Source organism: Streptomyces sp. TBY4 (assembly GCF_024213195.1).
Lineage (GTDB): Bacteria > Actinomycetota > Actinomycetes > Streptomycetales > Streptomycetaceae > Streptomyces.
On record NZ_JANAVF010000010.1, the window covers coordinates 111,525 to 166,898 of the forward strand.

General features: G+C 73.3%; 51 protein-coding genes and 1 pseudogene (1 of these 52 cut by a window edge). 21 read left to right on the forward strand and 31 right to left on the reverse strand.

Annotation, left to right across the window (positions count from 1 at the left end):
• Positions 1–17, reverse strand: the 5' end (the start) of a protein-coding gene (locus NLX94_RS23780) for a cellulase family glycosylhydrolase (RefSeq protein ID WP_254385044.1). The gene continues 1,507 nt to the left of window position 1, outside the view; 17 of the gene's 1,524 nt are visible here — the first part of the coding sequence; the start codon lies at positions 15–17; its stop codon lies beyond the left edge, outside the window.
• A gap of 287 nt (positions 18–304) precedes the next feature.
• On the reverse strand, positions 305–1,213 hold the full coding sequence (locus tag NLX94_RS23785) for a LysR family transcriptional regulator (protein WP_254385045.1): 909 nt from the start codon (positions 1,211–1,213) through the stop codon (positions 305–307).
• A 120-nt stretch (positions 1,214–1,333) separates the two neighbouring features.
• On the opposite strand from NLX94_RS23785, the gene NLX94_RS23790 reads away from it, so the two are divergent.
• Complete coding sequence (locus NLX94_RS23790) at positions 1,334–2,122, forward strand: SDR family NAD(P)-dependent oxidoreductase (protein WP_254385046.1); 789 nt, start codon at positions 1,334–1,336, stop codon at positions 2,120–2,122.
• A 50-nt stretch (positions 2,123–2,172) separates the two neighbouring features.
• Entirely contained in the window at positions 2,173–2,385 is a 213-nt protein-coding gene (locus tag NLX94_RS23795) for a 4-oxalocrotonate tautomerase family protein (protein WP_254385047.1), read from the forward strand.
• An 8-nt stretch (positions 2,386–2,393) separates the two neighbouring features.
• On the opposite strand, the gene NLX94_RS23800 is transcribed toward NLX94_RS23795, so the two are convergent.
• The 3 genes from NLX94_RS23800 to NLX94_RS23810 form a co-directional block, all read right to left on the reverse strand.
• Positions 2,394–3,059, reverse strand: coding sequence for a metalloregulator ArsR/SmtB family transcription factor (locus tag NLX94_RS23800; RefSeq protein WP_254385048.1), 666 nt, complete (start codon positions 3,057–3,059; stop codon positions 2,394–2,396).
• An 83-nt stretch (positions 3,060–3,142) separates the two neighbouring features.
• A complete protein-coding gene (locus NLX94_RS23805) occupies positions 3,143–5,041 on the reverse strand; it encodes a M6 family metalloprotease domain-containing protein (RefSeq protein ID WP_254385049.1) in 1,899 nt (632 codons plus the stop codon).
• A 105-nt stretch (positions 5,042–5,146) separates the two neighbouring features.
• Complete coding sequence (locus tag NLX94_RS23810) at positions 5,147–5,785, reverse strand: response regulator transcription factor (protein ID WP_254385050.1); 639 nt, start codon at positions 5,783–5,785, stop codon at positions 5,147–5,149.
• A gap of 151 nt (positions 5,786–5,936) precedes the next feature.
• Between NLX94_RS23810 and NLX94_RS23815 the strand changes: the two genes are divergently transcribed.
• Positions 5,937–6,461 carry a GNAT family N-acetyltransferase gene (locus NLX94_RS23815; RefSeq protein ID WP_254385051.1) on the forward strand — a complete coding sequence of 175 codons (525 nt, stop codon included), beginning with the start codon at positions 5,937–5,939 and terminating at the stop codon, positions 6,459–6,461.
• Positions 6,462–6,465: 4 nt separating this feature from the next.
• Here the strand turns inward: NLX94_RS23815 and NLX94_RS23820 are convergent, their stop codons facing one another.
• Positions 6,466–7,845, reverse strand: coding sequence for a tetratricopeptide repeat protein (locus tag NLX94_RS23820; protein WP_254385052.1), 1,380 nt, complete (start codon positions 7,843–7,845; stop codon positions 6,466–6,468).
• Between the two features lie 139 nt (positions 7,846–7,984).
• On the opposite strand from NLX94_RS23820, the gene NLX94_RS23825 reads away from it, so the two are divergent.
• Positions 7,985–9,346 (forward strand): M64 family metallopeptidase, encoded by a 1,362-nt coding sequence (locus NLX94_RS23825; RefSeq protein WP_254385053.1) that lies wholly within the window; start codon positions 7,985–7,987, stop codon positions 9,344–9,346.
• A gap of 69 nt (positions 9,347–9,415) precedes the next feature.
• Positions 9,416–9,814, forward strand: coding sequence for a hypothetical protein (locus tag NLX94_RS23830; RefSeq protein WP_254385054.1), 399 nt, complete (start codon positions 9,416–9,418; stop codon positions 9,812–9,814).
• 14 nt (positions 9,815–9,828) lie between these two features.
• On the opposite strand, the gene NLX94_RS23835 is transcribed toward NLX94_RS23830, so the two are convergent.
• From NLX94_RS23835 to NLX94_RS23845, 3 genes are read right to left on the reverse strand one after another with little or no spacing between them, the layout of a single operon-like run.
• Complete coding sequence (locus tag NLX94_RS23835) at positions 9,829–10,521, reverse strand: aspartate/glutamate racemase family protein (RefSeq protein WP_254385055.1); 693 nt, start codon at positions 10,519–10,521, stop codon at positions 9,829–9,831.
• 52 nt (positions 10,522–10,573) lie between these two features.
• Positions 10,574–11,590, reverse strand: coding sequence for an aromatic acid exporter family protein (locus tag NLX94_RS23840; protein WP_254385056.1), 1,017 nt, complete (start codon positions 11,588–11,590; stop codon positions 10,574–10,576).
• Positions 11,587–13,395 (reverse strand): DUF6056 family protein, encoded by a 1,809-nt coding sequence (locus NLX94_RS23845; protein ID WP_254385057.1) that lies wholly within the window; start codon positions 13,393–13,395, stop codon positions 11,587–11,589. The genes NLX94_RS23840 and NLX94_RS23845 overlap by 4 nt, the downstream gene beginning before the upstream one ends.
• Before the next feature lie 268 nt (positions 13,396–13,663).
• Between NLX94_RS23845 and NLX94_RS23850 the strand changes: the two genes are divergently transcribed.
• The gene (locus NLX94_RS23850) at positions 13,664–15,202 is read left to right on the forward strand and encodes a hypothetical protein (protein ID WP_254385058.1); all 1,539 of its coding nucleotides are present in this window, start codon (positions 13,664–13,666) and stop codon (positions 15,200–15,202) included.
• A gap of 18 nt (positions 15,203–15,220) precedes the next feature.
• Here the strand turns inward: NLX94_RS23850 and NLX94_RS23855 are convergent, their stop codons facing one another.
• Complete coding sequence (locus NLX94_RS23855; RefSeq protein ID WP_254385059.1) at positions 15,221–15,646, reverse strand: hypothetical protein; 426 nt, start codon at positions 15,644–15,646, stop codon at positions 15,221–15,223.
• A gap of 189 nt (positions 15,647–15,835) precedes the next feature.
• Positions 15,836–17,965: a PIG-L family deacetylase gene (locus NLX94_RS23860; protein WP_254385060.1), complete on the reverse strand. Its 2,130-nt coding sequence runs from the start codon at positions 17,963–17,965 to the stop codon at positions 15,836–15,838.
• 1,309 nt (positions 17,966–19,274) lie between these two features.
• Between NLX94_RS23860 and NLX94_RS23865 the strand changes: the two genes are divergently transcribed.
• Positions 19,275–20,900, forward strand: coding sequence for an alpha/beta fold hydrolase (locus tag NLX94_RS23865; RefSeq protein WP_254385061.1), 1,626 nt, complete (start codon positions 19,275–19,277; stop codon positions 20,898–20,900).
• A 13-nt stretch (positions 20,901–20,913) separates the two neighbouring features.
• On the opposite strand, the gene NLX94_RS23870 is transcribed toward NLX94_RS23865, so the two are convergent.
• Positions 20,914–22,419: an FAD-dependent monooxygenase gene (locus NLX94_RS23870; protein WP_254385062.1), complete on the reverse strand. Its 1,506-nt coding sequence runs from the start codon at positions 22,417–22,419 to the stop codon at positions 20,914–20,916.
• Between the two features lie 38 nt (positions 22,420–22,457).
• On the opposite strand from NLX94_RS23870, the gene NLX94_RS23875 reads away from it, so the two are divergent.
• Complete coding sequence (locus tag NLX94_RS23875) at positions 22,458–23,156, forward strand: TetR/AcrR family transcriptional regulator C-terminal domain-containing protein (protein ID WP_254385063.1); 699 nt, start codon at positions 22,458–22,460, stop codon at positions 23,154–23,156.
• Positions 23,157–23,258: 102 nt separating this feature from the next.
• On the opposite strand, the gene NLX94_RS23880 is transcribed toward NLX94_RS23875, so the two are convergent.
• From NLX94_RS23880 to nadE, 3 genes are all read right to left on the reverse strand, one after another.
• Positions 23,259–24,809 (reverse strand): MFS transporter, encoded by a 1,551-nt coding sequence (locus NLX94_RS23880; protein ID WP_254385193.1) that lies wholly within the window; start codon positions 24,807–24,809, stop codon positions 23,259–23,261.
• A 131-nt stretch (positions 24,810–24,940) separates the two neighbouring features.
• Complete coding sequence (locus NLX94_RS23885; protein WP_254385064.1) at positions 24,941–25,195, reverse strand: hypothetical protein; 255 nt, start codon at positions 25,193–25,195, stop codon at positions 24,941–24,943.
• A gap of 117 nt (positions 25,196–25,312) precedes the next feature.
• Positions 25,313–26,143 (reverse strand): ammonia-dependent NAD(+) synthetase, encoded by an 831-nt coding sequence (gene nadE, locus NLX94_RS23890; RefSeq protein ID WP_254385065.1) that lies wholly within the window; start codon positions 26,141–26,143, stop codon positions 25,313–25,315.
• Positions 26,144–26,283: 140 nt separating this feature from the next.
• On the opposite strand from nadE, the gene NLX94_RS23895 reads away from it, so the two are divergent.
• Together NLX94_RS23895 and NLX94_RS23900 are read left to right on the forward strand one after the other, a co-directional pair.
• Entirely contained in the window at positions 26,284–26,838 is a 555-nt protein-coding gene (locus NLX94_RS23895; protein WP_254385066.1) for a PadR family transcriptional regulator, read from the forward strand.
• Between the two features lie 84 nt (positions 26,839–26,922).
• Positions 26,923–28,653, forward strand: coding sequence for an acyl-CoA dehydrogenase family protein (locus tag NLX94_RS23900; protein WP_254385067.1), 1,731 nt, complete (start codon positions 26,923–26,925; stop codon positions 28,651–28,653).
• A 39-nt stretch (positions 28,654–28,692) separates the two neighbouring features.
• On the opposite strand, the gene NLX94_RS39420 is transcribed toward NLX94_RS23900, so the two are convergent.
• From NLX94_RS39420 to NLX94_RS23925, 5 genes are all read right to left on the reverse strand, one after another.
• Positions 28,693–29,811, reverse strand: a complete 1,119-nt coding sequence (locus NLX94_RS39420) for a glycosyltransferase (RefSeq protein WP_254385068.1) — start codon at positions 29,809–29,811, stop codon at positions 28,693–28,695.
• A gap of 137 nt (positions 29,812–29,948) precedes the next feature.
• Positions 29,949–30,782: an SDR family oxidoreductase gene (locus tag NLX94_RS23910; RefSeq protein ID WP_254385069.1), complete on the reverse strand. Its 834-nt coding sequence runs from the start codon at positions 30,780–30,782 to the stop codon at positions 29,949–29,951.
• 175 nt (positions 30,783–30,957) lie between these two features.
• The gene (locus tag NLX94_RS23915) at positions 30,958–31,494 is read right to left on the reverse strand and encodes a GNAT family N-acetyltransferase (protein WP_254385070.1); all 537 of its coding nucleotides are present in this window, start codon (positions 31,492–31,494) and stop codon (positions 30,958–30,960) included.
• A gap of 36 nt (positions 31,495–31,530) precedes the next feature.
• The gene (locus NLX94_RS23920) at positions 31,531–33,120 is read right to left on the reverse strand and encodes an MFS transporter (RefSeq protein ID WP_254385071.1); all 1,590 of its coding nucleotides are present in this window, start codon (positions 33,118–33,120) and stop codon (positions 31,531–31,533) included.
• A 101-nt stretch (positions 33,121–33,221) separates the two neighbouring features.
• Positions 33,222–34,244, reverse strand: a complete 1,023-nt coding sequence (locus tag NLX94_RS23925; protein ID WP_254385194.1) for an NAD(P)/FAD-dependent oxidoreductase — start codon at positions 34,242–34,244, stop codon at positions 33,222–33,224.
• Between the two features lie 80 nt (positions 34,245–34,324).
• Between NLX94_RS23925 and NLX94_RS23930 the strand changes: the two genes are divergently transcribed.
• Positions 34,325–34,951: a helix-turn-helix domain-containing protein gene (locus NLX94_RS23930; RefSeq protein ID WP_374684014.1), complete on the forward strand. Its 627-nt coding sequence runs from the start codon at positions 34,325–34,327 to the stop codon at positions 34,949–34,951.
• Between the two features lie 100 nt (positions 34,952–35,051).
• Positions 35,052–35,975 (forward strand): trans-aconitate 2-methyltransferase, encoded by a 924-nt coding sequence (locus NLX94_RS23935; protein ID WP_254385073.1) that lies wholly within the window; start codon positions 35,052–35,054, stop codon positions 35,973–35,975.
• A 25-nt stretch (positions 35,976–36,000) separates the two neighbouring features.
• On the opposite strand, the gene NLX94_RS23940 is transcribed toward NLX94_RS23935, so the two are convergent.
• Positions 36,001–36,618: a TetR/AcrR family transcriptional regulator gene (locus NLX94_RS23940; RefSeq protein ID WP_254385074.1), complete on the reverse strand. Its 618-nt coding sequence runs from the start codon at positions 36,616–36,618 to the stop codon at positions 36,001–36,003.
• Positions 36,619–36,735: 117 nt separating this feature from the next.
• Between NLX94_RS23940 and NLX94_RS23945 the strand changes: the two genes are divergently transcribed.
• Positions 36,736–38,199, forward strand: a complete 1,464-nt coding sequence (locus tag NLX94_RS23945) for an MFS transporter (protein WP_254385075.1) — start codon at positions 36,736–36,738, stop codon at positions 38,197–38,199.
• Between the two features lie 39 nt (positions 38,200–38,238).
• On the opposite strand, the gene NLX94_RS23950 is transcribed toward NLX94_RS23945, so the two are convergent.
• The gene (locus tag NLX94_RS23950; RefSeq protein ID WP_254385076.1) at positions 38,239–39,342 is read right to left on the reverse strand and encodes an SRPBCC domain-containing protein; all 1,104 of its coding nucleotides are present in this window, start codon (positions 39,340–39,342) and stop codon (positions 38,239–38,241) included.
• 83 nt (positions 39,343–39,425) lie between these two features.
• On the opposite strand from NLX94_RS23950, the gene NLX94_RS23955 reads away from it, so the two are divergent.
• Both NLX94_RS23955 and NLX94_RS23960 read left to right on the forward strand, forming a co-directional pair.
• The gene (locus tag NLX94_RS23955) at positions 39,426–39,923 is read left to right on the forward strand and encodes a GNAT family N-acetyltransferase (protein WP_254385077.1); all 498 of its coding nucleotides are present in this window, start codon (positions 39,426–39,428) and stop codon (positions 39,921–39,923) included.
• Positions 39,924–40,143: 220 nt separating this feature from the next.
• Positions 40,144–40,398, forward strand: a complete 255-nt coding sequence (locus tag NLX94_RS23960) for a hypothetical protein (RefSeq protein WP_254385078.1) — start codon at positions 40,144–40,146, stop codon at positions 40,396–40,398.
• A gap of 113 nt (positions 40,399–40,511) precedes the next feature.
• On the opposite strand, the gene NLX94_RS23965 is transcribed toward NLX94_RS23960, so the two are convergent.
• Positions 40,512–40,856: an SH3 domain-containing protein gene (locus tag NLX94_RS23965; protein ID WP_254385079.1), complete on the reverse strand. Its 345-nt coding sequence runs from the start codon at positions 40,854–40,856 to the stop codon at positions 40,512–40,514.
• Positions 40,857–41,122: 266 nt separating this feature from the next.
• On the opposite strand from NLX94_RS23965, the gene NLX94_RS23970 reads away from it, so the two are divergent.
• A complete protein-coding gene (locus tag NLX94_RS23970; RefSeq protein WP_254385080.1) occupies positions 41,123–41,626 on the forward strand; it encodes a hemerythrin domain-containing protein in 504 nt (167 codons plus the stop codon).
• An 82-nt stretch (positions 41,627–41,708) separates the two neighbouring features.
• Here NLX94_RS23970 and NLX94_RS23975 read toward each other — a convergent pair whose 3' ends face one another.
• Positions 41,709–42,074, reverse strand: a complete 366-nt coding sequence (locus NLX94_RS23975) for a PRC-barrel domain-containing protein (protein WP_254385081.1) — start codon at positions 42,072–42,074, stop codon at positions 41,709–41,711.
• A gap of 220 nt (positions 42,075–42,294) precedes the next feature.
• Here NLX94_RS23975 and NLX94_RS23980 point away from each other — a divergent pair, with 220 nt between their 5' ends.
• Together NLX94_RS23980 and NLX94_RS23985 are read left to right on the forward strand one after the other, a co-directional pair.
• Entirely contained in the window at positions 42,295–42,975 is a 681-nt protein-coding gene (locus NLX94_RS23980; RefSeq protein WP_254385082.1) for a VanZ family protein, read from the forward strand.
• A gap of 67 nt (positions 42,976–43,042) precedes the next feature.
• Positions 43,043–44,110: a mechanosensitive ion channel family protein gene (locus tag NLX94_RS23985; RefSeq protein ID WP_254385083.1), complete on the forward strand. Its 1,068-nt coding sequence runs from the start codon at positions 43,043–43,045 to the stop codon at positions 44,108–44,110.
• A gap of 58 nt (positions 44,111–44,168) precedes the next feature.
• Here NLX94_RS23985 and NLX94_RS39045 read toward each other — a convergent pair whose 3' ends face one another.
• The 5 genes from NLX94_RS39045 to NLX94_RS24005 form a co-directional block, all read right to left on the reverse strand.
• Complete coding sequence (locus NLX94_RS39045; protein ID WP_302170388.1) at positions 44,169–44,291, reverse strand: hypothetical protein; 123 nt, start codon at positions 44,289–44,291, stop codon at positions 44,169–44,171.
• Positions 44,292–44,388: 97 nt separating this feature from the next.
• Entirely contained in the window at positions 44,389–44,820 is a 432-nt protein-coding gene (locus NLX94_RS23990) for an ATP-binding protein (protein ID WP_254385084.1), read from the reverse strand.
• A 182-nt stretch (positions 44,821–45,002) separates the two neighbouring features.
• Positions 45,003–45,959: a sensor histidine kinase gene (locus tag NLX94_RS23995; protein WP_254385085.1), complete on the reverse strand. Its 957-nt coding sequence runs from the start codon at positions 45,957–45,959 to the stop codon at positions 45,003–45,005.
• On the reverse strand, positions 45,956–46,306 hold the full coding sequence (locus NLX94_RS24000) for an STAS domain-containing protein (RefSeq protein ID WP_254385086.1): 351 nt from the start codon (positions 46,304–46,306) through the stop codon (positions 45,956–45,958). Before NLX94_RS24000 ends, NLX94_RS23995 begins: the two co-directional genes overlap by 4 nt.
• Positions 46,307–46,315: 9 nt before the next feature.
• Positions 46,316–47,242, reverse strand: a complete 927-nt coding sequence (locus NLX94_RS24005) for a SigB/SigF/SigG family RNA polymerase sigma factor (RefSeq protein WP_374684015.1) — start codon at positions 47,240–47,242, stop codon at positions 46,316–46,318.
• Between the two features lie 235 nt (positions 47,243–47,477).
• Between NLX94_RS24005 and NLX94_RS24010 the strand changes: the two genes are divergently transcribed.
• Positions 47,478–47,822, forward strand: a complete 345-nt coding sequence (locus NLX94_RS24010) for an STAS domain-containing protein (RefSeq protein WP_254385088.1) — start codon at positions 47,478–47,480, stop codon at positions 47,820–47,822.
• Positions 47,823–47,853: 31 nt separating this feature from the next.
• Here NLX94_RS24010 and NLX94_RS24015 read toward each other — a convergent pair whose 3' ends face one another.
• A complete protein-coding gene (locus NLX94_RS24015; protein WP_254385089.1) occupies positions 47,854–48,300 on the reverse strand; it encodes an ATP-binding protein in 447 nt (148 codons plus the stop codon).
• 338 nt (positions 48,301–48,638) lie between these two features.
• Here NLX94_RS24015 and NLX94_RS24020 point away from each other — a divergent pair, with 338 nt between their 5' ends.
• Entirely contained in the window at positions 48,639–52,661 is a 4,023-nt protein-coding gene (locus NLX94_RS24020; RefSeq protein ID WP_254385090.1) for a HAMP domain-containing protein, read from the forward strand.
• A complete protein-coding gene (locus tag NLX94_RS24025; RefSeq protein ID WP_254385091.1) occupies positions 52,658–55,108 on the forward strand; it encodes a SpoIIE family protein phosphatase in 2,451 nt (816 codons plus the stop codon). The genes NLX94_RS24020 and NLX94_RS24025 overlap by 4 nt, the downstream gene beginning before the upstream one ends.
• A 16-nt stretch (positions 55,109–55,124) precedes the next feature.
• Here the strand turns inward: NLX94_RS24025 and NLX94_RS24030 are convergent.
• Positions 55,125–55,304: pseudogene (locus NLX94_RS24030) on the reverse strand (hypothetical protein); the annotation flags it as partial.
• Positions 55,305–55,374 lie beyond the last annotated feature (70 nt).

Sequence of the window (55,374 nt, forward strand, 5' to 3'; positions counted from 1 at the left end):
CGTGGGGGGTGTCGCATGAGCGAGTCCTTGCAGCGAGGGCGCGCTGTGACGGCGCGCCGACTGACGGATTCGCTCCCACTGGTTGGGGCCAGACCGTAGCGGCAACTACCGCCAAGCAACAGAGGAGTTGACGAAATTCCTCCGGGAATGGCTTCGACTCTTCACGGACCTTGACGGAGTTGAGTCCCGTCTGCACAGTGGGAGCGCTCCCACTGGTTCAGAGCTTGTGCACATCCTCCCCGCACGTCTTTCCTCCCCGAGCCGAAAGGAGCCCTTCCCATGCCGGTCCTGCGCCGCGCCCCGATCAGTCCACGCGGGGAGTTTCGAGGCGGGCGACGAGTTCCTCGACGAACGCCTCCAGATGGGGCGGGCGCGGGCCGGTCCGTGTCGCGCAGAACCAGGTCCGGGTCAGCGGCTTCGCGCCGATGCGGACCAGGGCGAGATCGTGCGAGGCCGCGTACGGGGCGGCGACCCAGTTCGGCAGCACCGTCACGCCCTGGCCGCCCGCCACCATCTCCACCACCAGGTCGGTCACCACCGGCATGGTGGTGATGCGGGCGGGCCGGGCGCCGGCCGGGATCGGCAGCGGCATCGAAGGGATGCGCTTCTGGTCGTAGAAGTCGTAGAGGACCAGGTCCGTGCCGTCGAAGTCACGGGCGGTCAGGTGCGCGCGGGAGGCCCACGGGTGCCCGGCGGGCACGACCGCCATCATCTCGTCGTCGAACAGCCTGGTCAGGGACACCCGGTCCATCTGCAGGTCGGGCTTGGTCACCAGTGCCACGTCGACGAGATCGGCCAGCAGGGCCGGGATCGGGGCGTCGTCGGCGACGGTCTCGATCCGCACCTCGATGTCCGGCTCGCGTGCGCGGAAGGCGCGCAGGACCGGAGGCAGCCACGGAAAGGTGGTGCTGCACTGTGCGGCGAACCGCACGCGCCGGTCCCGCCCGTCGCGGAGCTCCCGCAGATCGCGCGAGGCCGATTCGAGTTCGCCGAGGACGTGGCGGGCGGCGACCAGGAGCCTGCGGCCGGCGGCGTTGGGGATCAGGCGCCGGCCCTTCCGGTCGAAGAGCGGCATGCCGAGACGGGCTTCCAGTCGGGTGAGCCGCTGGCTCAGCGCCGGCTGGCTGACGTAGAGCCGCTCGGCGGCGGCGGTCAGGGAGCCGGCCTCGGCGGTGGCGTCCAGGAGCTCCAGGTCACGCAGGTCCACATCCATAATCCTGGATTATCACACGCTCCAATTTCCGTCGTGGTGTTATGGGTTGAGGGCCCATAGCTTTCTGGTGCCAGCCGCCGGGACTCCCCGGCCGCCACCCACGAAAGGCACGAGCCGAACATGACTGCCACCCGTACCGACGCGACCACGGCCAAGGCCGCGCACAAGACCGCTGCCACGATCACGGCCATCGTCACCGGCTCCTCCAGCGGCATGGGCCTGGACATCGCCCGTGCCTTCCTGGCGAACGGCGCGAACGTCGTCCTCAACGGCCGGGACGCCGACCGCCTCGCCAAGGCCGCCGTCACCCTCGGCCATCCCGAACGGACGGCGTGGGTCGCGGGCGGCACCGCCGCGGCGGAAACCGGAGAAGCGCTCGTCCGTACGGCGCTCGAGCGCTTCGGGCGGATCGACGTCCTGGTCAACAACGCCGGCACCTTCGAGCCGAAGCCCTTCACCGAGGTGACGGAGGAAGAGCTCGACGGCTATCTGACGGGGAACCTCAAGGGCACCTACCTCACCACGCAGGCGGTCGTACGGGCCCTGCGCGCCCAGGGCGAGGGCGGCAGCATCGTCAACATCGGCACCGTGCTGGTGGACCACGCACTGGCGGGCTTCCCGGCCTCCGCGCCCGTGGTCAGCAAGGGCGGTGTGCACGCGCTGACGACGAGCCTGGCCGCCGAGCTGGCCGTAGACGGCATCAGCGTCAACCTGGTGGCGCCCGGCATCATCCGCACACCGCTGCACGCGGGCTCGGACGTGGACTCCTACGGCGGACTCGCGCTCCAGGACCGGGTCGGTGAGGTCGCGGAGATCTCCGACGCCGTGCTCTACCTCGCCCGTGCGGGGTTCGTGACCGGCCACTCCCTGCGCGTGGACGGCGGCCACGTCACCGGCCGCCGCATCTGAGGCACCTGCCCCTGTCGATCACCACCACGAGAACGAGAAGAGGAACCCCCATGCCCTACGTCAACGTCAAGATCACCCGTGAAGGCGCCACCGCTTCGCAGAAGGCGGAGCTCATCGCGGGCATCACCGACCTGCTGGTCAAGGTCCTCGACAAGGACCCGGCCACCACGTTCGTCCTGATCGACGAGGTCGTCCTGGAGGACTGGGGCGTGGGCGGCGTCCCGACCGACGAGTACCGCCGCCGCAACCGGGCCCGCGACTGACCCCCTGGTCAGACGCTGCGCAGGTCCGCCGCGCACAGCTCCGGGCCGATGAAGGGCAGCAGCCGCACCGTGCTCCCGGTGGACTCCAGCAGGCCGTCCAGGACGCCCTGGTGGACGGCGCACACCACCTCGGGCCGGGCCCGGGCCAGCTCGCGGTACGGGCACTCGTGCAGCAGCACCCGACGGGTCCCGGGGTCGGGCCCGGGCGCGTCCCCGGGCGCGAAGCCCATCCGGGCGGCCGCGGCGAACAGCCGCTCCGCAGCCGGCCCGCTCTGCGCGGCCTCGGTCCCGGCCAGTCGGCGCCCCCAGTCGAGCCCGGCCTTGCGGGAGGCGCCCGGGCCGCCCCCGACCGCTTCGGCCAGGGCCTGGGCGAGTTCCCGGAAGGGGGCGTCGGCCGGTTCCTCCCGGAGGTCGGGCCGGGCGGCGGCGTACCGGAGCCGGGGGCGGCCCCGGCCCGGTCCGGCCGAGGCGGTGGCCGTGATCAGACCGGCCTCGGTCAGCGTGGCCAGGTGGTGGCGGACGGTGGCGACCGAAAGCCCCGTGGCAGCGGCCATGTCATCCACGCCCAGCAGGCGGTCCGCCTCCCGCAGCAGGGTCATCAGACGCCGACGCGACGGAACGGCCAGGGCGTGGTGGACACGCTGGGCATCCACACCACGGGGCATTTCGGTCATGCCCCCAATATAATCGATGACCGTTGGTTAAAAGAGAGGGAGGAAGTCCCGGCCCCTCCGCCTCCCGTCTCCTGCCTCCCGCCTCAGGTGCCCGTCCGGACGGCGAGGGACCATTCGTTCAGCACTCCGGCCTTCGAGACGACCGCGTCGGTGATCTTGAGCTTCCAGCTCCCCGGCACGGAGTCGCCGATCAGCGGCGCGAGCAGGGAGGGCGGCTGCGAATCCAGCGTCACCCGCAGGTTCTTGGTGTTTCCGCCCGTGCGGTTGTGGATCACGGCCCGGCGGCCGCTCGGCGCCATCAGCACCACCCGCAGATCGCCGATGCGCGGGTGCTCGATGTCGAGGGTCACCGTCAGGTCCTGGACCGTGCCCTGGCCCTGGAGGGTGATCACGTCGGTCAGGCCGCCGGCGTCGTCCTCGGGGATCAGTGCCCCGGGCGCCGAGTCGCCCCTGACCAGGGTGCCCGCCACTCCCTGCTCACCCGTGCGGAAGGTGAGGACCGGGCCCGGCGCGGAGATGCCGGAGATGGTCAGCCCGGATTCGGTCCCGTCCCACCACAGGGAGGCGGGGCGGCTGCTGTGCGAGACGGCGGTGCCGAGCGTGGGCCCGAACAGGTCCGAGCCGTCGCCCTGGTTCCGGTTGGTCTCCAGGTCCAGGTGGCCGTCGGCCTGGAGGAGCGCGCACTGGTAGTGGCCCACCGGTGTGCCGTTCTGGAACTCGTTCGACCCCGTGATGTCGCAGTGGTAGACGGCGAGCCCGCTCGATGTGAGCTCGGTGTCGAAGCCGGTGCGGGTGCGGTTCTCCACGAGGTAGTACTCGATGTTCTTCCGCTGCGGGTGCTGGTAGATCAGGGCCTCGTCGTACTGGCCCTGCCGGGCCTCGTGGACACCGGGCACGGAGATGTCGACGTCGTGCGTCCAGTGCACGAGGCGCCGCAGGTAGACGCAGACGGCGGACGGGAGGAATCCGTCGCCCAGGTTGTTCCCGGCGGCCATCGCGCAGTAGTTGCCCAGTCCCGCGCTGGAGAAGTCGTCGCCCTCGCGCTCGGCCGTTCCGTAGTCGTAGAGGTCGGGCCAGCGGCACAGGAGGTGGCCGCTCTCGTGGCAGAAGGTGCCGATGCTCAGATCGGCGGCGGAGTCACCGATGCTCGTGACCGTGTAGAGCTCCGTCCGCACGTCGCCGATCGGTGCGACAAAACGGGAGTTGTGCGGCCAGAGGTCCTCCATGAACACGGTGGGGCCCGCGTACATGATGCAGATGGAGTCGACGACGCCGCGCCCGAGCGAGTCGAACCGGCTGAAGTCCACTCCGGCGTCGAGGGCCGCCTGCAGTGCCTCCGGCACGAGCCGCCCCCGGTTCGCCTTGTGCGCGTAGGCGAGGCGGGGCCGGCTCAGACGGAGCGGACCGACCACGGTGTTGGAGAAGCGGAGCCGCCCCGTCGACATGGTGCGGAAGAACTCCTTGACCGAGCAGGTGTTTCCGTTCTCCGCGAAGTTCGGGCTGTTCAGCAGCGCGGAGACCTCGTCGACGGTGACCTGCGAGGGTCTGTCCGGGAAGTCGACCAGGATCGTGAGGCCCTGGACGTCGCCCTCGCTGAGGACGAAGCCGGGGAGCAGTCCCTTGTTGGGGCCGAAGGTCAGCAGGGTGTCGGGGTCGATGGTGGCCCGATCCTCCTCGGAGACCGTCTCCATCAGCCGTTCCTTCACCACGTCCCGCCGGTAGATCTGGCCTTCCCGCAGGTGGCGCGGCAGCCCCTCGGGCGCCGACCGGGACATCGGGATGCCGCTGGAGACGAAGCGTCGTCCGGCGCCGCCGCTGTCGGTCTCGGCGAAGCAGTAGAGGCCCCGGTCCTCGTCGTAGACGACCGAGTAGCCGTCGAGTGTTTCGTACCGTGCGTACTTGTCGTCGCCGAAGGCCACGAGCCGTACGTCACCGCCCTCCTCCTGGGCGAAGGTGAGGGTGTCGCCGAAGATGCCACTCATCGCAAACCGCCTCCCGGATCGGGCACACGAGGGCTGTCGCCTTCAGTGTCCGGTGCGTCCCGGGACGGGCACAGGGCAGAAGAGCCCACGCCGGACGGGGCAGGGTTACCCCGGTGCGGCGGGGATGAGGTCGTGGACGAGGGCGAAGCGCGTCAGATCGGCCCGCCGTCGCGAGCCGATCTTGTCGCGGAGCCGGTCCAGATGGGAGTGCACGGTGTGTTCGCTGATGCCCAGCCGGACGGCGATGCCGTGGTCGGTCTCCCCGTGGGCGACCAGCTCCAGCACCTGCCGCTCACGGTCCGTGACGTGGCACAGGGGTGCGGCCTCCGGAACCGTTCCCACGGCGATGTCGGCGGAGACGTACGAGCAGCCCCCGGCGACCAGCCGGATCGCCGCCAGCATCTCGCGCTCGCCGGCCCGCCGGCTCAGACAGCCGCGGGCTCCTGCGCGCAGCGCGGCCCGGGCCTCGTCCGGCGGGCCGGAGGAGAGCACCAGCACCGCGAAGCCGAGGCCCGCCAGCCGGGCCACCACCTCCGCCAGGCATCCGGGCGGCAGCCGCAGATCGACGAGCAGGACGTCCCCTGCCAGGGCCTCCCCGCGCTCCAGGGCGGCGGTCACCTCTTCGGCCGACCCCGCACCGAGTACGAAGACCGGGCCGCCGGCCGCTTCGAGGACGCGGGCCACACCGTGGCGCAGCAGCGGGCAGTCACCGAGGACGGCGACCCGTCCCGCGTCCGCACTCATGCGCGCCCCTCTCCCGCGGGGGTCCGCACCCGGTGGGAGCGCGACCCCGCCCTTCCAGTCTTGGCCCTCCCGGGCCGTCCGGCATGCCGGACGGCCCCGGACTCCCCACGGCCGCCCGGGGCCCGTTTTCGCGGACTGTTATCGTCCGGTCATGCCCGAGCTCATTGCACCCACCCCCCGTCTGCACGCCTCCTGGCTCGCCGCGCAGGAGGAATGGGGGCCCGACGCCCACATGGACGGCGCGGGGCTCGGCTCCGACGACGACGTGGACAGCCCGGAGGGCTTCGCCGCCTGGACGGAGCGGCTGCGGAGCTACGGGGACCGCACGGTGCCGCTCGAACACGGACGGGTCCACGCCACGTACTGGTGGATCGCCGAGGGGGACGCGTACCTGGGCGCCATCGACCTGCGGCACTACCTGAACGGCTTCCTGCTCGACGCGGGAGGCCACATCGGCTACGGCGTGCGCCCCTCGGCCCGCCGCCGGGGCCTGGCCGGCTGGGCCCTGGGCGAGGTCAAGCACGAGGCCCGGCTGCTGGGGATGGACCGGGTGCTCCTCACCTGCGACCCCGGGAACCAGGCCTCGATCCGCACGATCGAGAACGCCGGAGGCGTGCTGGAGGACGTCCGCGAGACCCTGGTCGGCCCCAAGCGGCGCTACTGGATCGACCTCTAGCTGTCTACCGCGAGGCCGGACGGGGCGCGTGAGACGGATGGTGCGGCTGGGGTGTGAACGCCGGCGCCGCGGGCGCCGGGCCCAGGGTGGTCGTACCCGGAGCGGCCCGGTGGCCCAGACCCGTGCGGTAGGCGTCCAGCGCCGCCTCGGTGCGGCCGGCCCGGCGCAGCAGGTCCCCCAGGAGCCGGCACAGGTCCGCGAGGTCGCCCGTCGCCCCGCTGCGCTCCAGCAGCGCCAGGGCCTGCACGTAGTGCTCCTCGGCGGCCTCGGGCTCGCCCCGCTCCTCGGCCATGAGCCCGAGGAGCCGGTGCGCCCCGCCCGCGTGCACGGCGCCGTGGCTGTGCCCGAGGTCGAGTAGCTCCGAGAGCAGCAGGGCGGCCTCCTCGGGGCGGCCGAGCCGGCGCAGTACGTCGGCCAGCTCGACCTCCACCTGCGCGGTGTACAGGGCCGCCCGCCCGGCGACGAGCATCTCCCGGGCCGTGCGCAGTTCGCGCTCCGCGGAGGCGAGGTCCCCGTCCTGGGCCTGGACGTAGCCCCGCATCCAGTGGCAGTGCGCCAGATCGGTCCGCAGCTGCAACTGCCCGTAGATCGCCTGCGCCTTGGCCAGCGAGGCGTCGGCATCGGCCACCCGCCCCTCCGTCAGGAAGGTCCGCGCGACCTGCCGGTGCATGCCCGCCACCAGGGCCGGGTCGGTGACCCGGGGGGCCAGTGCCAGGGCGAGTTCGGCGGCGTGGGCGGCCCGGGCGTGGGCGCCCATGTCGATGTACGGGCCGATGACCGCGGCGTAGAGCAGCACCAGCGCCTCGGGGTCGGCCAGTCCGCTGGACCCCAGCTCGTCGATGGTCGATTCGAGCAGGTAGCAGGCGTAGCGCAGCTCCCCGGCGAGCAGGTGCGCCACCGCCCGGCCGCGGATCGGGCGGGCGCGGCGGGGGAGCGGCTCATCGGCCAGGAGCCGTTCCGCCGACTCGAAGTGACCGATGGCGGCGGGGAGTTCGCCCGTCTCCAGGGCGCAGTCGCCCAGTCCGAGCAGCGCACCGACCTGTTCGTCGGCGAGCCCGAGTTCCTCCGCTTCGGCCAGCAGCCGCCGGTAGTGGACGGCGGCCTCCTCCGCAGCGCCGGAGGCCAGGAGTTGCTGGGCGTCGGTGAGGGCGAGGCGCAGCTCGGTGGCCAGTCCGGCGGGGCGTCCGGTGGACAGTTCCTCGTAGGAGGTGCCGAGCCGCCCGGCGAGGAAGCGCAGCGCGGTCTCCGAGGGGCGCACCTTGCCCGACTCCAGGGTGGAGACATAGGCCGGGGTGTACGAGGGCTGCGCCAACTGGCGTTGGGTCATGCCGAGTTCGGTGCGCATGCGCTGAACCCTGCGGCCGATCTCGGCCGGTTCGTCCATGGGATCCCCCTGGTTGCTCGGACCGCCAAGTATTCAGGGGGAGCGGGGCATTGCGCACCCGTCGTGCGCCGCCTAATTTAAGCAACCGGTTCACTCTGCTTACACATCTCCTTAACTCCCTTCACCGCAGGAGGATTTCATGCACCGTGCCAGACGCCCGGCCGCCGCCCGGACGGTCCTGCGGGCGGCCGTCGCGGCGGCCTGCGCGACCGCCGCGCTGCTGGCCGCCGGACCCGTCCGCGCGGCCGGCGAACCGGTCGCACCCCGGCTGGTGGTGGAGATTCCGGGACCGGAGCAGGGCGGTGACGCCGGATCGGGCCACACCCGGGTCCCCGCCCGGTCCGGCCCGGCGGCCGGGAAGGGCGCCCGGCTCTCCGAGGCGGAGCGGGCGGCGGACGGCGAGGTCGTCAAACTCGTCGACAACGGCCCCACCGGCGACCGGCTGGACGTGGTCTTCGTCGGCGACGGCTACACCACGGCCGAACTGGCGAAGTTCCGCACCGATGCCCAGGCGAAATGGGCCGAGGTGACGGCCGTGGAGCCGTACGCCACGTACCGGAACCTCTTCAACGTCTGGACGGTGGACGCCGTGTCCCGGGAGTCGGGCGTCTCCGGGGACCCCGACCGGGCGACCGTCCGCGACACCGCCCTCGGCGCGTACTTCTGGTGCGAGGAGATCGAGCGGCTCCTGTGCATAGACCAGCCCAAGGTCGACTCCTACGTGGCCAGGGCGCCCGAGGCCGACCTGGTCGTCGTCCTGGCCAACAGCGCCAAGTACGGCGGCGCCGGCTACAACGAGCGCAGCGCCACCCTCGGGTACGAGGGCATCTCCACCGCCTCGGCGGACAACGCCAAGTCCGGGCAGGTCGCCATCCACGAGACGGGCCACTCGCTCGGCAAACTCGCCGACGAGTACTTCTACCCCGGTGTCCCGGACTACGAGAAGTACACCGGGCCCGAGCCGGCCGAGTCCAACTCCTCCACGCTGACCGCCGACCGGATGGCCGACCGCCAGGTCAAATGGCACCGCTGGCTGGGCGAGCCCTCCCCGGACGGCGGCGCCGTCGGCACCTACGAGGGCGGCGGCTACTTCGCCACCGGGCTCCACCGGCCCACCGACAGTTCGCTGATGCGGGTCCTGGGCAAACCCTTCAACCTCCCCGGTACCGAAGCGATGATCGCCGGCTTCTACCAGCACGCGCGGACCGTCACCCCGCTCACCCCGACGGACCGCACCCTGCGGACGCGGCACACCGCCAGGGCGGCCGTCCCCCGGCTCACCGGAGCCGACGGCCGCCAGCTCCTCGTCCGCTGGTACCTCGACGGCCGGGAGATCGGGCGGCTCGCGGGCCGGACCGAGGTCACCGTCGCCGAACTGCGACTGCGCGACCTGCGCACCCACACCCTGTCGGTCACCGCCGAGGACCGCACCCCCTCGGTCCGCGACCCGGAGATCGCCCGCACGCTGCGCTCCACCGCCGGCTGGACCGTCCGCCGGTAGCCGGGGCGACCTGTTCCGCCCGGGACGGATAATGGCACGGCACGTACCGAGCGGAGAGTTGAAGAAACGATGACGCTGAAAGAAGGCCGGCGGGTGAGGCTGGCGGCCGACACCCGGCTGACCGACTGGGTCGCGATGACCGAGGACCCTTCGGACCCGGCGGCGGCCGGAACCGTCGCCGGTTCGCTGTCCCTCGCCGCCGGCACCGAGGGCACCGTGGTGCGAGTGGTCGAGCACGACCTGCAGACCCAGGAGTCCCGCGAGTACGAGCGGCTCAAGTCGCTCCTCGACGCCTACGGCACGGGCATGCCGACGGAGAGCCGGAAGCAGCTGGAGGAGAAGGTCGCCGGGCTGGAGCCCGCCTGGGCCGCCTACCGGGCGGAGCCGCTCCGGGTGACCGTCCGGGTGCGCTTCGACAACGGATTCATCCTCGACGACGCGCGCGAGGACGTCTTCGACCCCGCCTGACGAGCTGAGCGCACCTACGGGGCCAAGGCCGCGTCCACCGCCGCCTCGGCGTGCAGGCGGGCGGTCGGGAAGAGCGGTACGGGGCTGTCCGCCGGGCCGACGAGCAGCTCGATCTCCGTGCATCCCAGGACGACCCCCTCCGCGCCCCCGGCGACGAGGTCCTCGATGACCCGGCGGTACGCCGCACGCGATTCCTCGCGGACGACACCGAGGCAGAGCTCCTCGTAGATCACCCGGTGGACGAGCGCGCGTCCCTCGGCGTCGGGGACGCGTACGTCGAGCCCGCCCGCGGCCAGCCGGCCCCGGTAGAACTCCTCCTCCATCGTGAACGCGGTGCCGAGCAGTCCCACCCGGCGCAGTCCGGCGCCGCGGACGGCGGCGGCCGTGGTGTCCGCGAGGTGCAGGAGCGGGACCGGCACGGCGGCCTCGACCGCGTCGGCGACCTTGTGCATGGTGTTGGTGCAGATCAGCAGGAGCTCCGCGCCCGCCGCCGCCAGCGAGCGTGCGGCGTCGGCCAGTTCCTCGCCGGCTTCCTCCCAGCGGCCCTGGACCTGCAGGCGCTCGATCTCCGCGAAGTCCACGGAGTAGAGCACGCAGCGGGCGGAGTGGAGCCCGCCGAGGCGTTCGCGGGTCCGTTCGTTGAGGATCCGGTAGTACTCCGCCGTCGACTCCCAGCTCATACCGCCGATCAACCCGATCGTCTTCATGCGTGGATCATAAGGGAGTTCTCGTCATGCCCGCTCATGTATAAGTCTCCCTTTAAGTGTCTGTGGGCGGAGGCTCCAGCGCGTCGAGCACCCGGTGCAAGGGCCGCCGCAGGGCGACGGCCAGGGGCCGGGTGTCCGCGCGGGCGTAGGCGACCAGCCCTTCGCGGGCGGCGGTCACCGCGGCCCGGGGGTCCTCTCCCGACAGGGCGCGTTCGACGGCCCGCGCGGTGAGCGAGGCCAGTTCGGGAAGCTGCAGACGGGCCCGGGCGAGGTCGGGAGCCAGGTCGTCGCGGCCGGCGAACGCGTCGACCTCGCCGGCCAGGGTCGCCACGTGCACGGCGAGCCCGTCGGCGGCGGCGATGCGCTCGGCCCGGAGGCGTACGGCGCCGCGCTGACGGCGGCGCAAGGGGTTGAACCGCAGGGCGCGCTCGGCCTCCCGGGCCCGGGCCGCGCCCGCGTGCACCGCTTCGACGTGTACGAGCACCCGGGCGAGGTTGTCGCGGGCCGCGGCCGGGCCGCCGCCCAGCACCGCCGCCGTGCCGGTCAGGGAACGGCTCAGCCGGGCACCGCAGTCACCGGCGACGGCCCCCAGCACGCGCTGGGGGTCGGGCGGCCACAGCAGCGGGGCGAGGAGGATGGTGACCGCCGCGCCCGCCGCGGTCTCCCACACGCGGTCCAGCGCGTAGGAATCGGGGGAGGTGTTGGCGAAGACCAGCAGCGAGGACAGCGCGACCTGGATGTTGAGCGCGCCGCCTGCCCGCAGGACCATGCCGACCCCCAGGCCCAGGGCCACCACCAGGGCCAGGGTGAGGGTGGAGGGCTGCCACAGGTTCAGGACGGCGATCGCGAGCAGCACGCCCGCCACCACCCCCAGGATCCGCTGCAGCGAGGTGCCCAGGGCCGTCATCGGATCACCGCGCAGGGCCACCAGGGGGACCATCGCCGCGAACACCGGCGGCTGGTCCGCGCCCAGCCACAGCGCGACCTGCCAGGCCGCGGCCACGGTGACCACCATGCGGGCGGCCGCCGGACCCTCGGCGCGCAGGACCTCCAGTCGGGCGCGGCTCAAGGGCGGTGGATCCGGTCGACGCCGTACCACTTCGCCACACAGGCGGCGACCCAGTCCCGCTCGTAGGTCCGCGTGAAGAAGGGCTCGGCGAGACCGCCGATGTACAGGGGTTTGTACCCCACGTCGGTGGCACCCCGCCCGGCCTCGGCCCGGATGCGCGCGTCCTGCGCGTCCCAGGCCACCGAGCGGCTGACCGTGACGGTCGTGAGCCGCCGTACGTCCGGCACCAGGACGGCCACCGAGGCCAGCGCCAGACAGCCCGTCACCACGGCGCCGGCCAGGAGCGCCGGGCCCGCGGTCCGCCGCCCCCGCAGCCGCCGGCCGCCCCACGCCCCCAGCAGGGCTCCGTAGCCGCAGAGGGCCAGCTCCATCGGGACGAGGTAACTCGTCCAGGTCCGGGCGTACGTCCATCCGGTCGGCCCGTAACCGCTGCGCAGGCCCACCACCACCGCGAACGAGCCCAGCAGCACCACCGGCACCGGGACCAGCAGAAGGGCGGCGAGCGTCCCGCGCGGCACGGTCCGCGGCGGCTTCCCCGTCCCGGGCCCCGCTGCGGGCCCGGGACCGCACCGGCGGCCCCTCCCCAGGACAACCGCCAGCCCCAGCAGGAACCCGACGGCCGCGGCTCCGAGGTAGGCCGGCCGGCCGGTGACGGAGTCCCACATGTGCAGCCAGTCCTCGAAGGTGGCCCGGAGCTCGTCCGAGGACAGCATCGACTCCTTGGGCGGCTGCTGCGCCCGGCGCCACCGCGCGCCCGGGGAGGTGTAGAGCACGACCAGGCCGACGAGCAGCCCCGAGCACCAGACCAGGCACCAGGTGAACGGCCGCCAGTTCCGCGCCAGTCCGAACCGGGGCAGGCAGAGCAGCCCGACGAGCGCCGCGAGGAGACCGCTGACCAGGGTGAAGGGCTCGCTCAGGGTGCCCATCGCGAAGCCGATGAGGAACGCGGCGGCCAGGCCGGCCACCCGGACGGCGGCACGGGGACGGTCGGCGGTCCGCAGGGCCAGCAGCAGGGCCCACACGCCGACGACGCTCGGCACGGTGTGGGAGATCGTGGCGGGCGCCCACAGCAGCACCTGATAGCTGCGGGGTCCCGCGAAGTAGACGAGGGCCTGGACGACCAGCGCGCACGCGGTCAGGACCAGTACCCGGGGCCTGCCGCCGAGGAAGCGGACGAAATCGCGCCCCAGCAGCACCAGTCCGACGGTGAAGGCGACGGCGATGACCGTCGGGAGGATCTTGGTCCCGGCCGGTCCGTCGGCGTAGACGAGGCCGCTGAGGAAGGCGTTGGTGATCCGGCCGTTCTGCGTCATGTAGAAGTCGGAGGTGATGCCGAAGACTCCCAGGTCGCGGGCCTTCCACCCGGCGCACCAGTCGTCGGACGTGGGCCGCACGTACAGACCGAGGAAACACCCCACCGCGACCAGCGCCCCCGCGGCGGCGACGAGCACCACCGCGACGACCGGCAGCACCCCGCGCAGGAGCGTGCGGCCGTTTCCGGGACGGGTGCGTTCGCGCTGGCCGCTTTCGGGCGGGGTGTCTTCGTGCTGGCCGCTTTCGGGCGGGGTGTCTTCGTGCTGGCCGCTTCCGGACCCGGCGCTTTCGCGCTGGCTGCCTCCGGACTCGGTGCCTTCGTGCTGGCTCCCTCCGAGCCCGGTGCTTTCGTGGCGGCTGCCTCCGGGCCCGGTGTCTTCGTGCCAGGTGCCTTCCCGGTCCGTGCCTTCATGCCCGGCGCGCTCGGGTTCCGCGGCCTCGTGCGGCCTGCGTTCGGCCTCGCCTTCGCCCTCGCCCGCAGCAGTGCTCATGTACCCGCCCTTCGCAGCGGAACCCGGCCGGCAGAGGCGGCCCGCGCATCCGCCGCCCGCGGTGACCGGCCGGCCCGCGGACACCCATGATGTGCACGGCCCGCGGCCCCCGGCATCCCGGGTGCGCCAGGCCGGTCACGCAGCCGCGACCCCTCCGCGGACCCCCGGTCACCCGCACGGCGCGCGTTCCGTGGCAGCCTCCGCCCGGCGCGCCCAGGATGGGGAGCCAGGGTCCCGCGCGCACGCGGGCCCGGCGGAGGGAGCGGCGATGCCCGGTGTCCGGACCGGCCGTTGGGCGGTCGTCACGGCGGCCCTGGCGAGCGTCGCCGTACCCCTGTGCACACCGGTCCCTCCCACCGCCCGGTACCCGGGCCACCACGCCGCCGACCCCGTCCGGTACGGAGCCGCGCACGCCCGGGACACCGCGCCGCAGGACGGCGGCCCGGCGCCGCTCGCTCTGCCCGCGGGCCACCGGGGACGGGGTGAGGCGCAGCCGGGCCACGCCCGCATGGCGGCGCTCGAGGCCCCCGCCGCGGGGCTCCTGTCCAACACGACCACCGCCGAAGGCGTTCCGGCGTCCCTCGCCGCGGACGCGCGCTACGTCCCCGGGAGCCACGTCCTGCGGCTCGCCTCCGGCCGGTGGATGTACCTGCCCGACGCTGCGACGGCCCCGGCCGTGGTCGCCCCCGGCCATCCGCCCGCCCGGCGGCAGATCGAGCGCAGCCGGGCCTGGCTGGCCGCCGGCCGGGTTCCCGGCGCCTCGCCCGAACAGCGCGCGGCGGCGGAGCGGGCCCTGCTGGCCATGCGCGCCCTACTCCGCCCCAACGGGGCCCTGGCGGCGGGCTGGAGCCACGGGTGGAAGTACTCCTGGCCGCGCGACTCCAGCTTCGCCTCCGCGGCCTTCGCGCACACCGGCCACGACGCCGAGGCCTACCGGATCCTGCGCTACAGCGCCGCCACCCAGCGCGCCGACGGCACCTGGGAGGCCCGTACGAAGCTCGACGGATCGGGGCCGCCCGACGACAGGACCTGGCAGCTCGACGCCAACGGCTGGGTGCCCTGGGCCACCTGGCAGTGGTACCGGACGGCCCCCGCTGCCACCCGCCGGGACCGGCTGGCCACCCTCTACCCGATGATCCGCAAGGCCGCCGACCGCGCGGCGGGCTCCCTGCGGGCGGACGGACTGCCCTCGGCGTCCCCCGACTACTGGGAGCTGACCACCGCCACCCCGAACATCGGTACCGCCGCACCGCTCCTCGCCGGGCTCAACGCCTCCGCCGACCTCGCCCGGGAGGCGAACCGGCCCGGGGACGCAGCCCGCTGGGCCCGGGCCGCACGGAGGCTGTCCGGCGCGATCTCCGCGCGCTTCCTCCCCCTCGGGTACCAGCGCACCATCGACGGACGCCACGGGCACGACAGCGCGGTCGCCTTCATGGCGCCCCCCTTCAACGAGGCCCCCGCCGGCCTGGCCGCGGCCCTGGACACCAGCTACCGGGAACTGCTGCTGCCCAACGGCGGTCTGACCCCGGGGAACGATCCCGGGGCGCGCTGGGGTGCGTACGCCTGGACACCCAGTACGGCCTTCTTCGCGCTCGCCTGGGCCGGTACGGGCCGTCCGGAGCGGGCCGGACAGGTCCTGGACTGGGTGCTCTCCAAGCGGAACGCGCTCGGTGAACTGCCGGAGAAGGTGGACGGGAAGGGCCGGCCCTGCTCGGTGGCCCCCCTCGCCTGGACGGGCTCCCTCACGGTCCTGGCCCTCGTGGCCCTCGACGGCACGGGGCTCCCGACGCCACCCCTGCGCTCCTAGGGGGGTGTCGCGCGGGGGTCAGACGGGCCGCGTCCCCCCGTCCGGCGGCGGTACGGCGCGGACGTGCTCCAGCGCGGCCAGGAGCCGGCGGTAGGCGAGCTTCTCAGCCTCCACCGCCTGGCCGAGGGGCACGTAGTACGGGTCGCGGCGCATGCGCGCCTGGACGGCGGCAGCCCGGCGGAGCTCCCTCGTACGCTCCACCTCGTTCCCCGCGTCCACGTACGCGGCGTCGAGGAGCCGGTGGTCGAGGACCTGTGCGAAGGCCCGGTCCGCCAGGACGCCGAGCCGGTCGAGGTCCTCGGCGCAGCGCTCGGGGGACGCCCCGGCGCATCCCTCGTCCAGGGCCCGGGAGAGCGATCCCGCGGTCGCCCCGAGCTCCGGGTACCCCCAGGCCGGCGCGGTGTCGTCCGTGCATCCGGTGGCGAGGAACAGCAGCACGGCCACGGAGGCCACGGCACGGGCCGGTCCCGGCCCCTTCCGCACGCGCGGGCCGGGACGAGGGGCCGTGGGATCCCTCCGCACGGGTGAGCACGAGGTCATGGGCACGCCGATCACGGGTCGAGTGGGGCGGGACGGGGCCGGGGAGGCGGCCCGGGGCCCGGCGTGATCCGCCGCCATCGTCGCCCGCACCGCTCAGCGCTGCCACCCGGAGCCCGCGCGACCGCCCGGCGCGGCGGCGGCCGGCGGGACCGCCGGGTACCAGGGGGAGGAGGGCGGAGGGCCGCCGGCCGGCGTGGAGTCCGCCGGGGGAGCGTTCAGGACGTGCAGGGCCGCGTCCAGGCCGAGCACGGCGCCGACGGCCGTGCCGTCCCGCGGGACCAGGGCCGCCGGGGCGCCCGTGTAGTGCATCTGGGACTCGTACCAGGACGGTCCGCCGTCCGTGGCCGAAACGCCGACCGTGCCGGTGGCCGCGCGGCCCGTGAGCATGCCTCCGGCGACGCCGACCGAGCCGTAGCCGCCCGCTCCGCCCGCCTCGGTGACCGGGGAGAACTGCGGCGCGGTCCCGCCCGCGGTGGCCAGGCTCGTGGCGACGGTGCCCGTGCCGGGGCGGCGGAAGTACAGGGAGACGCCGTCGCCCTTCGCGTTCGCCGAGAGCGGCCCGGTGGTCGCAGGCAGCCCGGTCGGGACGGGGGCGCCGAAGGGGGCGTCCGGGGTCCGCTGGACCCAGGCCAGCACGCTCTGCGCGGTGGCCGCGTACACGTGCCGCCGCCCGGCCGCGTCCGTCGCGGTGACCGGGTCGCCCTGCAGCCCGGAGCCGCCCAGGGACTCCCACCCGCCGAAGGGGCCGCCGGGAGCCTGCTGCGCGCTGGCACGCAGGGTGCGCCGGGAATCGCGTACGTAGACGGTCATCCGGCCGGTACGGTCCAGGGCCACGGCCGGGGCGCTGATCGCCGAGGTCCCGGACACGTCCTCCGTGTCCGGGGTGCCCAGCGACACCCAGGGGCCGAAGGGGCCGTCGGGCGAAGCCTGGACGGAGTGCACGAGCTCGCGCCGGTACTCCTGGGGCGTGGCGCCGAGCGTGGTGCGGGTGCCGAAGACCGCGATCCTGCCGTCGGGGAGCCGGACCGCCGCCGCCCCGGTGTCCATCCCGGACCCGTCGAGCAACTGGGGTCCCTGCCAGGGGACTTCGTGCCCGGGGCGCGACCAGTAGGCCATCCGTCCGTCCAGCACGGCGAAGGCCCACAGCCGGCCGGAGACGCCCTCGGCCATCCAGGAGGTGACGTCGCCCCGGCCGTAGCGGATGGTCTGGCTCCAGCCGGCGCCGGCGGGCCGGGTGGCCGTCTTGCGGTCCCCGCAGCCGGCGGGGCTGCCGCACCAGTTCTCGTGGTCGGACCAGGCGTAGGTCTTGAGGTAGCCGAGCTTCTCCTCGGCGGCCCGCGGGTCGAGCGCCGGGGGCAGGGAGCTGTTGGGGTAGCTCACGTAGTTCTGGACCGAGAAGTGCGGCCGGTCCGCGGACTTCGCGTACCGCTCGGCGGCGGCCTGCACGAAGCGGGCCCCGTACATGTGGTCCTGGTGGTCGAGGAAGGCGCCGCCGGCGCGCGACCGTCCGGGCGTCGGGTCCTGCGTCCGTATCGTGGTGGGCCGGTACCGCGCGAAGACCGCGGCTATGGCCTCCACGACCTGGTCCTTGTCGTACGAGAACCCGTTCTTGACGGGCGTGCCCGAAGTGAGCTGGGACCCCAGGGCGGTGACCCGGCCGTCCCACAGTCCGCGCAGACTGTCCGGGTTGTCCCCGGAGATGCTGCGGGCCTCCCGCAGCTGCATCCAGACCAGATTGACCTCGGGCCGCGCCACGAGGACGTCCACCTCGGCGCTCCCGCCGCCGACGGTGGGTATGGAACGGCGCTGCCAGGCGCTGGTGCGGTTGCCGGTGGCCATTTGCGCGTAGGCGGCCCGGATGCCGTTCTGCCGGGCCTCCGCGTAAGCGGCGTGGTCGGCGGGGCCGGCCGGGTCCTGCAGGTGCGGGCTGTGGGCCTCGTTGCGTCCGTCGGCCTCGCCGGAGGTGAGGTAGACGGTGGCGACCCCGACGCCGGTGGATATGGAGCGGCTGAGGTCGGGGTTCATGAAGAAGAGGTCGTCGTCGGGATGCGCGACGACCTGGAGGACCGTGCCCCCGGTTACGCTCGGGCGGAGCGCAGGTCCGGCGGCCGCCGCCGATTCCGGAGCGGCCCCGTAGCCGTAGGCCCAGGTCGTCACGCCGACGGCGCCGACGGTGAGCGCGCCGAGCAGGCCCGCGAGGCGGGTGCGGCTGGCCAGGGACATCTGCAACGCCTCGGGGATCGATCGGTGGACGGTCGGGTGCGGAACTCGGGCTGAGGGGCGGTCGTTGCCCCGTCGGCCCCACCGCTTTCCGGAGGCGACCGGCGCCGATTATGCCTCGCGCGTGTGCGCCTGACACACCGTCGAGTCGCCTATCGGGCGCTATAAACCGCTATGCCCTAATCACCTGAATTGATCCGTTTTATCGCGTCGGGCCAGAGGCGAGGCTCCACCCCGCCACCCGCAGGTCCGAACCGTCCGGGACGGGACCACACCCCCGGTACGTACGGCTGTGAACAGGGCCGGAGCCCTGGTGAGGGCGGGGGAGCCCCGGCCTTCGCACCTGACGCCAAGTCGGTCGCAAGGCGGCGCACCGCCCGGGTCGGCCGGACGGGAGGGACGCCTCCCGTGTGAGCGGATCCACACACCGGGCGGCCGGCCCGGGGCCGCGCCGGCGGTCGGCCCGGATCCGTCGCGCGGCACCGGCGGCCGGCCGGTGAGCGGGTGGTGTGGGCGGGGCCGTCGCAGCGAGCAGCGCCTTCCCCGGAGCCGAGCCGCCCGTCCCCATCGAGGGGTCGCGGTACACGGACGGCGCCTGCGCGCCGGAACGAACACCGACCTCGCGCACGCCGCCCGTCGTAGAGCCATGCCCCCCTGCCCCTCCGCGAGCCATCCGCCGCCCCCACCGAGCCACGGTGCGTCGACGGTCTGGTTCGGCCTGGCGGCGGCCCGTCTGCGCCCCGACTCGGTTGGTCTCGGCCCGACCGCGGCCGGACTGCGGCCCGACGCCGGCCCTGGTCGGCCTGGCGGTGGCCCGGCTCGGCCCGACGGAGGTGTGACTCGTTCCGGCCGCGCCCCGGCCGCGCCCCGGCCGCGGTCTGCCTCGGCCTGACCGCGGACCGGCCGCGGCCACCCGTGCCGTCGGCACGGCCCCGTTGCGCCGGCCGGGTTCGCCGTCATTCGGTCGGCGCAGCCGGGTGGTGGAGCGGCCGGGGCGGCTCCGTGGGCCGGGGGCGCTGGCCGAACCCGCAGGCCGGGGGCGTGCGTTCCGCATCCTGAAGGGCTCGCCGTCTATCCCCGGCCGCCCCGCGGATGGGAACCTGGAGCTGTCGCTCAGCCGAGCGCGGGCGCCCCCACCCTTCCCCCCGGACCCAGGCCGTCTCCTTCGGATCTTGCCCGGCCCGCGCCGCCCGGTACCGCACCGCACCTCGCCGCACCCGCACCGGACCACGCGGGTCCGTCCGACGAGACCCGAAGGAGGCGGCCTCGTGCGCGCCCCTGCCGTCGACCTGCCATCAAGGGAGTTCACCGCATGCAGACCCGTTCAGCCGATGACGTGCGCAAGCGAGTGGTGTGGGGGATAGCCCTCGTCCTGATCGCCGTCACCGCGCTCCTCGGAGCCGGCCCCGCTACCGCGACCGCAACCGCAAACATAATCATCGCCACCGCCCCGCCCGTACCTGTCCTGTCCTGGGGCCCCTGCTCCGACGGCCAGGGCGACGGCTTCGAGTGCGCCACCGCCCAGGTGCCGCTCGACTACCGCCGGCCCGCCGGAGCGACGATCCCGCTGGCCGTCACCCGGCGGCTCGCGGCCGACCGGGCCCACCGCACCGGCGTCCTCGTGCTCCACCCCGGCGGACCCGGAAACTCCGGCGTGAACTTCGCCCGCAACAGCTACGCCGCACTCCCCGCCGCCCTCCGCGACGGCTTCGACGTCGTCGGGTACGACATGCGGGGCGTGGGGCGCAGCGGCCAGGTGGAGTGCTGGAACGACGCGGAGTACTCGGCCGCCGTCGACGCCGCGCGCGGGGTCCCCGGACCGGGAGCCCTGCGGACCGCCCTCCGGCAGGGCCAGGAGTTCGCCGCCGCCTGCCGGGAACGCGCCGGCGGCCTCGTGCCCTTCGTAGGCACCGGATCCAACGCCAAGGACCTCGACCTGCTGCGCCAGGCCCTCGGCGAGGAGACCCTCACCTTCTACGGCCGCTCCTTCGGCAGCTACGTCGGCACCGTGTACGCCGCGCAGTTCCCGCGGCGCGTGCGCGCCATGGTCCTGGACGGGGCCTATGATCCGCACCGCTACGCCGACGTGCCCTACGCCTACGACGCCGCGCAGTTCACCGCCCTGGACGCGGCGGTCGGCCGGTTCCTCGACTGGTGCGCGCAGAACGCCACCGCCTGCGGGTTCGGCGGGGGCGATGCGCGGGCGGCCTTCGAACAGCTCAAGCGGGACCTCGACGCCCACCCCGTCATCACCCCGAGCGGACGCCCGGCCACCGGCTACACCCTCGCCTACCGCCTGATGTTCAACATCAACTCGGGCAAGGAGATCTGGCCCTACCTGGGCGAGGCGCTGGCCGCGGCCCAGGCCCGCAAGACCTCCTTCCTGCTGTCACCCCCCTCACCCGGATCCTTCGACTTCCTCAACGTCAACCTGGCCGTCGAGTGCGCCGACCGCGTCTACCCCACGAGCCGGCTCCTCCTGGGTGCCGTGGTCGGAGCAGAGTCCGCCTCGGCCCCGCTGCTCGGGCCGCCCATCGGTCTGGGGCCGCCCACCTACGACCACAACCACGCGCCCGCCTGCGCGCAGTGGCAGGCTGAGCGCCCCAGCCGCTACGAGGGCTCCTACCGGGCGGCCGGTTCCGCCCCGATCCTGGTCCTCGGGACCACCGGGGACCCGGACACCCCGTACCAGGACGCCGTGGCCCTGGCGGGCACGCTGGACGCCGGGCGGCTCCTGACCTTCGCCGCCGAGGGGCACACCGCCTACAACCGGAGCGCGTGCGTCAGCGCGCTCGTCAACGACTACCTGGCCACCCTGGCCCTGCCCGCACGGGGCACCGTCTGCGCGGACGAGGCGCCCCCGGAGGCGCTCGGCCGCCGCACCACCGGTCCCGTGGAAGCCGACGAGACGAACGACGTGATCCCCACCCTGCGCTGACAGGGGATCCGCCTCAGCTCCCCGCCCCGGTTTCCGCCACGGGTGTGCCGGGGCGGGCCAGGCGGGCGAGGTAGCGCTCCAGTCCGGTCGCGTCCTCGCCCGCCCAGCCCACGTACCCGTCGGGCCGGACCAGGAAGAGCCCCTTGCCGTACGGCTCGTACGGTCCGATCCGGTGCACCCGCAGGAACTCCGCGAACTCCCCTCTCATGGGCGGCAGTTCGACGTCCGTGCCGACGGCGAGCAGGGTGAAGTGCGGTCCCCGGAACAGGTCGAAGAGCCTGCGTCCGTCCGGCAGCGGGCCGTCGGGGGCCCGGTCCCCGGCTTCCAGGGCGCCCGCGGCTCCCTCGGAGAGGGGGCCGTCCCGGTAGCCCAGGCCGAGCTGGCGGGTGGCGCTGCCGCGCTCCTCCTGGCCGCGGTGGATCCGCGTGGACAGGCCCAGCACGTGCGCAGCGACGGGTCGGCGTTCCTCCTCGTAGGTGTCCAGGAGCGCGGGGTCCGCGCCGTGGCGCAGGACCTGCCCGAGCTTCCAGCCGAGGTTGTAGGCGTCCTGCACGCTGGTGTTGAGGCCCTGGCCGCCGGCCGGGGAGTGCACGTGCGCCGCGTCGCCCGCGAGCAGCACCCGGCCGGTGCGGAAGCGGTCGGCCAGGGCGACGCGCGGCCTGAAGTCGGAGGCCCACCGGACCTCGAGGACGTCCTCCGCGTCCAGGTGGGTCAGGGCGGCGACCGCAGCGGGGATCCCGGAAGCGGTGGAGACAGGGGAGTCGGCGGAGTCGGTGCGGCCGGTCGAGGTCTCGGAGCGCGCGACGAACTGGTGCTCCTCGGTGCCCGGTAGCGGGCACAGCGCGGCGAACCCGCCCTCCGGGCCGGGGAACAGGTGCCAGTGGTCCCGGTCCAGGGCCCCCGGGCGCAGCCGGACGTCGGCCACCACCATCGGGGCGGGATCCACGGTCTCGCCGGTCATGCCGATGTCCAGGGCCCTGCGGACGGTGGAGCGGCCCCCGTCGGAGGCGACCAGGTAGGCGGCGCGCACCGTACTGCCGTCCGAGAGGTACGCGCTCACCCCGTCGGCGTCCTGGTCGAAGCCGGTCAGTGCGGCGCCGAAGCGGACCCGGCCGCCGAGCCCGGTGAGGCGCTCGAACAGGATCTCCTGGGTGCGCCACTGGGGCAGGAGCCGGGCCCGCGGATGCGGCTCGGTCTCCGTGGGGCCGCCGGCTCCGGCGTCCCCGAGCATGTCGTGCTCGCCCGCGGGCCGGCCGTCCTGCCAGATCAGCCCGATCGGTGCGTGGGCGCTCGCCTCCCGCACCGCGTCCCCCACCCCGAGGTCGTCGAGGACCTCCAGGGTCCTCGGCTGCAGCCCCTTGCCCCGCGAGCCGGGGAAGAGGGCGCCGGCCCGCTCGACGACCAGGGCGCGGACACCGCGCCGGGTGAGGTCCAGGGCCAGGGCCAGTCCGGTGGGGCCGGCGCCGACGACGAGCACGTCGGGGGCCCCGATTTCCTTAACGTTGTTAAGTTCGGTCATGGCTACGAGAATGTGCTTAACGCTGTTAAGTTGTCAAGGTGGTGAGAGAAGAACGAGAAGCGAAGCCCGAACGGGCCCGGCTCGACCGGGCGACGGTGGCCTCCACCGCCCTGCGGCTGCTCGGTGACGTGGGCCTGGAAGGGCTGACCCTGCGGGCCATCGCCAAGGAGCTGGACGTCAAGGCACCCGCCCTGTACTGGCACTTCAAGGACAAGCAGGCCCTGCTCGACGAGATGGCCACCGAGATGTTCCGCCGGATGACGGCGGATCTGGACGCGGCCCGTCCGCCCGGCGACTGGGTGCAGGCGCTGGAGGCCGCGATGCGGGGGCTGCGGGGACACCTGCTGCGCTACCGGGACGGGGCCAAGGTCTACAGCGGCACGCACTTCACCGACATGAGCTACGCGGCTCCCATGGAGGCCCATCTGCGGACCCTCGTCGCGGGCGGCTTCACGGCCGCCGGGGCGGCCCGGGCCTGGTTCACCGCCTACAGCTACACCATCGGGTACGTGATCGAGGAGCAGTCGATGGGCCCGCTGCCCGGCTCGGAGGGTGAGGGCTACGACCTGGAGGCCCGCGCCGAACGGCTGGCCGGCTACCCGCTGACGGCCGAGGCGGGCCCGGAGATGTTCCGCGACCAGGACGCCGGCTTCGAAGCGGGCCTCGCGGCGGTGCTCGCGGGCATCGCCGCGACCCTGCTCCCGCCGCCGGCGCGGCCGGCCCCGCACGCCCCGTAGTCCCTGCGATCCGCGTCAGGGCATCAGCGTGTCCAGGCGTCAGAGTGTCCCGGCGTCAGTGCGTCACGGCATCGGCGCGTCCCACCCCGGCGCGGCAGCGCGTCAAGGCGCCAGCGCGTCGGGGGTCGCGACCGCCGCGCCCAGCGGCTCGCGCCGGGGCGCCGGTGCCGGCGCGGTGATCAGGACGGCGGCCGTGGAGGCGGCCAGGAGCATGATGCCGGCCGCCCACCACAGCGCGACCCCGAACCCGTGCACCATCCCCTGGGCCTCGAGCAGCCGCTCCGCGGTGGCCGCGGGGACCCCGTCGGCGGCGGCCCGCGCCGCTTCCGCGAGGTGCGAGGCGGCGTAGGCGGTCGCGGCCGTGCTCGCGATGGTGTTGAGGAGCGCCGTCCCGATCGCCCCGCCCACCTGCTGGGCCGTGTTGACCGTGGCCGAGGTGACCCCGGAGTCCTTGCGCGCCACCCCCTGGGTGGCGGTCGACATCACGGGCATGAAGACCAGGCCCATGCCGAACCCGAGGACCAGCATGGCGGGGAGCACGTGCGTCGCGTACGAGGAGTCCACCGTGAGCCGCGTGAGGAGGACCAGGGCCACGGTGGCCAGGAGCAGCCCGGGGACGATCAGCGAGCGCGGGGCGAGCCGGTCCAGGAAACGGGCGGAGACCTGGGTCGCGCCGGTGATGATCGCCAGGGTCATCGGGAGGAAGGCCAGCCCGGTCCTGACGGGGGAGTAGCCGAGGACGAGCTGGAAGTAGTAGGTCATGAACAGGAACAGGGCGAACAGTCCGATGGTGGCCAGCGCCATGGTGACGAGGCACCCGGCGCGCGTCCGGTCGCCGATGATGTGCGGGGGGAGCATGGGGTCGCTCGCCCGCGTCTGCCACCAGCCGAACGCGGCGAGCAGGACGATGCCCCCGGCCAGGAGCCCGATGACCAGGGCGTCGGACCAGCCGCGCGGCTCGGCCTCGCTCAGCCCGTAGACGAGGGCCACGAGCCCGCCGCACCCGAGGACCGCTCCCGGCACGTCGAGCTTCGCCCCCGTGCGGCCCGTGCCGCGCAGGAAGGCGAAGGCGCCGAGGACCGCGACGGCGGCGATGGCCACGTTGACGTAGAGGCACCAGCGCCAGTTCAGGTACTCGGTGAGCAGGCCTCCGGCGATCAGGCCGAAGGCGCCGCCGCCGCTCGCGATCGCCGCGAACACCCCGAAGGCCTTGGCGCGTTCCCGGGGGGCGTCGAAGGTGGTGGCCAGCAGCGACAGGGCGCACGGGGCGAGGAGCGCCGCGAAGACACCCTGCAGCGCCCGGGCCGCGAAGAGCATCCCCGGTCCGCCCGCCGCGCCGCCCAGGCCGGAGGCGAGGGCGAAACCGCTCAGGCCGATGACGAAGGCCCGCCTGCGGCCGATGAGGTCCGCGATGCGCCCGCCCAGCAGGAGCAGCCCGCCGAAGGCCAGCGAGTAGGCGGTGATCACCCACTGGCGGTTGCCGTCCGACATCCCCAGATCGAGCTGGGCGGAGGGGAGCGCGATGTTCACGATGGTGGCGTCGAGGACGACCATCAGCTGGGCCAGCCCGATCACGGCCAGCGCCCACCACCGCCGGGGATCGGGCGGGCCCGCCGGGGCGCCGCCGGCGGGCCGGGGCGAGGCGTCGGGCATCGGGCCGGATGGGGTTCCGCTGGCGGACGTCATGCGGTCAGCCAAACACGGATCGTGATGTTCGGCCCGCCTGGAGATCCGGTGGTGGGACGCGGTGCGACGCGATGGGACCCGGGTGGGACCCCGCGCCCTCAGCCGGAACGGCCGGACGGGTGGGCCGGCCCCAGGAACCGGTGCGGCCTGCGGAGCCGGAGGGGCCGGTGGAGCCGGCCGGCCCGGCCCGGCCGTGCGCCCCGGGCCGCAGCCACGGGGCCGCCGGGCCGCACGGCCGCCGCCCGCTGCCGCCGCACATGGAGGCGGCGCAGGGCCGCGTACAGGCCGGCGGTGAGCACGCCGGCGGCGCACCAGGCGCCCAGGATCATGAGGATCGTACTGAGGACGGCCACGGGGACTCCTCGGGTGGGAACGGCACCGCCGGGCGAGCCGGGCAGGAGGCGCTCGCCGTGACCGACCCGTACCCGGCGCAGGCGCAGTTCACGCCCGCCGCCCCGCAGCGGCCGCCGCTACGGCGCGATCGGCAGCTGCCGCTTGTGCTCGGTGAGGCGGTAGCGGCGGACGATCGTGTCGAAGGCGCGCTCCCCGACCGGCTTGCCCTCCAGGAAGTCGTCGATCTCGTCGTACGTGACCCCGAGCGCGTCCTCGTCGGCCTTGCCCGGGTCGAGGGTCTCCAGGTCCGCCGTGGGCGTCTTCCAGACCAGCTCGGCCGGTGCGCCCAGGGCGTCGGCGCAGGCCCGTACCCGGCGCTTGGTCAGCCCGGTCAGCGGCACCACGTCGGCCGCGCCGTCACCGAACTTGGTGAAGAAGCCGGAGACCGCCTCCGCGGCGTGGTCGGTGCCGACGACCAGGCCGTCGTGCGCGCCGGCCACCGCGTACTGGGCGATCATGCGCTGGCGGGCCTTGATGTTGCCCTGCACGAAGTCCTGGTGGTGGGCGTCCCGGAAGACCGTCCCGCCGGCCAGGGAGGAGGCCAGCGCCGCGTCGCTCGCAGGCTTCACGTCCACCGTCAGCACCCGGTCGGCGTTGATGAAACCGAGGGCGAGCTGGGCGTCCCGCTCGTCGGCCTGGACCCCGTAGGGCAGGCGCATGGCGAAGAAGGTGGCGTCGTGTCCGGCCGCCCGGGCCCGCTCCACGGCGAGCTGGCAGAGCCGGCCGGCCGTGGTGGAGTCCACCCCGCCGCTGATCCCGAGCACCAGGGAGCGCAGGCCGGTGGAGGTGAGCCGCTCGGCGAGGAACGCCACCCGGCGCTCGATCTCCCGCTGGGCGTCGAAGCTCTCGGCCACGAGGAGCTCCCGGGCGATCTCCTGCTGCAGGGCGGTGGACGCCGGCTGGCTCACGGCTGCTCCTCATGATGGTTCGTCGGTTCGCGCGAAGCGATGCTCTGTCCCGCCGACCCTAACCGAGTGCGCGGGTGAGCCGCGTCTCACCCGCGTGGCGGCGCTTGTCTATGCAACGAGTTGCATAGAAGGATCGGGGCATGGCACTTGAGCACGCGATCCTCGTCTCCCTGCTGGAGCAGCCCGGGTCCGGATACGAACTGGCCCGCCGGTTCGACCGGTCCATCGGCTACTTCTGGACCGCGACCCACCAGCAGATCTACCGCGTGCTGAACCGCATGGAGGGCGACGGACGGCTCGACGTCCGCGAAGTGCCGCAGCGGACCCGGCCCGACAAGAAGGAGTACTCCGTCACCGAGGCCGGCCGCGCCGCCCTCTCGGAGTGGCTCCACGAGCCGATCCAGGCCGACACCGTCCGCCACGAGCTCGCCGTCAAGATCCGCGGCGCCGCCTTCGACGATCCGTCCGCCCTGATCCGCGAGGTCGAGCGGCACCACCGGACGCACGCCGACCGGCTCACGCACTACCTCGCGGGCGAGCTCCGCGATTTCACCGGACCCGGGGCTCCGGTCCCCTCCGACGCCGGACGGGAACTCCAGCACGTCGTGCTCCGCGGCGGCATCGCCTACGAGCGCATGCAGCTCGCCTGGCTGGAGGACGTACTGGCCACCCTCCAGCGCCTCGCGGGCCCCTGACCCGGGGCCGCCCCCGCTCCATCCCGCACCTTCGGCTTCACCCCTCATCCGACGCATCCTCCGACCGGAAGGCGACGCACGCCCATGAGCGACCAGCTGCTGTTCAACCCGCGCACCTACGACCCCGCGCACTTCGACCCCGAGACCCGCCGGCTGCTGCGCGCGACGGTCGACTGGTTCGAGGAGCGCGGCAAGCGCCGGCTGATCGAGGACTACCGCACCCGCGCCTGGCTGGGGGACTTCCTCGCGTTCTCCGCGAAGGAGGGCCTCTTCGCGACCTTCCTGACCCCGGAGGCGGCCGCCGGCCCGGACGGACCCGACAAGCGCTGGGACACCGCGCGCATCGCCGCCCTCAACGAGATCCTCGGCTTCTACGGCCTCGACTACTGGTACGCGTGGCAGGTCACCATCCTCGGCCTCGGCCCCGTCTGGCAGAGCGACAACGCCGCTGCCCGTGACCGTGCCGCGCAACTCCTCGACGCGGGCGAGGTGTTCGCGTTCGGCCTGTCCGAGAAGACCCACGGCGCGGACATCTACTCCACCGACATGCTGCTGGAGCCCGATGCCGACGGCGCCGGCGGCTTCCGGGCCACCGGCTCGAAGTACTACATCGGCAACGGGAACGCGGCCGGACTCGTCTCCGTCTTCGGCCGCCGCACCGACGTCGAGGGCCCGGACGGCTACGTCTTCTTCGCCGCGGACAGCCGCCACCCCGCCTACGACGTGGTGAAGAACGTCGTCGACTCCTCCAAGTACGTCAGCGAGTTCCGCCTCACGGACTACCCGGTCGCAGCCGAAGACGTCCTGCACACCGGCCGCGCCGCCTTCGACGCCGCCCTCAACACCGTCAACGTCGGCAAGTTCAACCTCTGCACCGCCTCGATCGGCATCTGCGAGCACGCGATGTACGAGGCCGTCACCCACGCACAGGGCCGCATCCTCTACGGCCGCCCCGTCACCGCCTTCCCGCACGTGCGCCGCGAACTGGCCGACGCGTACGTCCGCCTCGTCGGGATGAAGCTGTTCAGCGACCGCGCCGTCGACTACTTCCGCTCCGCGGGCCCCGACGACCGCCGCTACCTCCTCTTCAACCCGATGACCAAGATGAAGGTGACCACGGAGGGCGAGAAGGTCATCGACCTGATGTGGGACGTCATCGCGGCCAAGGGCTTCGAGAAGGACACCTACTTCGCCCAGGCAGCCGTCGAGATCCGCGGCCTGCCCAAGCTGGAGGGTACGGTCCACGTCAACCTGGCCCTCATCCTCAAGTTCATGCGCAACCACCTGCTGGCACCGGCCGACTACGCCCCCGTACCGACCCGCCTCGACGCGGCCGACGACGGTTTCCTCTTCCGCCAGGGCCCGGCCCGCGGCCTGGGATCCGTACGGTTCCACGACTGGCGCCCCGCCTACGAGGCGTACGCGGCCCTGCCCAACGTCGCCCGCTTCCGCGCGCAGGCCGACGCCCTCTGCACCTTCGTCGAGACGGCCGCCCCCGACGAGGAGCAGAGCCGCGACCTCGACCTCCTCCTCGCCGTCGGGCAGCTCTTCGCCCTGGTCGTGCACGGCCAGCTCGTCCTGGAGCAGGCCCGCCTGACCGGCCTGGACGAGGACGTGCTCGACGAGCTGTTCGGGGTCCTCGTACGGGACTTCTCCGCGCACGCTGTCGAACTGCACGGCAAGGACTCCGCCACCGCGGAGCAGCAGGCCTGGGCCCTGGGCGCGGTCCGCCGCCCGGCCGTGGACGCGGACCGCTCGGCCCGCGTGTGGGCCCGGGTGGAGGCCCTGGCCGGTGCCTACGAGATGGCCCTCTGATCCGGAGGCCGGCTGCCGCGGCAGCCGGCCTCTCCCGTGCTACCCGATGGCCTCGAAGGAGGCGACGAGGTCGGCCGGGGAGGGGAGCGCCTCTATCTCGGACCGGGTGGCGGCGGCCCCCTTGCGGAGGGCTTCGTCGGTGAGCAGCCGGTCGAGCAGGGCGGCGTCCACCTCGTCGCCGGTGGCGCGGAGGGCGAAGCCCAGGCCGGTGGCGGCCTCGACGTTGATGAAGTGGTCCGCGCCCTGCGGAAGGATCAGCTGCGGGACGCCCAGCGCGGCGGCGGTGAGCATGGTGCCGGCGCCGCCGTGGTGCACGATGGCGTCCGCGGTGTCCAGGAGCTGGGCCAGCGGCACCCAGGGCAGCACCCGGACGTTGCCGGGCAGCGTACCGAGCGGGCTCAGATCGGTGTCACCGACCGCGAGCAGGAACTCGGCGTCGACGGAGGCGGCTTCGGAGACGACCCGGGCGACCGGGTTGACCCCCGCGAACGCGGTCACCACGGTGCCCAGGGTGATCGCGATCCGGGGCCTGGAACCCCGGGACGCGAGATCGCGCGGCACCGGGCCGGCGCCGTTGTGCGGCACGTAGCGGACCCGCCAGCCGGTGCCGTCCCCGCCCATGGTGGCGGGGACGACGTCGAGGACGGTGTGGGTGGCCGGGCCCTCGACCCCGCGGGCCCGGTACTCGTCCGCCAGCAGCCCGGCGAGCCGGCCGACCATCGCGAAGCCGGACATCACGCCGAAGTTGTGGACCACGGCCGGTATGCCGAGGGCCGCGGAGACCAGGGGCGCGGCGGCCTGGAAGGCGGCGTGCACGATCACGTCCGGCCGCCAGTCGGAGGCCAGGGACAGCAGGTCGTCGATGGTGACCCGGCCGTCCTCGGCGAAACCGGCCGCGGCGAGCCGCTCGGTGTCCTCGGGGCTGTTGCCGTCCGAGACGAACTCCAGGTCCGCACCGTTCTGCGCACGCTTGAAGGAGTCCATCAGGGTCGAGCCGTCGCCGATCTTGACGGTGGGCAGACCGGTCCGCCGCATCTGGTCGTACGGGGCCGAGACCGCGAACAGCACCTGGTGCCCGGCGGCCTGGAGGGCCTGGGCGGTCGACACCATCGGGAACAGATGGCCCACGGAAGCGGGGCCGGTGAAGAGGAAGCGCACGGCATGACTCCTTGGATGGCGCCCCGAAGTACTGCTCGGACAGGGCGCCTTGAGGGTTCTGGCACCTGTTCGAACGAACCCGCTCCCGCCTCGGTTTCCATGGAGATGATCGAATTTCGGCCGATTCCGGCCCGCCGTCAGTCCTGGGGCGGGCCCTGTACGAGGAGGCGCGCCGCGGAGTGATCGGCCCGGTCCACCTCCTCCGCAGCATCGATGTACCCGTAGGCATCGTCGCCGACGGGGATCCGCAGAGGCGTGGGGCCCTCGGTGGCGACGATGTCCAGGACCCGTTCGGCGAAGTACTCGGGGCGCCCGGTCTCGGGGCTCTCCGCGAGGCCGCGGGCCCCTTCGAGCATCTCGCGGTTGGTGACGTCGTAGGCGGGGACCCGGTGGGCGGCCTCGGCCATGGAGGTTCCGTAGCGCGTCGCGAACATGCCCGGTTCGAGGACGGTGACGCGGATGTTGTGGGGGGCCGCCTCCATGGCGAGGGTCCGGCTCATGCCTTCGAGGGCGTGCTTCCCGGCGGTGTAGGCCGCGAGGCCGGGGAAGGCCATCCGGCCCACCACGGACGAGACGTTGAGGATGTGGCCGTGCCCCTGGGCCCGCATCAGCGGCAGGACGAGCCGCGCGAGCCGCCAGGGGCCGACGACCAGGGTCTCCAGCTGGTCGCGGAGTTCGGCGTCCGAGACCTCCTCGACCGCGCCGAACAGCCCGACGGCTGCGTTGTTGACGAGGATGTCGATGCCGCCCAGCCGTTCCACCGCGGTGCGCACGGCCTCCTCGCAGGAGGCGCCGTCCCGCAGTTCGAGCGGGACCGGGACGATCCGCCCCGGCCAGGCGGCGGCCAGATCCTCCAGGTCGGCGGTCTTGCGGGCGGTGACGGCCAGCACGTCCCCGGCGCCCGCGGCCGCGGTGGCCAGTGCCTGCCCCAGCCCGGAGGAGCATCCCGTGACCAGCCAGCGTCGTCCCATGGTTCCCCCGTGATGGCCTGATTGCGCCGGATGATGGCGGCAGTTCATGGTGGGGGCGGCTCCGGTCCGGGGGCAGCCCCGCTGCGGGGGCGCGCGGAGGCGCGCAGGCGCACGTCAGGGCGCGCACGTGCGCCGGGAGGCGCCCGGTGCCCCTGCCGGCTTCCCGTGGGACGGTCTAGGAGGCCGGGCCGCCGCTCGCCCGCGCGGCGCGGCGCAGCCGGGAGCGGGCCGGATCCTGGAGGGAGTGCGATGCGGTGCCGGCGTGCTCCCGTGGGTTCGGGCGGACGAAGAGGGTGACGGTGACCTTCTCCGTGAACCCGTTGCGCCGCATCATCGCGGCGGAGGCCGCGTTGCCGCTCTCCACGTCGGTGATGATCCGGGACGCCCCCGCCGCGAAGAGCGCGGTGCAGCAGTGCTCGACCAGGGAGCTCGCGACCCCCCGGCCCCTGGCGCGTTCCTCCAGCGCGATCCACTCCAGGTAGCCCCAGTCCTCGCGCTCGTCGTAGGACAGCGATCCGAGGACGAAACCGAGCAGCCCCTCCTCGTCGCGGGCGATCCAGCAGGCGTCCGGCTGGGCGTCCCAGTGCGCGGCCACCGAAGACAGCGACCAGGAGGTGTAGGGCATCGCCTTGACGTCGAACGCCCGGTAGCCGAGATCGAGAACGGCATCGAGGTGGGTCAGTCGCAGGGGGATGGTCTCGACTTCACTCATGCACGCGATGATGACATACCCGGACATTTCTCCCCGTCACTCCGCGGGGAGGGCCCCCGGATCCGCCGCCGGGTTCTTCGGGCCGCGGGCGAGGACGTAGAGGAACAGGACGCCCATGACGGCCACCCCCGCCCACATGGCCTGCTGCCAGCCCTCGACGAAGGACTGACGGGCGGCGTCGAGGAGGGCCTGTGCCCGCGGACCCGCACCGCCCGCGGCCCCGACGGCGTTGGCGATGCCGTCCCGCGCGGCGTCGGCCGCATCCCGGGGGATGCCCTGCAGCCGCTCGTCGACGGCGTTCCGGTAGCCGGCCGACACGAGCGCTCCGAGCAGCGCCACGCCCAGCGCGGTGCCGAACTCGCGGGTGACGTCGTTGAGGGCGGAGGCGACGCCCTGGTGTTCCCGCGCCAGGGAGCCGGTGATGGCCTCGGTCGACGGGGTCATCGCCAGACCCATGCCGGCGCCCATGGCGAGCATGCCCGGCAGGACGGACGGGTAGCCGCCGCCGACGGAGACGGTGCCCGCCATGAGGGCGAGTCCGGCGCCCGCCAGCAGGATGCCCGTCGCCATGGTGGAGCGCGCACCGATGCGCGGAGTCAGCCGGGGAGCCAGGCCGGAGGCCGCCATCATGGCCACGGCCATCGGCATCAGCGCGAGCGTCGACCGGATGCCCGACCAGCCCAGAACGGCCTGGAAGAAGGGGAAGAGCACCACGAAGATCCCGGCCTGCACGCCGAAGACGGTGAGGAGGACGAGGGAACCGCCGGCCGGACCGCGCTCGCGGAACAGTCGTACGTCGAGCAGGGCGGCGTCCCGCAGCCGCAGCTCCCAGGTCACGAAGGCGACGGCGGCGAGCACTCCGGCGACGAGGGCGGTGAGGGTGGCGGGATCGGACCATCCGCGCTCCGGCCCTTCCTGGAGCGCGAAGATGAGTCCGGCCGCCGCGACGGCGGAGGTCAGCGCGCCGACGGTGTCGAAGGGGTGGCGCGGGGTCTCACGGGAGCCGGGGATCGTCCGCAGCGCCATGGCGAGGGCCACGAGGACCAGCGCGACGGGCAGTACGAAGAGGTAGCGCCAGTTCGCCACATCGACGAGCGCCGCGGAGAGGAACATGCCGAGGATCCCGCCGCCCCCGGCGACACCGGTCCATACGCCGATGGCCCGGCCGCGCTGCTCCCCGGGAAAGGTGGAGGTGATCACGGCGAGGGTGACGGGCATGATCATCGCGGCGCCCACGCCGCTGAGCAGCCGGGCGGCGAGCATGACCTCCGCCGACGGTGCGAGACCGGCGAGGGCGCTCGCGCTGCCGAAGACGGCCAGGCCGGCGACGAGCGTGCGCTTGCGGCCCAGCCGGTCCCCGAGCGCTCCGAGCGGGAGCAGGAGCGCGGCCAGGGTGAGGGTGTAGAGGTTGATGATCCACAGGACGGTGGCCTGCGAGGCGCCGAACTCGACGGCCAGGTCGGGCTGGGCGACGTTCAGCCCGGACACCGAGGCGATGACGGCCATCAGCGCGATGCACACGGTGATCAGAACGGCGCGCAGCCGACGCGCGTCCGGGTTGTGGTCCCCGCCGCCGGGGCCGGGCGCTTCGGGAGCTGCCGCCGGTGCGGGCTGGTGCGTACTCATGGGTTCCTCTCGGAAAAGGGCATGCGGAAGGCAGCGCCGGACCGGGTCCGGCGCTGCCGGGGAGGGGGGAGGCGCGGGCACTCGCTGGCGCCCGCAAGGCGTCAGGCGGTGCCGGGGGCGGTCTTCCCCGCCGGAGCGAGAGCCGCGACCGCCGCGTCGGTGTCGGCGACGGCGAGGAGGGCGTTGATGTGCGCGCCGGCCAGGGCCCCGGCCGCGGCGGAGGCGCCGACCTGGGCCATCGGGTCGGTGACGTTGCCGGCCACCCACACCCCCGGCACGTCGGTGGCGCCGGCCGGGCCGGAGGCGAAGCGGCGGCCGCCGCCGGGCACGTCCTCCATCGGCAGGCCCAGCCCGGCCAGGCCCTCGGTGCGGGCCACGAGCGTGGTCGCCACCGCGAGGACACGACGGGCGGCGACCCGGCCGTCGGCCAGGAGGACACCGCGGATGCCGCCTTCGCGGTCCCCCACGACCTCTGCGACGGGGGTGTCGACGACCCGGATGCCGCGTGCGGCGAAGCGCGTCCGGGTCTCGTCATCGAGCTCGGTGCCGTGGGCGAAGTAGACGAGGTCGTCGGTGAGCTGACGGAACAGCAGGGCGTGGTGGACCGATGCCGGACCGGTGGCGAGCACCCCGATCGGCTGATCGCGCACCTCCCACCCGTGACAGTACGGGCAGTGCACCACGCTGTGGCCCCAGTGCTCCGCCAGGCCGGGCAGCCCGGGCAGTACGTCGCGCAGGCCGGTGGCGACCAGCAGGCGGCGCGCGGTCAGGGCGCGGCCGTCGGCGAGGGTGACGGTGAAGCGCAGGTCGCCGTCGGCGGACGGGGCGGCGTGCTCGGCGGCGGAGACCTCGCCGGAGACGACGAGGCCGCCGTAGCCGCGCACTTCCTCGCGGCCCCGCCCGTACAGCTCCGCCGGCGGGGTGCCGTCCAGGCCGAGCAGACCGTGCACGCCCCCGGCGGGCGCGTTGCGGGGGGTGCCGCTGTCGATCACGACGACCGAGCGGCGGGAGCGGGCGAGCATCAGCGCACCGTTCAGACCGGCGGCGCCGCCGCCGATCACCACGGCGTCGACGGTCCCGTCCGGCAGCGTGTCGGTCGAGGGGGTCGCGGGTGCGGTAGTCATCGCGGACATGGCGTCGGATTCCCTTCCTGGGTGTTCTCTCTCGACACGACGCTAACCGTGATTTGCAGTACAGGCATACAATGTTGCCTATGACGCAAGAAGAAGGCGATCTGGACAGCCTCGTACGCAAACGCATCCGCGCGCTGCGGGTGGCGCAGGGCTGGTCCCTGGAGGAACTGGCCGGGCGCGCCCGGCTCAGCCAGTCCACGCTCAGCCGCATCGAGAACGGTCAGCGCCGCCTGGCGCTCGACAGCCTCGTCACCCTCGCCCGCGCGCTGGACACCACCTTGGACCAGCTCGTGGAGACCGCGGCCGACGACGTCGTCATCAGCCCGATGATCGACGCCGCCCGCGGGCAGATGCGCTGGCCGATCAAGGGTGAGCCGGGCATGACCGTCATTCGCCAGCGCATGACCGAACCGCCGCCCGACAACCCCTCCCGCATGCGCGCGCACCCCGGGCGCGAATGGCTCGTGGTCCTGTCCGGCACCGCGATCCTCCTGCTGGGGCACCGCCGCTTCCGCATCGAGGCCAACCAGGCCGCGGAGTTCCCGACGATGCTGCCGCACGCGATGGGCGCCGAGGGGGGACCGTGCGAGATCCTGGGCATCTTCGACCGGGACGCCCGCCGCGGCCACCAGCGCGACGGCGGCGGAAGTGACGGCGGCGGGGAAGACGCTGGTCAGGGGCCGGGCCGGACCGAGTGACGGGCGGGCGTCTTGCGCGTCCTGGGGGTAGCGAGCCGATCTTCTTGCCTTACCCGCAAGAGTCGATGCGGCAAGCGCATGGCCGCCCTACGGTGAAGCCATGACCCACGCACATCACGCACAGCACGCACACCACGCACCTCAGCAGGGCCAGGCCCACGAAGCCGAGACCCACCACGGTCACGCCCACCACGCGGCCCATCGCGAGGCCGAGCTCGAAGGCCAGGCGGAGATCCTCGACCTGGACGCGGAAGTCCTCGCCGAGCACATCGCCGACATCACCACGTGGCTGCCCCTGACCGAGCCCCCGCGCCACATCGTGGATCTGGGCTGCGGCACCGGAGCCGGCACCTTCGCCCTGCTCGACCGCTTCCCCGACGCGCACGTCACCGCCGTCGACTCCTCGGCCGTGCACCTGCAGCGCCTGCGCGAGAAGGCGTGCGCCCGGGGCCTGGAGGACCGCGTCCGCACCGTGCAGGCCGACCTCGACGAGACCGCGTGGCCGGACCTCGGCGCGCCGGACCTGGTGTGGGCCTCGGCGTCGATGCACCACATGGCCGACCCGGACCGGGTCCTGCGCACGGTCCGCGAACTGCTCGCCCCGGGTGGACTGCTCGCCGTCGTCGAGCTGGCGGGCTTCCCCCGCTTCCTGCCCGGGGACGCCCCCGCCGGCCGGCCCGGACTGGAGGACCGCTGCCACACCGCGAGCGAGAGCCACCATGCCGAGCACGTACCGCACCGGGGCGCCGACTGGGGGCCGAAGCTCACCGGGGCCGGATTCACCCTCGACGGCGACCGGGTGATCGACGTGAACATCGAGGGCTCCCGCAGCGGGGCGGTCGGCGCGTACGCCCTCGAAAGCCTGCGGCGCCTTCGCCGCAGCATCGTCGACACCCTCGGGTCCGAGGACCTCGCCGCCCTCGACCGGCTGCTCGACACCGAGGGTCCCGAGAGCATCCTGCGCCGCGACGACCTGGCCGTCCGCACCGAACGCACCGTCTGGGCCGCACGCCGCGCGCACTGATCCGCGCCCTGCGGCCCGGCGGAGCTCACTCCTGCGGCCGCCGCAGCAGCGGGGGAGCCGGGTAGGGCAGGGGGCTGGCGGCGGCCGGGTTCAGGCCGTCCATGAGCAGGGTCACGTAGCGGCTCCGGCCCTCCTCGGCGGGGTCCATGGTCCACAGCACGCTGACGAGCATGCTCATGATCCTCTTCACGTCGTCGGGTACGAGGTCCTCCCGGATCACCCCGGCCCGCTGCCCCCGCGTCACCAGCGGGTCCAGTGCGTCGAAGAACCGGGCGCGGGTCTCCTCGGAGAGGACGCCGGCGTTCCGGGCGGCCGTCAGCACGTGGTGCTCGTCGGCCGCCGAGGTCAGGGCGGCTTCGAGTACGGAGGTCAGGCCGCGGCGGGGGTCCTCGTCGGCCAGCCCGCGTTCGATGGCGGGGCCGACGTCCTGGGCGAACTGCTGGTCGAGCACCGCCCGGAGCAGGGCGGCCTTGTCGGGGAAGCGGCGGAAGAGCGTGGCGATCCCCACGCCGGCCCGCCGCGCGATCTCGTCGAGGGGTGCGTCGGGCCCCAGCTCCGCGTACACGTCGCGTGCCGCCCGGACGATCTTCTCGATGTTGCGCACGGCATCGGCGCGCAGGGGTTTGGGGCTGTCGGTCGGCACGCTGCCGAGCGTACAACCGATAGTTGACGATCAGATCTGGTTGACACGTCGCACACCGTGAACTGATAGTTGACTACTGATTGTCATCGCCTGCGGCCCACGCCTCGAGGACCCTTCATGCGACAGCCGTCCACGGCCGCCCCCCGAACCGGCAAGGTGATCGCGACGCTCGCCCTCGCGGGCATCGCCGCGGCCGTCATGCAGACCCTGGTCACCCCGCTGCTGGCAGACCTGCCGGGGATCCTCCGTACGTCCCACTCCAACGCGGCCTGGGTGGTCACCGCCACCCTCCTGGTCGCGGGAGTGTCCGTACCGATCAGCGGGCGCCTGGGCGACATGCTCGGCAAGCGCCGCATGCTCCTTGCCTGTTGCATACCGCTGATCCTCGGATCGGTGGTGTGCGCGCTGGCGGGCGGCGTCGTCCAGATGGTCGTCGGGCGCGGCCTGCAAGGCATCGGCATGGGAATGATCCCGCTGGGCATCGCCCTGCTCCGCGACATCCTCCCCGCGGAGAAGCTCAGTTCCTCCATCGCCCTCGTGAGCGCCTCGATGGGCATCGGCGGCGGCATCGGCCTCCCGGTCTCCGCGGCCGTCGCCCAGTACGCGAGCTGGCGCTTCCTGTTCTGGGGGTCCGCGGCGCTCGCCGCCTGCGTCGCCGTCATGATCGTGGCCCTCGTTCCTGAGGTCCCGGCCGCCGCCCGGGGCGAACGCCTCGACGTGGTCGGTGCGCTGGGCCTCGCCGCGGGTCTGGTGTCCCTGCTCCTCTTCGTGTCCAAGGGCGCCGACTGGGGCTGGGGCTCCGCCACCACCCTTGGTCTGATCGCCGCCACCGTGGCGGTCCTGGCTGCCTGGGGGTGGTTCGAATGGCGCACCACCGACCCCCTGGTCGACCTGCGCACCACCGTCCGCCCGCGCGTCCTGCTGACCAATCTCGCTTCGGTCTCCATCGGCTTCGGCATGTACGCCGGCATGCTGGTGGTCCCGCAACTGCTGCAGCTCCCCGCCGCCACCGGGTACGGGCAGGGCCAGACCATGCTGGCGGCCGGCCTGTGGATGCTCCCCGGCGGGCTGGTGATGATGGCCGTGTCCCCCTTCGGGGGCAAGCTCACCAACGCGCGCGGCCCGAAGGTCACCCTCGTGTCCGGAGCGGTCGTACTGGCCGCGGGCTACGGCGTCGCGCTCCTCTTCTCCGGCACGGCCGCCGGGCTGATGGCCGCGTTCATGGTCATCAACGGCGGTGTCGCCCTCGCCTACGGGGCCATGCCCGCCCTGGTCATGAGCGCGGTGCCCCTGACGGAAACCGGCGCCGCCAACGGCTTCAACGCCCTCATGCGTTCCCTGGGCACCTCGGTCGGCGCCGCCGTCGTCGGTGTCGTCCTGGCCAGGATGACCACCACGGCCGGCGGGCTCACCTTCACCTCGGAGGCGGGGTTCCGCACCGGACTGCTGATGGGCGGCGGCTTCGCCCTGCTGTCCGGGGCCATCGCCGCCCTGATCCCCGCCCCCGGGCCGCAGCGGCCCGAACCGCGGGACCGCACCGGCCCCGCGACGGAAACGGCACCCACCTCTGTGAACAAGTAGCGGGGCAAGCGGCGGAGCACGGAGCGCCGCCCCCTCAGGTCATCGGGCCGTTTCGAGGTACGACGCCAGGTGGGCCAGTGAGGAGGCGATGCCCGCCTCGTGGTCGGCCCGGCCGATGCCGGGCGGAACGTCGGTGGCGGTGACGGTCACCGCGGTACCCCCCTCGACGGCGGCGAGGTGCCAGGTCATCGTCATGGTGCCGGCGTACGACGGGTCGTCGGACTCGAACACGGCCTGTTGCACCACGCGTTCCGATGGCACCAGGTCGGTGAACCGGACGTCGACGACGTCGGTCGCGTCCGAGGTCTTGCCCGGGCTGCCGGCCGGATCGACGGAGGCGTCGAGGTAGGTGAGGACCATCCGGAACCCGCCGCCCGGCCGCGGGTCCCACCGCTCGATCCGCCCGCTCATCCCGTCCGGCGGGAGCCAGGCCTCCAGGGACGCGCGGTCGAGGAGGGCGGCGTAGACGGCCGCCGGCGGCGCCTGGATCGTCAGGGCGCCGCGGTCGGTCCTGTCGGCGGACCGGTTCCCGGGTCCGCCCCGGTGCGTCGGCGCGCCGTCGGCAGGAGCCTTCAGGGTGCGCAGGTGTGCGGTCACCGCCGCCGTGGTGCGCTGCTCCTCCCGGCCGGCCAGGAGGTCCAGCAGCGCCCCGCGCAGGACCGCGAGCAGGAGGGTGCGCTCGGCGAGGCCCTCGGGCGTGTCGCGGCGGGCCGGCGGCTGGGCGGCGGCGAAGAGCTCCAGCCAGTCGGCGATCGTCCGCTCCGCGAACCCCGCCCAGGGCCCCGCGCCGCCGCTCAGCGACCGCGCGTAGCCCTCGACCCAGAGGGTGAGCACCTTGCGGTGTCCGGGGTCGGCCAGCCAGCTCCACACCAGCTCGCCCGCGCGGGCGAGCCCGTACTCCGGCCGGGCCCGGCGCACGGCTTCGAGCATGGCCGTCTCGTCCTGCCGGGCCCGCGCGAGCAGCGCCTGCACCAGTTCGTCCTTGCTGCCGAACAGGAAGAGGAGGACGCGCGGGCTGCTGCCGATCGCCTCGGCGAGGGGGCGCAGGGACATGTCCGCCAGCCCGTGGTCGAGCACGTGGGCGTAGGCCAGCTCGAGGAGCTGCTGCTTGCGGGCGGAATCGGTGCGGGCGGAGGGGGTCACCCGGACATTATGCTTTACTGAAACAGTCGTTTCAGTCGTTTCGGTGGGTCGATCCGGCCCACCGCTTCGGAGAGAAGGTCCCCATGAATGACATCCGTGCGGTGATCCGGCCGCTGGGGGAGCCGGGCGATCTCGGCTGGGTGGTGATGGCCCACGGTGAGCAGTACGCGAAGGAATTCGGCTGGGACATCGGCTTCGAGGCCCTGGTCGCGCGGATCGTCGCGGACTACGCGGCCGACCACGACCCCTCCCGCGAGGCGGCCTGGATCGCCGAGCTGGACGGCCGCCGGGTCGGCAGCGTGTTCTGCGTGGCGGACGACGGCAACACCGCGAAGCTGCGGATCCTCCTCGTGGACCCCGCCGCACGCGGCCACCGCCTGGGCTCGCGCCTGGTGGCCCAGTGCGTGGACTTCGCGCGCGGAGCGGGGTACGAGCGGATCCGGCTGTGGACGAACGACACCCTGGCGGCCGCCCGCCGGATCTACCTGGCCGCCGGATTCCGGCTCGTGGAGGAGGAGCCGCACCACAGCTTCGGCGCCGATCTGGTCGGACAGGTCTACGAGCTCGACCTGCCGGCCTGAACGGCGCCCCGGCGTAAGGGGCGGGGGGTCGCCGCCGGGCACGCGGTCGGCGGTCGATGTCACTACTGGTAGCCGTCCCTCCGTTTCCCGGGCAACTCGACTGTGTCATCGGCCCGTTGCGGGGCATCCGCGCACCATGCCCGCCAGACAGACCCGGCAGGGCGCACGGACACCCGGTCGGCCCGCGGGCAGGCTGAGGACTCGAAGGAAGGGAACCGCGATGACGACGACCGGATTGCACGGAATGAAGACCCTCCCCGGTGCACAGGCGCTCCGCCGGCAGGCCGTCCGCACCCGGAAGGAACTCGGCCGCCTCGCGGAGGGCGGGAAGCTCGACTCCGTACGAGGCAAGGCCGTGCAGGCCGCGACCAGGGTCCGGAGCCACCGGACCGGGTGGGTCACGGCGGCCGGGGTACTGGCTGCGGCCGTGGTGGCCCGGCGGAGCCGCCGGGCACGACGGGAACAGGCTTCTTGAGCCGACCGCTCCAGGTCGGACGGGAAGCGATGGCGCACCCGGCACCCGTGAAGGGAGCGGCCCCCGAACAACGGGGCCGCTCCCTTCACGTCATGCCACCGCTCGCCGGGCTCTCAGCAGGGCCGGACCGGCTGGAGGTTGTGGACGTAGCGCGCCGAGACCCAGCCCTTCGAGCCGTGCAGGCGGTACCAGACCGGGTTGCCGTCCACCCAGCCCCCGCGCTTTTGGCACGCCAGGACCACCCGCTGGTTCGGATGCAGCTTCTTCACCACGTCCGAGTACACGGTCGGCTTTTCGCGGACGTTGAGCGGGGCGCGGGTCTCGACCACGCCCACGGGGCCGGACGTGCCCTGCCCGTGGCGGGCGGCGAGCCCCTCGGCCGCCCAGCCGGCCGTGCTCAGCGGCCCGATCAGCACTCCGACCGCCACGGCGTACGTCAGCAATGCCTTCTTCACCATCGGATCCACTCTCCCTGTGTCGCCTGGGCAGCCCGTGCGGACGACCTCCCCGACCGACTATCCGCCGCCCGGGCGGCGGATGGTCGCCGGCCCTGACGGAACACGCCCCCGTTGCTCCGGATGGCCCAAGGGCCATCGCTCCGGACGGCCGCGGCGAGGGTTCCGCACCGGGTCGCGCCGAGGTTTGAACCCGCCGGCATCGAGCAGGCGCCCCTGCGGTACGAAGCGAAATGAAACGAAACGAGCAAGCAGAGGAGGCGCGTGGCATGGCCGCGGACGCAAGCGAGAACCAGGACGTCGTTGCCTTGATCCTCAAGGACCACCGCAGGATGGAGGACCTCTTCCGCCGGATGCGCAGTGTGGAGGCCGACCGGGCGGACGCGCTCGCGAAGCTGTCCGCGCTCCTCGTGGCGCACAGCGAGGCCGAGGAGGCCGAAGTGTACGGCGCGCTGAAGCGGTTCAGGGACGTCGACAACGCGGAGGTCGAGCACGGGACCGAGGAGCACGCCGAAGGCAACGAGGCCCTCTTGGCGCTGCTGGAGGTGTCCGAAGTGGGTTCCGACGACTGGGACGAGCGGCTGGAAGACCTGGTCAAAGCTGTCTCCCACCACCTCGACGAGGAGGAGCGCACCATCCTCAACGGCGCCCGGGAGAACGTCCCGGACGAGCGGAGGGCCGAGCTCGGAGCGGCCTTCCTGCGGGAGCGGGAGCGCCGGCTCGCCGCCGACTGCGGCAGCGTCGAGTACGTGCGCGCGATCGTAGGGGGCTGACGGCGACTGCCGTCGGGTCCGTGCTGCGGGCACGGCACCGGGCCCGGACTCGACGAGTCCGGGCCCGGTGCCGTGCCCCAGGTCAGATGATCCGGCCACCGAAGCCGCCGACGGAGTAGTAGGTCCCGATCTCCTCGCGGTACCCGACGTCGTCGAGGTGCTTCTCGCGGTGGAACTCCGGAGCGTTCTTGATCTGCTCCTTGGTGCCGTCGACGTAGACCTTCTCCCGGCTCACATCGACGATGATCACGGTGCTCGCCGGGAGCAGCACCTCCTTGCCGAAGATCCAGATCCCCGTGTCCACGACCAGGTAGGCGTCACCTGCCTCGTCGGAGTGCTTGTCGACCTTGCCGATGCTGCCGTCGGTCGCCTCGACCTTGTAACCGATCAGATCGGTGCCGGTCAGGTGGCCCGCGGTCGACCTGTAGCTCCACACGTGCTCAGTCACGCGAAACAACTCCTTCGCCAGACAGGGGGCGGCGCGGCAGTGCCGGCCGTCCCTCTCCTTCGATGTCGTACGCGGCGCTGTCGGCGCCCCGCCGGAACTCGCCTGCCCCGGCTCCGGTCCTTCATTCGCCCCGGAGCGCCGACGCCGCGACGGCACGCAGGTCCGCACCCGGCTCGCTCGCCGTGGCGTACCGGACCGTTCGCAGGGCAGACGAGCCGCCATGACATGGAGACACGCGCTCCGGCGCAGTGAGAGCCCCGATACCGTGCCCGTGGCGGCCGCTCGGCAACGACGGCCTCCGGCGCACCCCGCCGTCCGGGCGCTGGCCATGGTGGCGGCCTTCGTCGGGACCGTGCTGTTCAGCGTGGTGCTGGCACGGCTCACACTGGAGCCCTCCGCGGCCTCGGTGGACCTGGTGCACAGCAACGTCCGGCCCGGCCACTCGATCAACGCCTACCTGGACGGCGCGTCGACCGCTCAGGCAGTGCGCCAGCTGGGCGGGAACCTGCTGCTGGGCCTGCCGTTCGGGGTCCTCCTGCCCGTCCTCATGCCCCCGGCCCGGGGCCTGCTGCGGGTCGCCGCGGTGACGGTCTGTCTGATGACGCTGGTGGAGCTGATTCAGGGTGCCCTCGTCACGGGACGCGTCTTCGACATCGACGACGTCATCCTCAACACGACCGGAGCCCTCCTCGGCTACCTGCTGATCGGCCGCCGCCTGGGCCGGGCCGTGCACCCGCGCCGCAGGCACTGGTGGCACCGGCGCCCCCGGCTCGGCACGTCCCCGCCCCCGCCCGCGCCGAAGCCGAAACAGATCGCGAAGCGGTCGACGAAGCCGGCAGCGAAGCCGATCGCCAAGCAGGTCCGCGCGGGTTGGAGGAAGGCCTTCCACCGCGGCGGTTGACCGTGTCAGGTCCCTGCCGTGGGGCAGGCGCGGGGATGTCCGTGCCACTTCCACCCACTGGGGAGACATGAACAGCGCCCTTCGCCTCCTGATGCTCCTGGGGGCCTCCATCCTGCTCACGGCCGCGGCCGGCTGGGCCGTCGACCGACTGCTCCTTCGCGCCGACGCACGACACCCCGAAACGCCCTTGTGGAACCTGCTGCGCCGCTGCCGCCACGCCCTGCAGATCGTCCTGCTCGCCGCCCTGTGCAAGGGCGTCTGCCGGGACACGGCGTGGCCGCCGCTGCGGGACAACGCGGCCGCCACGGGCCGGATCCTCTCGCTCGCCCTGATCGGAGCCGGGGCCTGGGTGATCGTGGCCGTGGCCTCCGCCGCCGTCGAGTCGGGGTACGCCCGCTACGCCACCGGCACCCGTGACCCGGCCCGCGTACGCCGGGTCCGTACCCAGGTGACGCTGATCACGAGGGTCGTGGCGGTCGTCGTGGCCGTCATGGCGGGCGCCGCGATGCTGCTCACCTTCCCGAGCTTCCGCGCGCTCGGCACCTCCGTCCTCGCCTCCGCAGGGATCATCGGCATCGTGGCCGGCGTGGCGGCCCAGTCCACCCTCGGCAACCTCTTCGCAGGCTTCCAGATCGCCTTCGGCGACATGGTGCGCATAGGCGACACGGTCGTGGTCGCGGGCGAGTGGGGGGTGGTCGAGGACATCACCCTCACCTTCCTCGCCGTACGCACCTGGGACGAACGCCGCATCACCATGCCCGTCTCGTACTTCACCACCAGGCCGTTCGAGAACTGGTCGCGCGGCGGAGTCCAGATGACCGGCACGGTCTTCCTCCACTGCGACCACAGCGCGCCCGTCGACCTCATGCGGGACAAGGTCCACGAGATCCTGCACGCCTGCCGGGAGTGGGACGGCCGCGGCTGGGACCTCGCCGTCACGGAGACGACGCCCTCCACCATCGTGGTGCGGGCCATCGTCACGGCCAAGGACGCCGACGACCTGTGGACGGTGCGCTGCGCCGTACGCGAGCAGCTGATCGCCTGGCTGGTGGAGAAGCACCCCGGCGCCCTGCCCCGCATCCTGCTGGAACCGGCTCCGACGGCGCACGGCCCGGCCGGCGGTCGCCCCCTCTGACGGAATTCCCCGGCGGGCGGCGCCCGTACGGTACGGCCCCGGCCGAACGCACGCGTTCCTATCGGTGCCGGGCGAGGGTGTGCACGAGCACGATCAGCGCGAAGGCGATGACGAGCAGGTGCACCCAGGAGGGGCCGACCGCCGGGGCCAGGGACAGGGAGGTGAACTGATGAGAGGTCATGAGGCGCTCCTGCCCCCGAAGGCCGGATCGACGCCCTCCTCCGCGGGACGGCCGGACCGGGCCCGGAGCCCGCCGGCCGCGCCCCGGTCCCGTGCCGTCAGCGCGGCGCGGGCCTGCCGGACTTCAGCCGGGCGGCCTCGATCTCGGCCCAGACGGCCTTGCCGTGCTCGTGTGTTTCCGTGCCCCAGCGGTCGGACAGGCGCTCCACGATGTGCAGACCGTGGCCACCGGGCACACCGCGTCGCGGCGCCGGGTGGAGGAGGGGCAGGTCCGTCGTTCCGTCGTAGACCTCGATGCGCAGCGTTTCCCCGGCCGTGAGCACGAGCTCCCGGCAGCCGTCCGCGTGCAGGGAGGCGTTGGTCAGCAGCTCGGAGACGAGGAGCAGGGCGTCCTCGGCGGTCTCCGTTCCGTCCCAGCCCCAGTCGCGCAGCGCCCGGCGCGTGAACTCGCGGCCCTTGGCCACGGCGCCCCCGACGCCCGCCAGCGCGAGGCGACGCCGCTGGCGGCCTCCGGGAAGGCCGGCGCTCACTGGATCTCCCGTTTTCGGTCCGATGGTCTCCACCGTGCTCTCGCACCCCCGTGCCGACGCTGCTTCGTTCGCTGCTCCCGGGACCGTACGACGAGGTCGTGGTCGCTCTCCGGACTCTTCGTATGCCCCCGAGTGGCCCGAGGACACCCGAGCCCGACCTCGAGTGTAGGTGACCTCCGGATTCAGGGCGTTGCCATGTGCAGCCGCAGGGTGAAGCCGTCGTCCTCGGCCCGGACCTCGACCAGGTCGCAGAGCTGGTGGATCATCCACAGGCCGCGGCCGCCGTGGGGGGAGGCCAGGGAGGGGCGGCGGCGGCCCGCCAGGGGGTCGGCCAGGCGGCCGCCGTCGCGGATCTCGGCGACGACTCCCGCCCGGGCGCCGCCGGCGGCCCACAGGCGCAGCGTGCCCTTCCCGCCCCCGTGGGACAGGGAGTTGGCCGCGGCCTCGCTGACGGCCAGGACCAGGTCGCCGCGGCGCGCCGCGCTCAGAGCGGTCCCGCGCGCCCAGGCGTCGGCGTACTCGCGCACCTCGGCCAGCCCTCCGTGGGCGTACGCGAACCGGGGCACCTCGTTCCCGGGTTCGGGCAGCGGCAGGTTGCAGTCCGCCGAGACCCGCGCCGCGTCGGTGTACGCCGGGCTCGCCAGGTCCAGGCCGCCCTCGATGAGGGTGGGGTGCGTGCGCCGCGCGTCGGCCAGCACGCCGGGCGTCAGCGCTCGTACGTCGTACGGGCACAGGATCGTGGCGGGCCGGCCGGCGAAGGCCGTGTTGATGAGGGCCTCGTGCCGGGTGGCCTCCAGGACCTCGGCGGGGGAGCGGCCGGGCCAGATCGGCTCTCCGACGATCCGGACCGCGCGGCTGACGTGCAGGTCGGCGAAATCCTGCAGTCCGGCCAGGATGCGGCCGGGATTGCGGCCCAGCTCGGTCATGTCCGTCCAGGTGACCGCGGCCGCGTTCCCGCCGAGGCTCTCGCGCAGGGCGTCCAGGTGCGGGCCCGGGACGGCGACGAGCACCGGTTCGCCGGCGGACACGGCGGTGCGGACGAAGCCGCCCACGCCGGCCACGTACGCGTCGAGGTCCTGGTAGAAGAGGGCGGGGTGGACGAAGGCCCCGGGCCCGGCGGGCTCAGGAACAGTGATCATGCTGCGACCTCCAGCGCGGCGCATTCGTCCGGGAACATCTGCACGACCTTGCGGAGCGAGTACGGCGGGTCGTGGAGCAACAGGCGTTGCCCCTGTCCCTTGAGGGCGGTCGCCGCCCGTACGAGGGCGGCGACCGCGGCCGTGTCCAGGAAGACCACGGCGGACAGGTCGAGGTGGACGACGGGGCCGGGAATCCCGGTCACGACGCCGAGCGCCGCGGACAGGCACTGCCGGGTGTCGAGGTCACAGCTGCCGCTCAGGCGCGCGCCGGGACGGTCCTGCCACGGCCGGGCGGTGAGCGGCGCGCACGCGTCCGCTCCCGCCTCCGCGCCGGATGGAGAGTTCATGGTCCTTTCCTACACTGCGAGCATGCCTTCGCGCAGCCGTGCCAGCGTCCGGGACAGGATGCGGGAGACCTGCATCTGGGAGACGCCGAGTGCGGCGCCGATCTCCGCCTGGGTCTTCTCCTGCCCGAAGCGCATCCGCAGGATGAGGCGGTCGCGTTCGTCCAGCTGCTCCAGCAGGGGGGCGAGGGTGTGGAACTCCTCGAAGAGCTCCATGCCGGGATCGACGGCGCCGTGGCGCTCCGCCGCCGGCCGGGCGCTCCGGCCCGCTGCGGGCGACGCGTCGCCGTCCGCGGGAGTGGCGTCGAGGGAGCTGCTCGTGTAGCCGTTCGCGGCCACCAGCCCCTCGATGACCTCCTCCTCGGACAGCTCCAGGTGGAGGGCGATCTCCTTCACCGTCGGCGCCCTGCCCAGGACGTCGCTCAGGGAGTCCTGGGCCTTGGCCAGTTCCGTACGCAGCTCCTGCAGCCGGCGCGGTACGTGCACGGCCCACGTGGTGTCGCGGAAATAGCGCTTGATCTCACCCGTGATGTACGGGAGGGCGAGGGTGGAGAACTCGACCTCGCGCTCCGTGTCGTAGCGGTCGATGGCCTTGATCAGGCCGATGGTCCCCACCTGGATGACGTCCTGCATGTCGAGACCGCCGCCGAGCACCCGGGCCCGGAAGCGCCGCGCGGCGAACTGGACGAGGGACAGGTTCATTTCGATGAGCGTGTTGCGCGTGTACTGGTACTCGCGCGTCCCCTCCTCCAGCGTGCGCAGCCTCGCGAAGAAGAGCCGCGAGAGCTCCCGGGCGTCACCGGGCGCCATCTCCCGGGCGTTCTCGACCCGGTACAGGTCCGCGTCCTGCGTGGGCGCTCCCGCGGACTCCGGGTCACACGTGGGTACTTCAGCGTCTGCTGCACGCATGGGGCCTACAACGGTGGCCGAGCGATACATGGTGGCCGCTCCCTCCCGATTGACTGACGGCTGCCGGGGGCGCTTCTGCCCCGTCCGAGAGGGTCTACACACTTCGAGGCACGATCCTTCCCCGGAACGGCGATCCCGGCGGGCGCCCGCGGTCGGCAACGGGCCGGTGCCGGTCCGGTGTCGGGCCGGGAGTCTGCGGTGCCGGAGCCAGGAGCAGGCATACTCCCTGGGAAGAACGTACGACTGACGATCCGGGGAGGCGGACATGGCCGGAGCAGGGGACGGATACGGGCAGAACGTGGTCGGGGACGGCTACCCGGCCGGGGCCGGCTGGGTGGTGGTGGCCCGGGGAGAACTGGACCAGGACACCCTGGTTCCTTTGGAGGAGGCCCTCACCGAGGCGGCGGGGCTGCACCCGCTGGTGATTCTGGACGCCGGTTCCATCACCTTCGGGGACTCCTCGTTCCTGAACCTGCTCCTGCGGCTGCACCACCTCACGACCCTGCGGATCGCCGCCCCCGGCGAGCAGTTGCGGCGGCTGTTCGCGGTGACCGGAGCCGATACGGTCCTGTCCCTGCACGAGAGCGTCGAGGCCTCCGCCGGGGTGTGAACCCGCTCCCGGCGCCCGGCCGACCCGCAGCTCAGCCGGTGTCCGGCCCCTCGGCACGCGGGTGGTGCGGGTCCGGTCCGCCGCCGGGCCGGAAGCACGCGGTGATCGCCTTCCCGCCGTGGCACGCGTGGACGTCCAGGGAATCGGCCAGGGCGTTGACGATCCCCAGCCCACGGCCCGATGTGGCGCCCGCGTCGGTAGTGGGCTCCCGGTGACGGGGCAGCCGCGGATCGGCGTCCGCCACGCTCACGTGGAGGCAGCAGCCGTCCCAGGTCAGCACGAGGTGCGCGGTGCAGGCCGCGTGCAGGTGTGCGTTGGTGACCAGTTCGGAGACGCAGACCAGCACGGAGTACACGGGGTCGGCCTCCGAACCGCTCCACGGCAGCGACGCCAGATGGCCCGCCGTCCACTCCCGCGCCGCCCGGACACCCTCCGCGACGGGAAACGACCGGGCCCAGCCCACAGCCTTGACCGCCATCCCCTTCACCCCGTTTCTCCGTGGTGTGCGAGTATTGCCGGTTCGTCTACCCGGAAGCCGCCCGGTCACCCGGGGCTCGCCGAAGAGGGTTGTGCGGGGGCGAGTTCGGGACGGGAGCGGAGGGGCTCCCGACCACTTCCCTTTCCCGCAGGCGGGATGCGCTGTCCCCGGTGTGATCGACCGTGCCTTATCGTCCCTTCGGCGGCGCTAGCCTTCACCGGACCGGTGGTGCGGCGAAGGCGGATCCCCGCGGTGCCGGGCGCATCGGTGCGCCCGAAGCCGGGGTCCTTCTCGTCCCGTTCGTCGGAATGTCGGTTTCGAGTGTGAGGTTGGGGCGGATGGCCGAGCGGGCGGGCACGGGTTCGGCGGGCGGGGCGACTTCGCTTCCGGGTGAGGGCGGAATCGGCGAGGCGGAGCTGCGCAGGCTGCTGGCCGGGCTGACCGCCGTACGCGACGGGGATTTCCGTACCCGGCTGCCCGACGCGGCGGACGGGCTCCTCGGGGAGATCGCCACCGTCTTCAACGGGATGGTCAACCAGCTGTCCCTGTTCACCTCCGAGGTGACGAGGGTCGCCCGCGAGGTGGGCACCGAGGGGACGCTGGGCGGCCAGGCCGACGTACCGGGAGTCGGCGGCGCCTGGCTGGACCTCACGGATTCGGTCAACTTCATGGCGGGAAACCTCACGGCCCAGGTGCGCTCCATCGCCCAGGTCGCGACCGCCGTCGCCAAGGGCGATCTGTCCCAGAAGATCACCGTGACCGCGCAGGGAGAGATCCTGGAGCTGAAGGAGACCATCAACACGATGGTCGACCAGCTGTCCGCGTTCGCCGGCGAGGTGACCCGGGTGGCCCGCGAGGTCGGCACCGAGGGCCGGCTCGGCGGCCAGGCGGACGTGCAAGGAGTCTCCGGCACGTGGAAGGACCTGACGGAGTCGGTCAACGTCATGGCCGACAACCTGACCGCCCAGGTGCGCTCCATCGCCGAGGTCACCACCGCCGTGGCGCAGGGTGATCTTTCGCAGAAGATCCGGGTGGATGCGCGGGGGGAGATCCTGGAGCTGAAGGAGACCATCAACACGATGGTCGACCAGCTGTCCGCGTTCGCCGACGAGGTCACCCGGGTGGCCCGGGAGGTCGGCACCGAAGGCAATCTGGGCGGTCAGGCCACGGTCCGGGGCGTCTCCGGCACCTGGAAGGACCTCACCGACAACGTCAACGTCATGGCCTACAACCTCACCGGTCAGGTGCGGTCCATTGCTCAGGTGGCCACCGCCGTCGCCCGTGGTGACCTCTCGCAGAAGATCATGGTGGAGGCGAAGGGCGAGGTCGCCGCGCTGGCAGGGGTCATCAACACGATGGTCGACACGCTGTCGGCGTTCGCCGACGAGGTGACCCGGGTGGCCCGGGAGGTGGGCACGGAGGGCCGGCTCGGCGGTCAGGCACAGGTGCCCAACGTGGCGGGCACCTGGAAGGACCTCACCGACAACGTCAATTCCATGGCCAACAATCTCACCGGCCAGGTCCGCAACATCGCCCTCGTCACGACGGCCGTGGCCAACGGCGACCTGTCCAAGAAGATCGACGTGGACGCCCGCGGGGAGATCCTGGAGCTGAAGACCACCATCAACACGATGGTCGACCAGCTCTCCGCGTTCGCCGCCGAGGTCACCCGCGTGGCCCGCGAGGTGGGCAGTGAGGGCCGCCTCGGAGGCCAGGCCGAGGTCGAGGGGGTCTCCGGCACGTGGAAGCGGCTGACGGAGAACGTCAACGAGCTGGCCGGCAACCTGACCCGTCAGGTCCGGGCCATCGCCGAGGTGGCCAGCGCGGTCGCCGAGGGCGACCTGACCCGCTCGATCACGGTCGACGCCTCGGGCGAGGTCGCCGAACTCAAGGACAACATCAACTCCATGGTCGGCTCGCTCCGCGAAAGCACCCGCGCCAACCAGGAGCAGGACTGGCTCAAGTCGAACCTGGCCCGCATCTCCGGCCTGATGCAGGGCCACCGGGACCTGGCCGCCGTCGCCGAACTCGTCATGGACGAACTGACGCCGCTGGTCGCCGCCCAGTACGGAGCCTTCTACCTCGCCGAGGACCGCCCCGGCGGCACCGCACTCACCCTCGTCGGCTCCTACGGGCGTTCCGCCGCCGAGCAGGGAGCCGCCTTCGCCCTCGGAGAGTCCCTCGTCGGACAGGCGGCCCGCAGCCGCCGGATCATCGCCACCGACCAGGTCCCCGCCGGCTACGTGATCTCCTCCGGGCTCGGCCACACCACCCCGGGCAGCCTGATCATCCTGCCGATCGTGGTGGACGACCAGATCCTCGGCGTGATCGAGCTGGCCTCCTTCTCCGCCTTCAACCCCGTCCACCGCGACTTCCTGGCCCAGCTGATGGAGGCGATCGGCGCCAACGTCAACACGATCGTGGCCAACGCCCGCACCGACGAGCTCCTCGGCGAGTCCCAGCGGCTGACCGGTGAACTCCAGGCCCGCTCCGAGGAACTCCAGGTCCAGCAGGAGGAACTCCAGCGCTCCAACGCGGAACTGGAGGAGAAGGCCGCCCTCCTCGCCAGCCAGAACAGCGACATCGAGGCCAAGAACCTGGAGATCGAGCAGGCCCGGCAGGAGCTGGAGACCCGCGCGCAACAGCTGTCCCTGGCCTCCACCTACAAGTCCGAGTTCCTCGCCAACATGAGCCACGAGCTGCGCACACCGCTCAACAGCCTCCTGATCCTGGCCCAGTTGCTCGCCCAGAACCCCGCGCGCAACCTCACCCCCAAGCAGGTCGAGTACGCGGGCATCATCCACTCCGCCGGATCGGACCTCCTCCAGCTGATCAACGACATCCTCGACCTGTCGAAGGTCGAGGCCGGCAAGATGGACATCAACCCCGAGCGGGTACATCTGCCCCAGCTCCTGGAGTACGTCGACGCCACCTTCCGGCCGATGACCACGCAGAAGAGCCTCGACTTCACCGTCACCACGGCCCCCGGCGCCCCCGACGACCTGCTCACCGACGACTCCCGGCTGCGCCAGATCCTGCGCAACCTCCTGTCGAACGCGGTCAAGTTCACCGAGCGCGGCGGCGTCGAGCTCCGCATCGAACCGGCCGCGGCCCCCGAGATCCCCTCCGGACTCTCCCGGCGCGGTCCGATGCTGGCCTTCCGGGTGCGCGACACGGGCATCGGCATCCCCGAACAGCAGCTGGAGTCGGTCTTCGGGGCCTTCCAGCAGGCCGACGGCACCACCAGCCGCAAGTACGGCGGCACCGGTCTCGGGCTCTCCATCAGCCGCGAGATCGCCCAGCTCCTCGGTGGCGCCGTCACCGCGGAGAGCACCCCCGGCCAGGGCAGCACCTTCACCCTCTACCTGCCGGTCAGCCGCGCGGACTACGAGGACGCCTCCTTCGCCGACGCTCCTGCGGCGCTCCCGCCGGGAACCCCGTACCGAGCGGCGATGGGGCAGGCCGGCCGTCCGGGCGAGCCCGTACTCCCGGAACAGCGGCGGTCCCGCCGCCTGCTGGTGATCGAGGAGCGGACCAACGGGCTGCTCTCCCTCGTCGCCGAGAGCGCCGACCGGGACTTCGCCCCCGGCCCCCGGGCGGCGGGGGAGCCGGGGGGAATCCACGTGGTCCACGCCACCGGTTCCCGCGAGGCGGCCGCGGCCCTGGCGGCGCACTCCTTCCACTGCGTCGTCCTGGAACTGGGCCTGCCCGACGGCGAGGCGCTGCGCTTCCTCGACGCCCTCGACGGAGACCCGGCCCTCGCCTCGCTCCCCGTCCTCGCCCACAACAACCCCCGGGTACGGGCCGACCAGGAGGAGGCCCTGCGCGGCCGGTCCGCATCGCACCGCGTGGAACTGCTCTCCAGCCTGGACGAGCTGCGCGAACGCATCGCGCTCCACCTGTCCGCCGAACAGCCGGGAGACGTCCTGCCCCTGGTGCAGGGGGACGCGCGCCGCAGCCACGCCGATCACGTGCTCGAAGGCGACCTGGCCGGACGCACCGTCCTCGTCGTCGACGACGACGCACGCAACCTCTTCGCCCTCAGCGGGGTCCTGGAGCTGCACGGCATGCGGGTGCTCCATGCCGAGGACGGCCGCAAGGGCATCGACGCCCTCGTCCGCAACGCCGGCGTCGACATCGTCCTGATGGACGTCATGATGCCCGAACTGGACGGCTACGCCGCCACCGCCGAGATCCGGCGGATGCCGCGGTACGCGGACCTGCCCATCATCGCGGTCACGGCCAAGGCGATGCCCGGGGACCGGGAGAAGAGCCTCGCCGCGGGCGCCAGCGACTACGTGACCAAGCCGGTGGACGCCGACGACCTCATCGCCCGCATCCGGCGCCGGCTCACCCGGTGACCGGGGACACGCGCCGGCACGACGATGCCCGCCGGCAGGGAACACCGGACGCCGACCGGCCGGCGGGCCTCGTCCCGCAGCAGGCTCCGACGCCCCTCGGGCGCCTCGTCGCCACCGTGGAACGGCTGCGCCGCGAAGTGCTGGAAGCACAAGGGGCCGCCGACGGGCGGGCCCTGGTCGAACTGGCCAAGGGCATCCTGATCGGCCAGCTCAGCTGCACCCCGGCCGCAGCCGCCCGCCAGCTCGACGTCCTGTGCCGCGAGAGCGGGATGTCCCCCCTCGAACTCGCCGCCGACATCGTCAACCAGGCCTCCCGCGACCACGTCAGCGAGATCGCCGCCGAGTTCGTCGAACGTACGGGGGCGGCTGCGGGTACGGGCCCGCGCGCCGACGGGACCGTCCGGGCCGATCGGTACTCCACGGTCGCGGTGCGCCTGCGCACCGCCGAGAGCGGGGTGCTCCGCGTCGCCGCCGACACACAGGCGGTCGCCGAGTCCCTCCTGTCGAACGCCCTGGGCCCCCTGGGAGCCGTGGCGGTGGCCGTGTGGGCCGCGGAACCCGACGGGTCGCTGGCCCTCGCAGGCCACGCCGGATTCCCGCCCAGGGAAGCCGCGCGCTGGCGCCACGTCCCCCCGGGCGTCTCCACCGTCGCCCGTCTCGCGCTGGGGGAGCGCAGGCTGGTCACCCTCGCCGACCTCGACCGGGAAGGGCTCCCCTCCATCGGCCGGGCCGAGTGGCCCGACGGCGGGCGGATGGCGGTGCCCACGGGGACGGGCGGACGGATCCAGGGCGTCCTGGAGATCTGCTGGCCTCGGCCCCTGGAGACCCAGGCACCCCAGATCGAGCGCCAGGTCGAAGCCCTCGCCGAGCTGTGCGCCCGCACCATGGACGCCTCGCCCCCGCGCGACCCCGAGGCGGCCGACGCGGTCCTCCCCGACGTCGCCGAGCTCATCGACCTCGCCGAAGGGCTCCAGGACCCGGCCGTGGTCCTCACCCCGGTCCTCGACTCCGACGGCCGGCTCGCCGACTTCCGGATCAGGCACACCGGCAGCCGCTTCGTCGACCCGGGGGGACGACCGCGCGGCGACGTCAACGGAGCCCTGCTGCTGGAGGCCTACCCGCTGGCGGCCGGGGAGAGCGGGCTCTTCGACATCATCGAACGCGTGCACGCGACGGGCGAACCCTTCCGCGCCGAACGCATGAGCCTGACCGCGCTCGTCGACCAGATCCCGCTCACCTCGGTCGCGAACATCAGCGTCAGCCGCCACGGCTCCGCCGTCCTGCTGATCTGGCGGATCGAGGACGAGACGGCCCGCCTGGCCGATCTCCTCCAGCACGCCCAGCGCCTGGGCCGGATCGGGGGCTTCGAAGAGAACCTCGTCACCGGCGAGACCACCTGGAACGCCCAGCTCTACGCGCTCCACGGACTCCCGCCCACCGCGCCCCCGGTCCGGCTGCGGGAACTCCCCGGCTACGCGCACCCCGACGACTCCGCGGCCCTCGGCCGCTTCCTGCGCGCGGTCCTGCGCCACCGCCGCCCCGCCTCCGTCAACCTGCGCCTGCGCAGATCCGACGGCATCACCCGCCACATCCGGGTCGTCGCCGAGCCCGTCCTCGACGCGGACCAGCGGCTGCACGCCGTGCGCGGCGCCTACCAGGACATCTCCGCCCAGCACTGGACCGAGGTGGCCCTGGCCGCGACCAGGGACCAACTCGCCCACACCGAGGCCGAGTCCGCCGAACGAAACCGGCTGGCCCTCCAGCTCCAGCACGCCATCATGCCCCCCACCCCGCCGGCCATCGAGGCGCCGGGCCTGCGGGTGGCCGTCCGCTACCGGCCGGCGGAGATCGAGGCGCTCGTCGGCGGAGACTGGTACGACACCGTGGTGCTGCCCTCCGGGCTGATCATGCTGTCGGTGGGCGACGTCGCCGGGCACGGCATCGAGGCGGCCACCGGCATGGTCGTCCTGCGCAACGCCCTGCGCGGACTCGCCGTCACCGGGGCGGGCCCCGCCCAGCTGCTGTCCTGGCTCAACACGGTCACGCACCGGCTGGCCAAGCACGTGACGGCCACGGCCGTCTGCGGCCTCTTCGACCCGCGCACGCGAGTGATGCGCTGGGCCCGCGCGGGCCACCTGCCTCCCGTACTCGTCCGCGGAGGAGAGGCGGAGGCGTTCCCGCTCATCGAGGGGCTGCTCCTCGGAGCCCTGCCCGATGTCGCCTACGTCGAGCGGGAGGTGCAGCTCGAACCGGACGACACCCTGCTGATGTACACGGACGGGCTGGTGGAGCGCCGGGACTCCTCGGTGCAGGAGTCCCTCGGCCACCTCCTGCGCGCGGCTGCCTCCGCCGCCGGGGACCTGGACGGCCAGCTGGACCGCCTCCTCGCCGCGAGCCGTTCCGACACGGACGACGACACCTGTGTGATCGGCATCCGCGTCGGCTGACGGCCCGGCCGGTCCTCTACCGGGCGGAGATCCGAACGGAGTCGACGGTCACCTGCTGCCGGGGCGCTCCGTCGCTCCCGCCGTCCCTGGTCCCCTTCTTCGCGATCTCGGCGAACCGGTAGCCGGGCCCGCCGGAGCCGGTACCGGTCGGGTCCCCGCACTGCAGGACGAAGATGCCTGCGGTGGTGAGCCGGTGGCGGCCCTTGATGCCGGCGCCCCGCCCCGTCCCGGGGAGAAACGCCGTACGGGTCCTCCGATCAGCGGAT

Excerpts from the sequence above, each read along its gene's own strand:
- NLX94_RS23785 (WP_254385045.1), bottom strand. The coding sequence starts at position 1,213 with ATGGATGTGGACCTGCGTGACCTGGAGCTCCTGGACGCCACCGCCGAG.
- NLX94_RS23790 (WP_254385046.1), top strand. The coding sequence starts at position 1,334 with ATGACTGCCACCCGTACCGACGCGACCACGGCCAAGGCCGCGCACAAG.
- NLX94_RS23795 (WP_254385047.1), top strand. The coding sequence starts at position 2,173 with ATGCCCTACGTCAACGTCAAGATCACCCGTGAAGGCGCCACCGCTTCG.
- NLX94_RS23800 (WP_254385048.1), bottom strand. The coding sequence starts at position 3,059 with ATGACCGAAATGCCCCGTGGTGTGGATGCCCAGCGTGTCCACCACGCC.
- NLX94_RS23805 (WP_254385049.1), bottom strand. The coding sequence starts at position 5,041 with ATGAGTGGCATCTTCGGCGACACCCTCACCTTCGCCCAGGAGGAGGGC.
- NLX94_RS23810 (WP_254385050.1), bottom strand. The coding sequence starts at position 5,785 with ATGAGTGCGGACGCGGGACGGGTCGCCGTCCTCGGTGACTGCCCGCTG.
- NLX94_RS23815 (WP_254385051.1), top strand. The coding sequence starts at position 5,937 with ATGCCCGAGCTCATTGCACCCACCCCCCGTCTGCACGCCTCCTGGCTC.
- NLX94_RS23820 (WP_254385052.1), bottom strand. The coding sequence starts at position 7,845 with ATGGACGAACCGGCCGAGATCGGCCGCAGGGTTCAGCGCATGCGCACC.
- NLX94_RS23825 (WP_254385053.1), top strand. The coding sequence starts at position 7,985 with ATGCACCGTGCCAGACGCCCGGCCGCCGCCCGGACGGTCCTGCGGGCG.
- NLX94_RS23830 (WP_254385054.1), top strand. The coding sequence starts at position 9,416 with ATGACGCTGAAAGAAGGCCGGCGGGTGAGGCTGGCGGCCGACACCCGG.
- NLX94_RS23835 (WP_254385055.1), bottom strand. The coding sequence starts at position 10,521 with ATGAAGACGATCGGGTTGATCGGCGGTATGAGCTGGGAGTCGACGGCG.
- NLX94_RS23845 (WP_254385057.1), bottom strand. The coding sequence starts at position 13,395 with ATGAGCACTGCTGCGGGCGAGGGCGAAGGCGAGGCCGAACGCAGGCCG.
- NLX94_RS23850 (WP_254385058.1), top strand. The coding sequence starts at position 13,664 with ATGCCCGGTGTCCGGACCGGCCGTTGGGCGGTCGTCACGGCGGCCCTG.
- NLX94_RS23860 (WP_254385060.1), bottom strand. The coding sequence starts at position 17,965 with ATGTCCCTGGCCAGCCGCACCCGCCTCGCGGGCCTGCTCGGCGCGCTC.
- NLX94_RS23865 (WP_254385061.1), top strand. The coding sequence starts at position 19,275 with ATGCAGACCCGTTCAGCCGATGACGTGCGCAAGCGAGTGGTGTGGGGG.
- NLX94_RS23870 (WP_254385062.1), bottom strand. The coding sequence starts at position 22,419 with ATGACCGAACTTAACAACGTTAAGGAAATCGGGGCCCCCGACGTGCTC.
- NLX94_RS23880 (WP_254385193.1), bottom strand. The coding sequence starts at position 24,809 with ATGCCCGACGCCTCGCCCCGGCCCGCCGGCGGCGCCCCGGCGGGCCCG.
- NLX94_RS23895 (WP_254385066.1), top strand. The coding sequence starts at position 26,284 with ATGGCACTTGAGCACGCGATCCTCGTCTCCCTGCTGGAGCAGCCCGGG.
- NLX94_RS23900 (WP_254385067.1), top strand. The coding sequence starts at position 26,923 with ATGAGCGACCAGCTGCTGTTCAACCCGCGCACCTACGACCCCGCGCAC.
- NLX94_RS23910 (WP_254385069.1), bottom strand. The coding sequence starts at position 30,782 with ATGGGACGACGCTGGCTGGTCACGGGATGCTCCTCCGGGCTGGGGCAG.
- NLX94_RS23915 (WP_254385070.1), bottom strand. The coding sequence starts at position 31,494 with ATGAGTGAAGTCGAGACCATCCCCCTGCGACTGACCCACCTCGATGCC.
- NLX94_RS23920 (WP_254385071.1), bottom strand. The coding sequence starts at position 33,120 with ATGAGTACGCACCAGCCCGCACCGGCGGCAGCTCCCGAAGCGCCCGGC.
- NLX94_RS23925 (WP_254385194.1), bottom strand. The coding sequence starts at position 34,244 with ATGACTACCGCACCCGCGACCCCCTCGACCGACACGCTGCCGGACGGG.
- NLX94_RS23930 (WP_374684014.1), top strand. The coding sequence starts at position 34,325 with ATGTTGCCTATGACGCAAGAAGAAGGCGATCTGGACAGCCTCGTACGC.
- NLX94_RS23935 (WP_254385073.1), top strand. The coding sequence starts at position 35,052 with ATGACCCACGCACATCACGCACAGCACGCACACCACGCACCTCAGCAG.
- NLX94_RS23945 (WP_254385075.1), top strand. The coding sequence starts at position 36,736 with ATGCGACAGCCGTCCACGGCCGCCCCCCGAACCGGCAAGGTGATCGCG.
- NLX94_RS23955 (WP_254385077.1), top strand. The coding sequence starts at position 39,426 with ATGAATGACATCCGTGCGGTGATCCGGCCGCTGGGGGAGCCGGGCGAT.
- NLX94_RS23960 (WP_254385078.1), top strand. The coding sequence starts at position 40,144 with ATGACGACGACCGGATTGCACGGAATGAAGACCCTCCCCGGTGCACAG.
- NLX94_RS23965 (WP_254385079.1), bottom strand. The coding sequence starts at position 40,856 with ATGGTGAAGAAGGCATTGCTGACGTACGCCGTGGCGGTCGGAGTGCTG.
- NLX94_RS23970 (WP_254385080.1), top strand. The coding sequence starts at position 41,123 with ATGGCCGCGGACGCAAGCGAGAACCAGGACGTCGTTGCCTTGATCCTC.
- NLX94_RS23980 (WP_254385082.1), top strand. The coding sequence starts at position 42,295 with ATGACATGGAGACACGCGCTCCGGCGCAGTGAGAGCCCCGATACCGTG.
- NLX94_RS23985 (WP_254385083.1), top strand. The coding sequence starts at position 43,043 with ATGAACAGCGCCCTTCGCCTCCTGATGCTCCTGGGGGCCTCCATCCTG.
- NLX94_RS39045 (WP_302170388.1), bottom strand. The coding sequence starts at position 44,291 with ATGACCTCTCATCAGTTCACCTCCCTGTCCCTGGCCCCGGCGGTCGGC.
- NLX94_RS23995 (WP_254385085.1), bottom strand. The coding sequence starts at position 45,959 with ATGATCACTGTTCCTGAGCCCGCCGGGCCCGGGGCCTTCGTCCACCCC.
- NLX94_RS24000 (WP_254385086.1), bottom strand. The coding sequence starts at position 46,306 with ATGAACTCTCCATCCGGCGCGGAGGCGGGAGCGGACGCGTGCGCGCCG.
- NLX94_RS24005 (WP_374684015.1), bottom strand. The coding sequence starts at position 47,242 with ATGTATCGCTCGGCCACCGTTGTAGGCCCCATGCGTGCAGCAGACGCT.
- NLX94_RS24010 (WP_254385088.1), top strand. The coding sequence starts at position 47,478 with ATGGCCGGAGCAGGGGACGGATACGGGCAGAACGTGGTCGGGGACGGC.
- NLX94_RS24015 (WP_254385089.1), bottom strand. The coding sequence starts at position 48,300 with ATGGCGGTCAAGGCTGTGGGCTGGGCCCGGTCGTTTCCCGTCGCGGAG.
- NLX94_RS24020 (WP_254385090.1), top strand. The coding sequence starts at position 48,639 with ATGGCCGAGCGGGCGGGCACGGGTTCGGCGGGCGGGGCGACTTCGCTT.